A 56,233-nucleotide genomic window follows, 5' to 3' on the forward strand; every position below is an offset into this window, starting at 1 on the left:
AGGCCGCGCTCCTGGCCCCGACCGAGGTGCTCGCCGCCCAGCACTACGAGTCGATCCGGCGCACGCTCGGGCCGCTCGCCCGGGACGGCATCCTCGGGGCGTCCGACGGCGTCGAGGTGGTCCTGCTCACCGGCAGCCAGAGCGGCGCGGAGCGCAAGAGGTCGCTCCTCGCGGCGGCGAGCGGGGAAGCGGGGATCGTGGTGGGCACCCATGCCCTGCTCTCGGAGCACGTGCAGTTCGCCGACCTCGGGCTCGTCGTCGTGGACGAGCAGCACCGCTTCGGCGTCGAGCAGCGCGACGCCCTGCGCGCGAAGAGCCTCGCCACCCCGCACCTGCTCGTCATGACGGCGACCCCGATCCCGCGCACCGTGGCCATGACCGTGTTCGGCGACCTCGAGACCTCGATGCTGCGCGAACTGCCCGCCGGACGCGCCCCGATCGCGACCCACGTGGTCGGCCTTGCCGAGAACCCCTTCTGGGAGCGGCGCATCTGGGCGCGCGCCCGCGAGGAGATCGACGCCGGACGCCAGGTCTACGTCGTCTGCCCGACGATCGGCGGATCGGGCGAGGACGAAGGCGACCTCGAGGCGCTCGACGAGGCGACCTGGGGCGGGACGGCGCTCGGACCGTCGGGAGAGCGCAGCCCTGCCGCCTCCGTCGCGGCCACCTTGGAGCAGCTGGCCGGCGAGCCCGCCCTCGCGGGCACCCGGATCGCGGCCCTCCACGGCCGGCTCGACGGCACCGAGAAGGGCGCGGCGATGGAGGGCTTCGCCGCGGGGACCACCGACCTGCTCGTGGCGACCACCGTCATCGAGGTCGGGGTCGACGTGCCGAACGCGACCCTCATGGTGATCCTCGACGCGGACCGCTTCGGCATCGCCCAGCTGCACCAGCTGCGTGGCCGCGTGGGCCGCGGCGGCCACGCCGGGACGTGCCTCCTCGTGACCTCTCTCGAGCCCGGGCATCCGAGCAGGGCTCGCCTGGACGCGGTGGCGGCGAGTACCGACGGGTTCGTCCTGGCCCAGAAGGACCTCGAGCACCGGCGGGAGGGCGACATCCTCGGCGCGTCCCAGTCCGGGCGCCGTTCGACCCTGCGGCTCCTGCGCGTCCTGCGGGACGCCGACGTCATCGAGCGGGCCCGCGCGGACGCCCTCGGCATCGTGGCCGAGGACCCGGGCCTCGAGGCGCACCCTGCGCTGAAGACGGCCATCGACGCCTATCTGGAACCGGAGAAGGAGGTGTTCCTCGAGCGTGGCTGAGACGACTCGGGCGGCCCGATGAGCAGGATCATCGCCGGCATCATCGGCGGCACACCCTTGGCCTCGGTGCCGGGATCCGCGACGCGCCCCACGACGGACCGCGTCAAGGAGGCCCTCTTCTCGCGCCTCGACGCCCTGGGCATGGTCTCGCGGGCCCGCGTCCTCGACCTCTATGCGGGCTCCGGCGCCCTCGGGGTGGAGGCGGTGAGCCGGGGGGCCTCGACGGCCGAGCTCGTCGAAGCGGATGCCAAGGCGGTGGGCGTGTGCCAGCGCAACGCCCGGCTCGTCAACGACGCCGTGGGCCGCCGCGCCGTCACCGTGCACCGGGGCAAGGTGGGCTCCTTCCTCGACGGGACGGGGCCCGGCCGCCATTGGGACCTCGTCTTCATGGATCCGCCGTACCCCCTCGGGGAGGACCAGGTCTCCCGCGTCCTCGCGGCGCTCGCGCCCCATCTGGCCGAGGACGCCCTCGTCGTCGTCGAACGTTCGGCCCGTTCGCCCGAGCCCGACTGGCCGGAGGGGCTGCAGCACTTCGCGGAGCGCAAGTACGGGGAGACGCGCCTCTGGTTCGCAGAGCCGACGGCGGACGCGCCCGCGCCGTCCGGCTCCCCGGAGGCCGTGGCGCCATGACGGCCCTGTTCCCCGTCGGCCTGCCCGCGCTCGTCCCCTCCGCGGACCTTGCCTCCGCACCGCAGTGGTGGGAGATCGTCGCAGCCCTGGCGCCCGTGGGCACGCTCGCCGCCGCCCTCGTCGCGGCCGTGGTCGGGCTCGGCACCATCCGCCAGCGCTCATACTCGGACCGCCGAGCGGAATTCTGGCGGCGCACCGAGTGGGCACTCGAAGCCTCGACCTCCCAGGACCCCCAGCTCGCGGCCATGGGCACCATGGTCCTGGCCAGCCTGGCCAAGAGTGACCTCATCGCCAGCGACGAGGAGCTCCAACTGCTCGATGCGGTGTGGATCGACCCGATTGCGGAGGCCGAGGAGGCCGGACTCGACGAGGAGCTGGGCGACGGCGACGAGGACCGTGCCGGGGACGAGCCCGGCCCCGAGCGGCCCTAGGCCGAACCGGACCGGCCCTCCGGGCCAGGGCTGCAGCCGTCGGCGGGCCGTGGACGGCCGGGGGCGGCTGAGGCGATACTGGAAGGGAGCCTGCGGCGCAGTCCGTCCTGCACGGGCATCCCGCAGCAGCGACGGGCAGGCAAGGAAGGAGGAGCCGTGAGCAAGCACGAGGCGCTCCCCGGCGAGGACACCGGGCGGCACACGGGCGAGAAGGCCGGAGAGCGGCGTCCCGGTGCCTCGGACCGCCGAGTCCAGATCGCCGCGGCCAAGCTCCGCGTCGTCCTCGACGAACGGCTCAACCGGCCGACCCCCGAGTGGGTCAAGCGCCTCGCCGAGCAGAAGCTCGCGAGCTGACGGGTCATCCCGCGAGCGGGTCGAGCTCGACCCCGCGGACCAGGCGCGTGGGGTGCGGCCCGGCGGCGGGCAGCCCTGTCGTCCACGACTCGGGCCACGGGCCCGCGAGCCCGATCGCGACGATGTTCCCCGGGAACCTCGCCGTGAACATCTCCGGTTCGGCCAGCGCCGCGACCTCCCCGAACACCGAACGCATGGCGGCCAGCTGGGACCGTACGAGCGTCAGCGGCGGGTCGTCGCCGATGTTCACCAGGAGCGCCCCGCCTGGGGCCAGGAGCTCGGCGGCCTCGGCGTAGAAGCCGGGCTCCGCGAGGTGGCCGGGTGCCTCGGGGCCGGAGAAGATGTCCAGCACGATCACGTCGAACGGTCCCCGCGCGGCGGCCTCCGGAAGCTGCCACCGGGCGTCGCCCAGATGGACGCTGAGGTCGGTCCCCGGCGCGAGCGGGAGGCGCTCGAGCACGAAGTCGAGCAGCTCGCGCTCGAGCTCGACCGCGCCCTGGACCGAGCCGGGACGGGTTGCGGCGATGTACCTGGCCAGGGTGAGCGCGCCGGCGCCCAGGTGCAGGGCTCGGATCGGAGCCCCGGCCGGGGCGATGGCGTCGACCACATTCGCGATCCGGCGAAGGTAGGCGTAGAAGACGTGGCCCGGGCGCGCGAGGTCCACGTGGGACTGCTCCGCGCCGCCGATCGAGAGCACGTACGCCCCGGGAACGAGCGGGTCGGGCTCGACGCTCGCGTGCGCCCCGATGCCGCGGAGGTACCTGCTCGGGCCGGGCCGCGCCGAGGTCACACGAGCTCCGCGAGCCGCGAGAGCCGGGTCGCGGCCTCGTCCAGGAGCGGCTCCTTCTTGCAGAAGGCGAAGCGCAGGAGCGACCGGGTGCGCTCGGCGCCCTCGGGATGGCAGAAGACGGAGACGGGAATCGCGGCGACGCCCACGAGCTCCGGCAGGCGCCGCGCGAGGTCCACCGCGCTGTCGAACCCGAGGCCCGCCGTGTCCGCGGTGATGAAGTACGTGCCCTCCGGACGGAAGACGTCCAGGCCGGCCGCCTCCAGGCCCTCGGCGAGGATGTCCCGCTTTGCCCTCAGCGCCGCGGCGATGCCCTCGAAGAAGCCGTCCGGGTAGCCCAGGCCGAGGGCAACCGCCTCCTGGAACGGGGTCCCCGAGCTGTAGGTGAGGAACTGCTTGATCGTGCGGACGCGCGCCACGAGCTCCTCCGGCCCGGTGACCCAGCCGACCTTCCAGCCCGTGAACGAGAACGTCTTCCCCGCGGAGGAGATCGTCAGGGTGCGCTCCGCCGCCCCCGGCAGGGACGCGACCGGCACGTGGCGGGGGCCGAACACGAGGTGCTCGTAGACCTCATCGGTGACGATCACGGCGTCGTGCTCCGCGGCCAGCTCAACGATCCGGGAGAGCATCTCTCGGCCGAACACTGCGCCGGTCGGGTTGTGGGGGTTGTTCACGACGACGACGCGCGTCCGCGGGCCGAACGCGGCCTCGAGCTCGGCGAGGTCGGGCTGGAACGAGGGCGCGCCCAGCGGGACGGTGACGTGCTCGGCGCCGGCGAGGGCGATCATGGCCCCATAGGAGTCGTAGAACGGCTCGAAGGTGAGGACCTCGTCGCCAGGGCCAGCGAGTGCGAGGAAGGCTGCGGCGATGCCCTCCGTCGCCCCGGTCGTCACGATCACCTCCCGCCAGGGATCCAGTGCGATCCCATAGAAGCGCGCCTGGTGCGCCGCGACCGCCTCGCGCAGCCGCGGGATGCCCTGCCCGGGGGCGTACTGGTTCGCGCCGGCGAGGATCGCGGACCGGGCGGCCTCTGCCATCTCGGCCGGCCCGTCCTCGTCGGGGAACCCCTGGCCGAGGTTGATCGCGCCGTGCCGGACCGCGAGGGCGGTCATCTCCTCGAAGATCGTCACGCCGAGCCTGCCGTCGGCGCCGAGGAGATTCGCTCCGGCCGCGGTGCGCTGCCACGCCGAGGCGTGCTGTCCTGCTGGTCCCTGCCCTGCGGAAGTCACCCGCCCATGCTATCGGCGCGGGCCACGCCGGTGGTCGCGCGCCCGCGGCGGCGGAGGGGCCATGCAGTATGTTGGCGGTATGCGACGCGCGGTGTGCCCTGGCTCCTTCGACCCCATCCACAACGGGCATCTCGAGGTCATCGCCAGGGCCGCGAACCTCTTCGACGAGGTCATCGTCGCGGTGTCGACCAACTACGCGAAGAAGTACCGCTTCGCCCTTGAGGAGCGGCTCACCATGGCCCGCCGCACGCTCGGTGCCATCAGCGGGATCCTCGTGGAGCCCATGGGGGAGGGCCTCCTCGCCGACTTCTGCCGGGAACGGGGCGCGAGCGCCATCGTCAAGGGGCTCCGCTCGTCGTCCGACTTCGACTACGAGCTGCCCATGGCCATCATGAACCGCCAGCTCACCGGGGTCGAGACCGTGTTCCTCCCCGCCGAGGCCCACTACGTCCACCTGTCGTCAACCCTCGTCAAGGAGGTCCACGACTTGGGCGGGGACGTCGCGGACTACGTGCCCCGGTCGGTCCTGGCGCGGCTCGCCGAGACCCGTCCGCAGAACTGAGGACGCCGCGCGAGCGGCTAGAATGAACGGGCACCGTACGCTGGACACTGTCCCGGTGCGCGGCGGCACCGCTGGTTTGGGCCTCGATGCTGCAGCGGCTAGGATAGTGTGTCGGTCTATGTTCTACAGGAGTTCTCATTAAGCGCGAAGCACGTTCGCCTTTGATGTTCGACGTCAAAGACCTCGGGCGCAGCCCGGGGAGTATGCGGACCCTTGAGGAGCATGTACCCGCGCCGGGTGAACTCGGCGTGGCACTCATCGGCGTCAGGGAAGGATCCCCCGTGGATCTGGACCTGACCTTCGAGTCAGTGCACGAGGGGATCCTGGTCTCGGGGACCGCGCACGTCACGGTAACGGGCGAGTGCGGCCGCTGCCTGGATCCCATCGAGTACGGACTCGACGCCGAGGTGCAAGAGCTTTTCTTCTTCGAGAGCCTCGGGCTCTCGGACGGAGAAGACGATGAAGAGCAACGTCGAGTCGAGCACGATTCCATCGATCTTGAGCCGGTGTTGCGGGACGCAGTGGTACCACTGCTGCCGTTCCAGCCGGTGTGCCGGGAAGACTGCGAGGGCCTGTGCTCCGAATGCGGAGTGCGTCTCGCGGACGAGCCGGGGCACCACCATGAGGTCGTCGACCCCCGGTGGGCTGCCTTGGCAGATCTGGCGAAGCCAGACCGGCACGACGATGAGTAAGTGTTGGCACTAAGAGAGAAATGAGTTAGCCGTGGCTGTTCCCAAGCGGAAGATGTCTCGCTCGAATACCCGCGCCCGCCGCTCGCAGTGGAAGGCCTCCGTCCCCACGCTGGTCAAGACCGTTGAGAACGGCCGCGTGACGTACAGCCTTCCCCACCAGGCCAAGGTCGTCACCGACTCGGCCGGGACCGAGCTGTTCCTCGAGTACAAGGGCCGCAAGGTCGCCGACGTCTGATCCGGCGGAATCTCGCGCATGAGCCCTCATGACGAGCTTTTGAAGCGTCTCGGCGTCGACATCGACGCCGAGACGCTTCGTCTTGCCCTCACCCACCGCTCGTTCGCCTACGAGAACGGCGGCATTCCGACGAACGAGCGCCTCGAGTTCCTCGGCGACTCCGTCCTCGGCTTCTCCGTCACGGAGCACCTCTACCGGGAGTACCCCGATCTGAGCGAGGGCGACCTCGCGAAGCGGCGTGCCGCCGTCGTGAGCACCCGCGCCCTCGCCTCGATCGCCCGGCGCCTCGGCGTGGGCGAGTTCATCTACCTCGGCCAGGGTGAGAAGGTCACCGGCGGGAAGAACAAGTCCTCGATCCTGGCGGACACGATGGAGGCGCTCATCGGGGCGACCTATATCTCCAACGGACTCGAGACGGCGCGCCGCTTCGTCGTCGGCCTCATCGAGCCGCTCCTCGCGGACGCCGCGGTGCTCGGAGCGGGCACCGACTGGAAGACCCACATCCAGGAACTCGCCGCGAGCCGGCAGCTCGGCCCGATCCACTACGCGGTGGTCGGAGATGGGCCGGACCACGCGCGAACCTACACGGCCACCCTCCTCATCGGCGGGACCGAGTACGGGACCGGCACGGGGAACTCGAAGAAGGAAGCCGAGCAGCAGTCAGCGGCGAACGCCTGGAAGGTCCTCGGGACCGACAGCGCCGCCTCCGCGCAGGCCTGAGCCGCGATGCCCGAACTGCCCGAAGTCGAGGTCGTTCGCCGTGGCCTCGCCTCCTGGGTCGCGGGGCGGACCATCGAGGCGGTGGACGTCGTGGATGCCCGCTCCGTGCGGCGCCATCCGCTCGGCCCCGAGGACTTCCGCGGCCAGCTCGAGGGCGCCCTCGTGCTCGACGCCGTCCGCCGCGGAAAGTACCTCTGGCTGCCCCTGTCCGATCCGGACGTCCCCGAGGCCCGCGTCCATGACCCCGGGGCCGGCCCGCACACCGCGCTCCTCGCGCACCTGGGTATGAGCGGGCAGCTGCTCGTCGAGGAGCCCGAGGCGCCCGACGAGAAGCACCTCAAGGTCCGGCTCACCCTCAGCGACACCCTCGGCATGCCCCGCGAGCTGCGCTTCGTGGACCAGCGCATCTTCGGCGGCCTCGCCGTCGTGCCGCTCGTGCCGACGCACGACAGCGGCCCCGGCGGACGCGGGGACTCCGACCTTCCGCTCATCCCGGGGGAGGCGGCGCACATCGGGCGCGACCCGCTCGACCCGCTGTTCGACCCGGAGGCGTTCCACCTGCGCCTGCGCGCCCGGCGCACGGGCATCAAGCGCGCCCTCCTGGACCAGCGCCTCGTGTCCGGCATCGGGAACATCTACGCCGACGAGGCCCTCTGGGGCGCCCGCCTGCACTACGCGAGGCCGACTGACACCCTCCGCCGCCCCGAGACGGAACGGCTCGTGCACGCGGTGCGGGACGTGATGGGCCGGGCCCTCGTGGCCGGCGGCACGAGCTTTGACTCGCTCTACGTCAACGTCAACGGCGCGTCAGGGTACTTCTCGCGTTCTCTGGACGCCTACGGCCGCGCCGGCCGGGCCTGCCGGCGGTGCGCGGCGGCAGGGGAGGGCGGTGTGATCGTCCGGGAGCGGTTCATGAACCGGTCCTCCTACCGCTGCACCCGCTGTCAGCCGGTTCCGCGCAACGCCCGCTGGTAGCCCGGTTCCGTCGGTGCCCGGTGGCACAATGACGGACAACCGCCCGCCCGTCGCCCGTCCGCCCCGGCTAGCCCAGAGGAGACCCGCAGTCCCTTGCACCTCAAGACCCTGACGATCCGAGGCTTCAAGTCGTTCGCCTCGGCCACGACGTTCGAGTTCGAGCCCGGCGTGACCGCCGTCGTCGGGCCGAACGGCTCGGGCAAGTCGAACGTCGTCGACGCCCTGGCCTGGGTCATGGGGGAACAGGGCGCCAAGACCCTGCGCGGGGGCAAGATGGAGGACGTCATCTTCGCCGGAACGGCGGGGCGGCCGCCTCTCGGACGTGCCCACGTGTCCCTCACGATCGACAACGCCGACGGCGCCCTCCCCATCGAGTACGCCGAGGTCACGATCTCGCGCACCCTCTTCCGCTCGGGCGGGTCCGAGTACGCGATCAACGGCAGCCAGTGCCGGCTGCTCGACATCCAGGAGCTCCTCTCCGACTCGGGGCTCGGCCGCGAGATGCACGTGATCGTCGGGCAGGGCCAGCTCGACCGGGTCCTGCACGCGACTCCCGAGGACCGGCGCGGGTTCATCGAGGAGGCCGCGGGCATCCTCAAGCACCGCCGACGCAAGGAACGCACCGTCCGCAAGCTCGAGGCGATGCAGGCCAACCTCTCCAGGCTCGGCGACCTCACGGCGGAGCTGAGGCGCCAGCTCGGGCCGCTGGGCCGGCAGGCGCAGGTTGCGCGCCGCGCGCAGACCATCCAGGCCGACGTCCGGGACGCCCGCGCACGGCTCCTCGCCGACGACATCGCGACCCTGCGCGCCGCGATGGAGCAGGAGGAGGCGGATCAGAGTGCGCTCGATGCCCGCCGCGCCGCCGTGGAGGGCGGGCTCGACGCCGGCCGCCGCGCCCAGGCGGACGTCGAGCGGTCGGCCGCCGCGGCGACCCCGCGCGTCAACGCCACCCGCGACACGTGGTACCGCCTCTCCCAGAGCCGGGAGCGCCTGCGGGCCCTGGCTTCCCTCGCCGACGAGCGCCGGCGCCTGCTCGGGTCCTCGGAGCCTCCGGTCCGTGGCCGCGACCCGGAGGCCCTCGAGCGGCAGGCACGCCAGCTGCGTGCCGAGCTCGAGGCCGTCGCGGACGCCGTGGAGGTCCGGGTCGAGAGCCTCGCCGAAGCCGAGGATGCCCGCACCTGCGCAGAGGAGGCCGCCTCCGCCGAGGACCGCCGCCACACAGCGCTGCTGCGCGCCCAGGCCGACAGGCGCGAGGGCCTGGCCCGGCTCGCCGGCCAGGTCGCAGCGGCCCGCAGCCGCGTCGAGTCGGCCGAAGGCGAGGTCGGGCGCCTCCGCGAGACGCTGGCCGGTGCCGCCGAGCGGCAGCGTGCGGCGGCGGCCGAGTACATGGCCCTCGAGTCGCAGATTGCCGGGGTCGAGGCCGGCGAAGAGGACCTCGACACCGCCTATGAGGAGGCCGCCGCGGAACTCGAGGAGGCTGAGGCCGAATGCGAGTCCCTCCTCGAGCGCCGGCGGCGCGCCGCCTCGGACAAGCAGGCCCAGGAGGCCCGGATCGAGGCGCTCCTGACGGGATTCAAGGACCGCGATGCCACGGCCTCCGTGGCCGCGTCCGCCGCCGGGGTGCTCGGCCGGGTCGCGGACCTGGTCCGCGTCGAACCGGGGTTCGAGGCCGCCGTCGCGGCGGTCCTCGGGCCCTTCGCCGAGGGCCTCGCGATGGCGGGGGCCCCCGAGGCGGCGGAGGCCCTCGCGGGGCTCAAGACGGACGACGCCGGGCAGGCGGCCCTGCTCGTCGGCTCGCCCCAGACGAGCCGCGCGTACCCGGAGGAGCGGATCGGCGACGAGATGCGTACCCGAGACGGGGAATCGGGGGCGAGATCCGTACCCGGAACGCAGGGGGTGGAGGGGGAGCGCCCGCACAGGACAGAGGCCGTGCCCGCCCTGCCGCAGGGCGCCCGCTGGCTCGCAGACGTCGTCGACCCGGAGGCGCCCGTGGCCGCCGCGGTCTTCCGCCTGCTGCGGGACGCCGCCGCGGTCCCGACCCTGCAGGCCGCGGTCGCGCTGGTCGCCGAGCACCCGGGTCTGGCTGCCGCGACGCCGGACGGCGACCTGGTCACCGCCGCGGGCCTGCTCGGCGGCTCTGCCGGTGCCCCCTCGACCATCGAGCTGCAGGGACTCCTCGACTCCGCGCGGGACCGCCTCGCCGACGCGCAGGCAGAGCACGAGCGGTGCGGCTTCGCCCTGTCCGGCGCGCAGGAACGGGAGCGCGAGGCCCGCGGCCGCGCGGAGGCCGCCCTCGCCGCGCTGCACGACTCGGACGCCCGCTTCGCGGCGGTGGCCGAGAAGCTCGCGGCCCTGGGCACCCAGCTGCGCGGCGCGGAGGCCGAGGAACAGCGCCAGCGCGCCGCCCTCGAGACCGCGCGCACCCAGCTCGAGTCGGAGCAGGTCGCGCTCGAGGCGGCGGCCGAGCGGCTCGAGCTCGCCGAAGAGGCGCCGGATGCCGAGGAGCCCGACTCCTCCGACCGCGACCGGCTCCAGGCAGAGGCGTCCGCCGCCCGGGCCCGCGAGCTCGAGGCCAGGCTCGCCCTGCGCGCCGCGGAGGAGCAGCACCGCACCCTCGAGGCCCGCGCCCAGTCGCTCGAGCGGGCCGCGGAATCCGAGCGGCGCGCCGCTGAGGAGGCCCGCCGCCGGGCCGAACGGCGCGCCCGGGAGGCCGCGCGCGCCGGCGCCGTAGCGGCCACCGCCAGGGAGGGCCTGTCCCGGCTGGACGGTGCCGTCGAGGCGGCCGCGGGCGAGCGCGACGCGGCCGAGGCACACCGGGCGGAGCTGGACGAGCGCCTCGGCACCCTGCGCCGGCGCAACGACGAGCTCGCCCGCGAGCTCGGCGACCTGAATGACGCCGCCCACCGCGACGAGCTCGCGCGCGCGGAGCAGCGCCTCCGGCTCGAGGCGCTCGAGGAACGCGTCGTCGACGAGCTGGGCATGGCGGCGGAGGACCTCGTGCGCGACTTCGGCCCACACCGGCCCGTGCCCGTTCCGCGGGAGGAGGGCGGGGACAAGTGGGCCGCGCTCCGTATCGAGGTCGACGATGACGGCAACCCCGTCCTGGACGGCATCCCGTTCGTCCGGGCCGAGCAGGAGAAGCGGTTCAAGAAGGCCGAGCGGGACCTCGCCGCCCTCGGCAAGGTCAACCCGCTCGCCCTCGAGGAGTTCGCGGCCCTCGAGGAGCGCCACCGCTTCCTTGCGACGCAGCTCGAAGACCTCCAGAAGAGCCGCAAGGACCTCCTGCAGATCATCGCCGAGGTGGACGAGCGCGTGCAGCGCGTCTTCGCCGAGGCCTTCGCCGACACCGCGGTCCAGTTCGAGCGGGTCTTCGGCCGGCTCTTCCCGGGCGGGGAGGGCCGGCTGGTCCTGACCGATCCCGAGGACCTCCTCACCACCGGGATCGAGGTCGAGGCCCGGCCGGCGGGCAAGAAGATCAAGAGGCTCTCGCTCCTCTCCGGAGGAGAGCGCTCGCTCACGGCCGTGGCCCTCCTCGTGGCGATCTTCAAGGCGCGGCCCTCGCCGTTCTATGTCATGGACGAGGTCGAGGCCGCGCTCGACGACACGAACCTCGGCCGGCTCATCACGATCTTCGAGGAGCTGCGCGAGTCGAGCCAGCTCATCGTCATTACGCACCAGAAGCGCACCATGGAGGTCGCCGACGCCCTCTACGGCGTGTCGATGCGCGGGGACGGCGTCTCGACGGTGATCAGCCAGAAGCTCGAGCGTGTCGAGGCGTAGGCCTGGCCGCCCGGCCGCCGGGCGCGGCCGCCGCCCTGTGAGAAGCTAGGAACCGTGACAGACCTTTCCGCCCTGCTGCCCGTCATCATCATCGTCGCGATCGTGATCCTCGTCGTCGCCGGGGTCGTCATCGGCCTCGTGAGCGGCCGCCGGAAGAAGATCACCTACACCGGCCCCCGAGACGCCAACGACCAGGTCGTCGCCCCGCCCCGGCCCGGCACTTCCGAGGCCGACCAGGCCCCGCCCGGGGGCGTCGGCACGCTGCCGGCTCCGGCCGAGCCCGCGGGCGAGGCGCCCACGGAGGACGTCCTCGACGAGGCCGTCGTCGAGCGCGTCCCCACCGAGACGCCCGCCCCGGTCGCCGGCCGGCTCCAGCGCCTGCGCGAGCGGCTCGTCAAGAGCAACAGCCTCTTCGGCAAGGGACTGCTGGCCCTGCTCTCGAGCGACAGCATCGACGAGAACGTGTGGGACGAGGTGGAGGAGACCCTCCTGCTCGCGGACATCGGCACGGAGCCGAGCCTCGAGCTCGTCGACACGCTCCGCGACCGCGTGAAGGTCATGGGCACCCGCAGCCCCGAGGACGTCAAGGCGATGCTCCGCGAGGAGCTCGTCAAGCTCGTCGACCCCTCCATGGACCGCTCGCTCAAGGTCTCCCGCGCCGACGGCAAGCCCGCCGTCGTGCTCGTGGTCGGCGTCAACGGCGTGGGCAAGACCACCACCGTGGGCAAGCTCGCCCGCGTCCTCGTGGCCGAGGACAAGGACGTCCTGCTCGGCGCGGCGGACACCTTCCGCGCCGCCGCGGCCCAGCAGCTCGCCACCTGGGGCGCCCGCGTGGGCGTGCCGACCGTCAAGTCGGACGTCGACGGCGCCGACCCCGCCTCGGTGGCCTTCGAGGCGGTCAAGGCCGGGATCGAGCAGGAGGTCGACGTCGTGATGGTCGACACCGCCGGGCGCCTGCAGAACAAGGTCGGGCTCATGGACGAGCTCGGCAAGGTCAAGCGCGTCATCGAGAAGCAGGCAGAGGTGGACGAGGTCCTCCTCGTCCTCGACGCGACCACCGGGCAGAACGGGTTGAACCAGGCCAAGGTGTTCGGCGAGGTCGTCGACATCACCGGCATCGTGCTGACCAAGCTCGACGGCACCGCGAAGGGCGGCATCGTCGTCGCGATCCAGAAGCAGCTCGGCGTGCCGGTCAAGCTCGTCGGCCTCGGCGAGGGCCCCGACGATCTCGCCCCGTTCGACGCCGAGGGGTTCGTGGACGCCATCCTCGCCTGACGGTACATCCTCGCCTGACCGGCACATCCTCGCCTGACCGGCCCCACCCGGCCTCGCTCCACCCGGGCCACCCCACCGTCTCGGGTACGCATCTCGTCGCGGTTCTCCCGTCTCGGGTACGCATCTCGTCGCGGTTCTCCCGCCTCGGGTACACCGGGCGACCGGGTGGACCAGACGCACGACGGCGCCCGCCTCCTTCCCGGGGGCGGGCGCCTCGCGCGTCCGGCGGCAACCTTGGCGGCAGCGCAGCTTCAGGGGGCGTCGGGGCGCTCGGCGGCCAGGTCCTCCGGGTCGGCGGCCGGCGCCGCGGGCGCGCTGGCCGGCGTACGCGTGGCCCACAGCGGCACCGCCGCGAGGAGGCACGCCCCGGAGACGGCGAACGCCCACCCGTACCCGAGGCCGTCCGCCAGTGCGCCGGCGGCCAGCGGGCCGAGGATGCTGCCGACGTCGGAGGCCATCTGGAACACGGCGAGCGGCCGCCCGCCGCTGCGGCCCGAGCCGATCGTGTCCGCCACCGTCGCCTGCAGCGAAGGACCGAGGAAGCCCGCGCCGAAGCCCGCCGCGACGGAGAGCGCGAGGAACACCGCCTCGGATCCGCTCGCGCCGAGGAACGCCGTCGGCAGCGCGGTGCCCACGAGGCCCACAACGGCCACGGGACGCCGGCCCCAGCGGTCCACGAGGCGCCCCGTGAACGTCAGAGCAGCCGCCGTGCCCCCGGCGTAGAGGGCCAGCGCAAGCCCGGCGGCCTGGGGTCCAGCGCCGAGGGCGGCCGTGGCGAACAGGGGCACGAGGGCCATCCGGATCCCCAGCGCGGCCCACCCGTTGGCGAAGTTCGAGCCCACGGCCGCCCGGTAGGGCGCATGGGCGAGGGCCTCTGCCAACAGGAGCTGGGGCCGGGCTCCCGTTCCCGTGCGCGCGGGCGCCGCGGCCCTGCGCCCGAGGAACGAGTGCACCACGGCGGCCGCGACCACGAGGGCCCCCGCGTAGACGAGGAACGGCACCCGCAGCCCGAAGGCCGCCAGGAGCCCGCCGATCACCGGCCCGGCGATGTTGCCCAGCAGGAACGAGGCAGCGTAGAGGCCGCTCACCCTGCCCCGGGCGTCCGGCGGGGCGAGGCGCACGATCAGCCCCGAGGCGGAGATCGTGAACATCGTCGACCCGATGCCGCCCAGCCCCCGAACGGCCAGCAGCGTCCAGTAGTCGGGGGCGAACGCGCACGCCGCGCTGGAGGCCGCGACGAGGAGCAGGCCCGTGACGTACACGGGCCGCTCGCCCAGCCTGTCGACGAGGGACCCCGCCGCAGGCGCGAGGACCAGCCGGGCGAGCGCGAACGCGCTCACGATCACGGAGGCCGCCGTCGCCCCGACGCCGAAGCTCGTGGCCAGCTGCGGCAGGACGGGGGCCACGAGCCCGAAGCCGACGGCGATGACGAACGCGGCGGCGACGAGGACCCAGACGTCGCGGGGCACCGGCGTCCGCGGGGATGTGCGGGGCATGGGACCACCTTAGCGACGGGGCACGACGGCGGCACGGCGGGCCGCGCGCCCGTCCCGGGGGGAGGGGCGAAACATCATGGAAACGCGGGCGTGACAGCCCCTTAACGCCGGGGAGCAAGATGTAACGGGCGTGCAATGTGGGCCGCCTGCGGCGGAAACACCACGGGAGGAATCTGTTCTCAGCGGCCCACGGGCGCCGGGAACGGCGCAGGGCCGGGCAGGTCCCGTTCCATCCCTGAAAGGCACACCATGACCCCCACCCTCAGCGCGGGAGACACCGCCTGGGTGCTCGCCTCGGCAGCGCTCGTGCTGCTCATGACGCCCGGGCTCGCGTTCTTCTACGGCGGCATGACGCGCGCCAAGTCGGTCCTGAACATGATGATGATGAGCTTCGGCGCCATCGCCCTCGTGGGCGTGCTCTGGACCCTCGTCGGCTACTCGATGTCCTTCGGCTCCGACTGGTTCGGCGGCCTCGTCGGCAATCTGGACAAGTTCGCCCTCCACGGCATCCTCGCCACGGGCAACGGCATGCAGCTCGCCGGGACCATCCCCGAGCTCGCCTTCGTCGGCTTCCAGGGCGTGTTCGCGATCATCACTGTCGCGCTCATCTCCGGCTCGATCGCGGACCGCGCCAAGTTCGGCGCCTGGATGGTCTTCGCGTTCTTCTTCTCGATCCTCGTCTACTTCCCGGTCGCGCACTGGGTCTTCGACGCGAACAAGGACGCCAACGGCAACTTCATCGGCGGCTGGCTCAACGGTCTCGGCGTGATCGACTTCGCAGGCGGCACGGCGGTCCACATCAACGCCGGCGCCGCAGGCCTGGCCCTCGCGCTCATCCTCGGCCGCCGCAACGGCTTCGGCAAGGACCCCAACCACCGCCCCCACAACCTGCCGTTCGTCATGCTCGGCGCGGGCCTGCTGTGGTTCGGCTGGTTCGGCTTCAACGCCGGCTCGGCCCTGGGCGCCAACGGCGTGGCCGCGTTCGCCTGGATCAACACGCTCGTCGCCCCGTGCGCCGCGGTCCTCGGCTGGCTCGTGGTCGAGAAGCTGCGCGACGGCCACGCAACCTCGCTCGGCGCCGCCTCGGGCGCGGTGGCCGGGCTCGTTGCCATCACCCCGGCCTGCGCCGCGGTCTCACCGCTGTGGGCGATCGTCCTCGGCGTCCTCGCCGGCGCGGTCTGCGCCCTGGCCGTGGGCCTGAAGTACCGCTTCGGCTACGACGACTCACTCGATGTGGTGGGCGTCCACCTCGTCGGCGGCATCATCGGCACGCTCTTCATCGGCCTCGCTGCCAACCCCGGCGCGCCCTCGGGCGGCCAGGGCCTCTTCTACGGCGGCGGCTTCGAGCTCCTGGGCAAGCAGGCCCTCGGCGCCGGCTCGGTCCTGGTGTACTCGTTCGCCCTCTCGCTCGCGATCGGCTGGATCATCAGCAAGACCATGGGCTTCCGGGTCTCGAGCGAGGCCGAGGAAGCCGGTGTGGACATCGCCCTGCACGCCGAGACGGCGTACTCGGGCAACAGCATGGGCGGCTCGTCCGGGTCGGCGTTCCACCCGCTCGGGGCGAAGAACGAGGCAGAGGTCGCGGCGTTCAACGCGGACGACCTGCTCACTGAGGCAGCACGGAAGAAGGTCCAGGCGTGAAGCTCATCACCGCGATCGTCCGCCCCGAGAAGCTCGACTCCATCCGCGAGGGGCTCGAGGCCTACGGGGTCCAGGGCCTCACGGTCAGCGCGGCCAGCGGGTACGGCCGACAGCGCGGGTACACCGAGGTGTACCGCGGCGCCGAGTACAGCGTGGACCTGGTCCCCAAGGTGAGGATCGAGGTGCTCGCCACCGATGACCAGACCGACGACATCCTCGACGTGCTCATCACCACCTCAAACACCGGCCGCGCGGGGGACGGCAAGGTGTGGACCGTGGACGTGCACGAGGCGATCCGCGTCCGGACGGGGGAGCGCGGGGCGGCGGCGATCTAGGCGCCCCGAGCGCCGCGGAGGGCGGACGACGGCGGGAACCCACCCGCCGTCGTCCGCCCGCCTCGGGGACGCGGCGGCAGCAGGAGGCAGCGGGCGGCCGACCCGCAGGAGGGCCAAGGGGCGAGGGCGCGAAACACGCCGTTAACACGGCCGTGACGAACCCTTAACCCCGGGGGGATTCCTGTAACACGAGGGCAACACGGACGGAGCGGACCGGTAACACCGCCACGGGATTCTTGTTCAGGTGGTCCCGCAGACCGTCGCCGGGGACGGCGGACGGGGGCCGAGAACCGTGAACGTCCCTCGAAAGGCCTCACCCATGAACGCTGGCGACACCGCCTGGGTCCTCGTCTCGGCAGCCCTCGTCCTCCTCATGTCACCCGGCCTCGCCATCTTCTACGGGGGCATGACCCGGGTGAAGTCGATGCTCAACATGATGATGATGAGCTTCGGGGCCCTCGCCCTCGTCGGCGTCCTGTGGGTCCTGTTCGGCTACTCGATCGCCTTCGGCACGGACGCAGGGGACGGCCTGTTCGGCAACCCGTTCGAGGACTTCGGCCTCCACAACCTGCTCGCCACGGGCGGCTCGATGCCCCTCGTCGGCACGATCCCGGAGATCGTCTTCGTCGGCTTCCAGGGCGTCTTCGCCACCGTGACCGTGGCCCTCGTCTCGGGCGCGATCGCTGACCGGGCCAAGTTCGGATCCTGGATGGTCTTCGCCGGCGCCTTCGCTGTGCTCGTCTACTTCCCGGTGGCGCACTGGGTCTTCGACTCCAAGAAGGACGCGCACGGGACGTTCATCGGCGGCTGGCTCAACCACCTCGGCCTCATCGACTTCGCCGGCGGCACGGCGGTCGAGGTGCTCGCCGGTGCCGCGGGCCTGGCCCTGGCCCTCGTCCTCGGCAAGCGCGTCGGCTTCGGCAAGGACCCGGAGCACCGGCCCCACAACCTCCCGCTCGTCATGCTCGGCTGCGGCCTGCTCTGGTTCGGCTGGTTCGGCTTCAACGCCGGCTCCGCGCTGGCCGCGAACGGCGAGGCCGGCTTCGCCTGGATCAACACGCTCGTGGCCCCCTGCGCCGCGATCCTGTCCTGGCTCGTCGTCGAGAAGGTCCGCGACGGCCACGCGACCTCGTTCGGTGCCGCGTCCGGCGCGGTCGCCGGGCTCGTGGCCATCACGCCCTCCTGCGCCACGATCGACCCGGTCTGGGCGATCGTCCTCGGCGCCCTCGCCGGCGCCGTGTGCGCCCTGGCCGTGGGCCTGAAGTACCGCTTCGGCTTCGACGACTCGCTCGACGTGGTCGGGGTGCACCTCGTCGGCGGCCTCGTCGGGACGCTCTTCATCGGCCTCGCCGCCGATCCGGCCGCTCCGGTGCCCGGCCGCGGCCTGTTCTACGGCGGCGGGCTGGCCCTGCTGGGCACCCAGGCCCTCGGCGCCGGGGCCGTGCTCGGCTACTCGTTCGGCGTGGCCCTCGCGCTGGGCCTGGCGATCAAGGCCGTGATGGGCTTCCGCGTCGCGAGGGACGTCGAGGAGACCGGCGTGGACCTCGTCATCCATGCCGAGACCGCCTACTCGTCGCCGTCCGCCACGGGCGGCGGGTTCCACCCGCTCGGCGTCCGGCACACCGTCGAGGCCCTGCTCGAGCAGCACCTCGAGCGGCGCCTCGGCCAGGGCGCGGCGGACGGCGCGCACGCCCGGCGCGAGGAGGTGCTGGCCGGGGCATCGCCGGCCGGTACTGTGGGCTCGTGAAGCTCATCACCGCCATCGTCCGGCCCGAGAAGCTCGATTCCATCCGCGAGCACCTCGAGGCCGAGGGAGTCCAGGGTCTGACCGTCAGCGCCGCGAGCGGCTACGGCCGCCAGCGCGGCTACGTCCAGGTGTACCGGGGCGCCGAGTACAGCGTGGACCTCATCCCCAAGGTCCGCGTGGAGGTGCTCGCGACCGACACGCACGCCGACGAGATCCTCGAGACGATCGTGGTCGCGGCCTCGACCGGCTCGCAGGGCGACGGCAAGGTCTGGGTCGTCGACGTCCAGGACGCCGTCCGGGTCCGCACGGGCGAACGCGGGGACTCCGCGATCTGAGCCGCAGCTCAGGACGCGCGGCCGTCCTCGCTCGCGCCGTCCTCGCCGGCGGCCGAGGTGGCCCAGGCGGCCGGGCCGCTGCTGCCCGCGGGGTAGGTGTCCATGGGGACATCACCGGCGGCCCACGCGTCCAGCACCGGCTCGACGATCCGCCAGCAGCTCTCGGCCGTGTCGGCGCGCACGGACAGGAGCGGATCGCCGTCGAGCACGCCGTCCAGCACCTCGCCGTAGGGGAGCAGGTCCGCCTCGCCGAGGTCCGCGTCGAGCGTCACGCGGTTCAGGGTCAGCACGTCCCCGGGGCCGTTGACGTCGACGTCGAGCTGGAGCACGTCGGGGCCGAACCCGATGCGGAGGCGGTTCGGCTCGTCCACGCCCCGGAAGCCCTCGGGCAGGTGCGGCACCGGACGGAAGGTCACCACGGCCTCCTTGCGCCGCGCTCCGAGCGACTTGCCCGAGCGGAGGATGAACGGCACTCCGGCCCAGCGCCAGCTCGCGAGCATGACCGTGATCTCGGCCAGGGTCTCGGTGCCTCGGGACGGGTCGACCCCCGGCTCGGCCGTGTAGTCGGGCACGTCGCGGTCCGCGATGGTCCCGGCCGTGTACCGGGCGCGGCGCGTCGAGGCCGTGAACGGCTCGGGGACCCGGGCGGAGCGGAGCACGGCGCTGATGCGGTCCCGCACGTCGCGCTCGTCGAGGCGGGCCGGCGCATCCATCGCGAGGACGGCCAGGACCTGCAGCAGGTGGCTCTGGATCATGTCCCGCAGGGCGCCGGCGCGGTCGTAGTAGCCTGCCCGTCCTTCGAGGGTGAGGTCCTCGTCGAAGAAGATCTCCACCTTCTCGATGTGGTCCCGGTTCCAGACGGGCTCGAGGAAGTTGTTGGCGAAGCGCAGGCCGAGGATGTTCAGGACCGTGCCCTTGCCGAGGAAATGGTCCACCCGGTGGATCTGGCTCTCCGGGACCAGCCGGCGCAGCGTCTCGTTCAGCTCGGCGGCGGAGGCCTCCGAGGAGCCGAACGGCTTCTCGAGCACGAGTCGGGTTCCCTCGGGAAGGTCTCCCGGCTGCAGCAGCTCGCAGGCCTTCTGGCTCACGGCAGGGGGCAGGGCGAAGTAGACGGCGACGGGCCCCGGGAGCGCGGTGACCTCGCGCGCGAGCTCCCCGGGCGCCGTGACGTCGAGCTGCACGTAGGCGGAGTCGCGGCGGATCCGCTCGAGCTCGGCGCGGCCCGTGTCGGTGGCGGCCGCAAGTGCCGCCTCGGTGGCATCGTGCACGCGGCGGCTCCACTCTTCGGCGCTCCAGTCCTCGGCGCCGGCGCCCACCACGGTGAGCCCGGCGTGCCGGCCGGTGGCGAGGAGCCGGGCGAGCCCGGGGAAGAGGAGGCGGCCGGTCAGATCCCCGGAGGCACCGAGGATGAGCAGGCTGCGCACGGACGGGGCGGGTTCTCGAGGCGTCGTCACGAGCCCAGCATGCCATTGCCCGGTCCGTTGGTACCCTTAAGGGTGGCCAGATCCGCTCCCGGCGGGTCTGCCCGACCTCCTGACCCTTGCGTCAGATCCCTGGACCACGACTGAAAGCGACTCGGGCACGTGTTCAACTCCCTCTCGGACCGTCTCACTGCGACGTTCAAGAATCTCCGCGGCAAGGGCCGCCTGAGCGAGGCGGACGTCGACGCCACCGTCCGCGAGATCCGCCGCGCCCTCCTCGACGCGGACGTCGCCGTCCCGGTCGTGCGGGACTTCGCGGCGCGCATCCGCGAGCGCGCGCTCGGCGCCGAGGTCTCGGGCGCCCTCAACCCGAGCCAGCAGGTCGTCAAGATCGTCAACGAGGAGCTCCAGGCGATCCTCGGCGGCGAGACGCGCCGCCTCCGCCTGGCGAAGAACCCGCCGACCGTGATCATGCTCGCCGGCCTCCAGGGCGCCGGCAAGACCACCCTCGCGGGCAAGCTGGGCAAGTGGCTCAAGGGCCAGGGGCACTCGCCGATCCTGGTCGCCGCGGACCTCCAGCGTCCCAACGCCGTCACCCAGCTCGAGGTCGTGGCCAAGCGCGCCGGCGTGGCGGTGTACGCGCCGCACCCCGGCATCCAGTCCGAGTTCGAGGCCCCCACCGGCGATCCGGTCGCCGTGGCCCGGGACGGCGTGGCCGAGGCCCGCGCGAAGCTGCACGACATCGTGATCGTGGACACCGCCGGCCGCCTGGGCCTGGACGCCGAGCTCATGCAGCAGGCCGCGGACATCCGCGCGGCGGTCAACCCGGACGAGGTCCTCTTCGTCATCGACGCGATGATCGGCCAGGACGCGGTCAACACGGCCAAGGCCTTCGAGGAGGGCGTCGACTTCACCGGCGTCGTGCTCTCGAAGCTCGACGGCGACGCCCGCGGCGGCGCGGCCCTGTCGGTCGCGTCCGTGACCGGCCGGCCCGTCATGTTCGCCTCCACGGGCGAGGGCCTGGACGACTTCGAGCTGTTCCACCCGGACCGCATGGCCTCGCGCATCCTGGACATGGGTGACGTCCTGACGCTCATCGAGCAGGCCGAGAAGAGCTGGGACAAGGACGAGGCCGCCCGGATGGCGAAGAAGTTCGCCGACCAGGAGGACTTCACCCTCGAGGACTTCCTGTCCCAGATGCAGCAGATCCGCAAGATGGGCTCGATGAAGAAGATGCTCATGATGATGCCGGGCGCCGCCCAGTTCCGGCAGCAGCTCGAGCAGTTCGACGAGCGCGAGATCGACCGCGTCGAGGCCATCGTCCGCTCGATGACCCCGCACGAGCGCGTCGCTCCCAAGATCATCAACGGCTCCCGGCGCGCCCGCATCGCGCGGGGCTCCGGTGTGCATGTCTCCGAGGTCAACGGCCTGCTGGAGCGCTTCGGCCAGGCGCAGAAGATGATGCGCAAGATGGCCGCCGGCGGCGGCATCCCGGGGATGCCCGGCATGCCCGGCCCGGGCGGTTTCGGCGGCTCGAAGAAGGGCCCGGCCAAGGGCAAGAAGAAGGCGAAGTCGGGCAACCCGGCCAAGGCGGCGCAGGAGCGGCGCGAGGCCGAGGCCCGCCGCGCCGCCGCGGGCGCCTCGAAGGCGCTCAGCGGCCAGGGCTCCGCGTTCGGCGGCCAGTCGGGCGAGGACTTCGACCCGTCCTCCCTGAACCTGCCGAAGGGCTTCGAGAAGTACCTGGGCAAGTAGCCCCGAGCCTGTCTGCAGTCTCCGGGCTCCCGGGACTGCTGACGCACGACGCCGAAGGGGCGCCTCCCGCTGGGAGGCGCCCCTTCCGCCGTCGTCCGCCCGCCGACGTCACCCCGTGGGTGCGCGAGGTCGCCCCGTGGGTGCGCGAGGTCGCCCCGTGGGTGCGCGAGGTCGCCCCGTGGGTGCGCGAGGTCGCCCCGTGGGTGCGCGAGGTCGCCCCGTGCGGTGCCTGTCCGAGGACGTCCCGGCGAGAAGTGCACTTCTCGCCGGAAGGAGCGGCCAGCAGTGCACGTCTCGCCCTGAAGTCCACGGCTCGTGGACTTCAGGGCGAGAACGGAACTTCCGGCCTTCGCGCCCTCCGGCGGGCTGCCGGGCCCGCTCTCCCGGCCGCCCTACTCCGGCGCGCCCACGGTGATCGTCTCGGGCAGGTAGACCTTCCCGCCGGAGGCGCGGAACTCCTCGCTCTTCTCGCGCATGCCCGCGATCGCCTCCTGCGCCTGCCGCGAGCCGAATTCGTTGCGGATGTCCTGGGAGATGCGCATCGAGCAGAACTTCGGCCCGCACATCGAGCAGAAGTGCGCCGTCTTGGCGGGCTCGGCCGGGAGCGTCTCGTCGTGGAAGGCCTCGGCCGTGGCGGGGTCGAGCGAGAGCGAGAACTGGTCCCTCCAGCGGAACTCGAACCGAGCCTTGGACAGGGCGTCGTCCCGCTCGTGCGCCCCCGGGTGCCCCTTGGCGAGGTCGGCGGCGTGCGCGGCGATCTTGTACGTGATCACCCCGGTCTTGACGTCGTCCTTGTTCGGGAGGCCGAGGTGCTCCTTGGGCGTGACGTAGCACAGCATCGCGGTCCCGTACCGCGCGATCTCCGTGGCGCCGATGGCCGAGGTGATGTGGTCGTATCCCGGTGCCACGTCGGTCACGAGCGGGCCGAGCGTGTAGAACGGGGCGCCGTCGCACAGCTCCTGCTGCCGCTCCACGTTCTCGCGGACCAGGTGGAACGGGATGTGCCCGGGACCTTCGACCATGACCTGCACGTCGCACTCCCAGGCCCGCTTCGTCAGCTCGGCGAGCGTGTCCAGCTCCGCGAACTGCGCGGCGTCGTTCGCGTCCGCCGTCGAGCCCGGGCGGAGTCCGTCGCCGAGCGAGAACGCGACGTCATACTGGGCGAAGATCTCGCACAGCTCGTCGAAGTGCGTGTAGAGGAAGTTCTCCTCGTGGTGGGCAAGGCACCAGCCGGCCATGATGGAGCCGCCGCGGGAGACGATGCCCGTGACCCGCTCCGCGGTGAGCGGGACGTAGCGCAGCAGCACGCCGGCATGGATGGTCATGTAGTCCACGCCCTGCTCGCACTGCTCGATCACGGTGTCCCGGAAGACCTCCCAGGTGAGGGCCGAGGCGTCGCCGTTGACCTTCTCGAGGGCCTGGTAGATGGGCACGGTGCCGATCGGCACGGGGGAGTTGCGGATGATCCACTCGCGGGTGGTGTGGATGTCGTCGCCGGTGGAGAGGTCCATGACGGTGTCGGCGCCCCACTTCGTGGCCCACTGGAGCTTGTCGACCTCCTCCGCGATGGAGGACGTCACCGCCGAGTTGCCGATGTTGGCGTTGATCTTCACTAGGAAGGCCTTGCCGATGATCATCGGCTCCGACTCCGGGTGGTTGATGTTGCTCGGGATGATCGCCCGTCCCGCGGCGACCTCGGAGCGCACCAGCTCGACGTCGCAGTTCTCCCGCAGCGCCACGAAGCGCATCTCTTCGGTCACGACGCCGGCCCGTGCGTAGTGCATCTGCGTGACGCGCCGGCCGGGCTTGGCCCGCAGCGGCACGGGCTTGGCGCCCTTCCACTCGGCCGAGGCCTCGCCGCGCCGCACCGCTGAGCGGCCGTCGTCGAGCAGGTTCCGCTCGCGCCCCGTGTAGGCCTCGACGTCGCCGCGCCCGGCGACCCAATCGGCCCGGTAGGCCGGAAGGCCCACGACGGGGTCACTCCCGGGCCCCGACGTCCGGTACACCCGCAGGGGCGCGTTGGCCTCGCCGCTCGGCGAATCGTCGAGCGCGATCTCCGTGACGGGGACCCGGAGGCCGTGCTCGCAGTCCTCGACGAACGCGAGCGAGTGGGCGGGGTGCTGTTCCATTCCAGATGTGCTCATGTGCTGAGCCCTCACTTCCTACGCCGGCATGACCCGGACAGGTTCGACGGTCGCAGGCCGCGTCAGCCCGATCTCAGCCCTTGCGAGGGCACCCGTGTGGACGCGTTGGACCCTAGCACGGCCGCTAGGCTTGCGGCATGCATGACGTTGTCCACCTCGCCGGCCCCATCCTCGCCGGCCCCGCCGACGAGCACCCGGAGGCGTGGATCGCCGGCGGCCGGATCACCTACCGGCGCCCGGAGACGCCGGCGGCCGCGACGCTGCACGGGTGGGTCCTCCCGGGCCTCGTCGACGCACACTGCCACGTGGGCCTCCTGCCCGACGGCGCGCCCGACGACGCCGCCGCGCTCGCCCACGCCCGCGCGGAGGCGGCTGCCGGCGTCCTCCTCGTCCGCGACTGCGGCAGCCCCACCGACACCCGCTGGCTGCAGACGCGCGACGACGTCCCGCGCCTGGTGCGCGCGGGCCGCCACCTCGCGCGGTCCCGCCGCTACCTGCGGGGCCTCGCGCTCGAGATAGAGCCCGAGGACCTCGTAGAGGCCGTCGTGGCGCAGGCACGGGCCGGCGACGGCTGGGTCAAGCTCGTCGCGGACTGGATCGATCGCGACGCCGGCGACCTGGCACCCACGTTCCCGCCCGCCGCGCTCCGCGAAGCCGTCGCCGCCGCGCACGCCGAGGGTGCCCGGGTCACGGCGCACACGTTCGCGGAGGAGACCATCGACCACCTCCTCGACGCCGGGATCGACTGCCTCGAGCACGCGACCGGCCTGCAGGAGCGGCACCTGCCCCGTCTGGCAGAGGCCGGCGTCCCCATCGTCCCGACGCTGGTGAACATCGCGACGTTCCCCGACATCGCGGCCCGCGGCGAGGCGAAGTTCCCGCGCTACGCGGCGCACATGCGCGCCCTGTGGGAACGCCGGCACGAGCGCGTGGCAGCCGCCCACGCGGCCGGGGTGAGGATCTATGCGGGCACCGATGCCGGCACGGTGATCGCCCATGGCCGGATTGCGGACGAGGTCGCCGAGCTGGCCGCCGCGATCGGTCCCGTCGCGGCCGTCGACGCCGCGTGCTGGGCTGCGCGGGGATGGCTGGGCGCCGCCGGGCTCGCCGAGGGCGACCCTGCGGACCTCGTGGTCGTGGGAGAGGACCCCCGCGCCGACGTCGGCACGCTCGCGGCCCCGCTGCACGTGCTGCGGGACGGGCAGCGGATCGCCGGCGCGGCCGAGGCGGCAGCGGTCTAGCAGGGGAATACCCGGGCTTGATTGAAGCTTCAAGTAATCGTACGCTTGATGCAGACCTCGACAGCCAAGGAGCCCACCGTGAGCACATCCGCCACCCCCACCCAGCCCGCCACCGGCGACCTGCTTCCCGCCGACCTCGCGATGGGCACCGTGATGCTCAAGGTCGGGGACATGAAGCTGATGCTCGACTACTACGAGCGCGCCCTGGGCCTCGTGCCGATCAGCGAGTCCCTCGGCGGCGTGTACCTGGGCCGCCAGGGCCTGCCGGTCATCCACCTCAGCCCCGCCGCCGGGCTGCAGATCCCCGGCCGCGGCGAGGCCGGCCTCTTCCACACCGCCATCCTGTTCGAGCGCCGCGAGGACCTCGCCGCGACCGTCGCCACCGCCGCCCAGTACGATCCTCGGCTCTTCGCCGGCAGCGCCGACCACCTCGTCTCCGAGGCGTTCTACTTCACCGACCCCGAGGGCAACGGCGTCGAGCTCTACTTCGACAAGCCGCGCGAGACGTGGCAGTGGAACGCGGGCCAGGTGGTCATGGACTCGCTCCCGCTGCCCCCGCAGGCATTCCTCAACCAGAACCTGACCGAAGCGTCCCTCGAGGGGCAGCGGGAGGCGGAGGCCGGCGTCGGCCACGTCCACCTCCAGGTCGGCGACGTGGACACGGCGCAGAAGTTCTACGTCGACACCCTCGGATTCGAGAAGACCTCCGGCTGGCACGGCCAGGCCCTGTTCGTCTCCGCCGGCCGGTACCACCACCACATGGCGATGAACGTGTGGAACTCCCGCGGCGCCGGCCCACGCAAGGACACGCTGGGCCTCGGCGAGGTCCTCATCAAGGTCGGCACCCAGGATGACGTCCTCGCGGCCGCCGACCGCCTCAAGTCCGCCGGCATCGCCACCCGCCACACCGGGGCCGAGCTGCGCTTCGAGGACCCGTGGCGCAACCAGATCCGCATGGCGTCCGTGCACGCCTGACACTCCCTGCGCTACGCTCGGACAGTCCGCGGTCGCCGCGGGCGCCATGCAGGCCGAACCGCAGTCCAGCGCCCACAGAGGGGGAAGAAGTGTCCGCTCCCAGTCCCTTCGCCGAGATCTTCGTCTCCACGCACGCCGACGCGCTCGCCCGGGCTGCCCAGCTCGACGGCGGCGACGCCGAGGACACCGGGGGCCTGAGGATCCCCGGCGTCTCCGACTACGAGATCGAGCAGCTCGGTTCGCTGGTCGGAACGGCCGTGCACGCCCCGGGCGCCGACTACGAGCTCACCATGGTGGACGTCTCCTCGGACAGCCTCCTCGCGGTGCCCTCCACGATGGTCCGCGCCCTCGCCGACCTCCTCGTCTACGAGTCCGAGGAGGAGGAGGGCAACGCCGTGGAGCGCGTGGCCGCCGCGTGGGTGGACCAGGAGGACCTCCCGTTCGACGCGCGTGAGGCGTACGACTACGTCGAGCAGCTCGCCAAGCTGGCCGCCGACGTCGACGACTCGAGCCGGCAGGAGCTCTTCGTCTGGGCCAGCTCCTGATCGTCCGGTCCGGTTCCTGACGCGCCGCGGCCCCGTGGCATGCGAAACGTCCCCGGATCTGGCACAATGGTCAGGTACCAATCCGCGCGGCCCCCTCTCTCCGCGCGCGGTTGTGTCCATCGGAGCCCTGGCGAAGTACGGCCCGCCCCACGGGAGCGGAAAAGTCCGGGCTCGCCTCATGTTCAGAAACAGGAGTGACCACAACCGTGGCCGTTAAGATTCGACTCAAGCGCTTCGGCAAGATGCGCGCCCCGTACTACCGCATCGTCGTCGCCGACTCGCGCACCAAGCGCGACGGCCGTGCGATCGAGGAGATCGGCAAGTACCACCCCACCGAGGAGCCCTCGTTCATCGAGGTCAACTCCGAGCGTGCCCAGTACTGGCTCGGTGTCGGCGCGCAGCCGACCGAGCAGGTCCAGGTGCTCCTCAAGATCACCGGTGACTGGCAGAAGTTCAAGGGCCTTCCGGGCGCCGAGGGCACCCTGAAGTACCCGAAGGGCAAGGAGCCGTTCGTGGCTCCCGAGAAGGGCTCCGTGATCCTCCCCGAGGCCCCGAAGGCGGCCAAGGGAGCTGAGGAGTCCGCCGAGGCCCCCGCCGAGGCCGAGGCTGAGTAACTTGCTGGCCGAGGCACTCGAGCACCTGGTCCGCGGCATCGTGGACAACCCCGATGACGTCGCGGTCCAGGCCAAGAGCGGCCGCCGCGGCGACGTCCTCGAGGTGCGCGTCCACGAGGACGACCTCGGGCGCGTCATCGGGCGCCAGGGACGCACCGCGCGCGCACTGCGCACCGTGGTCGCGGCCCTCGCCGAGGGCGAGCCGGTCCGGGTCGACGTGGTCGATACCGACCGCCGCCGCTGACACTGCCTCATCCAGCTCCGGCCCCTCCTCCCACCAGGGTGGAGGGGCCGGAGCTGTCTCCACCCACCCTCGCGGCGGGCAGCCGCGCACAGCACCCCGACGGGCCCACCCGGCCCACCACGCAGGAGGCCCATCCCATGCAGGTCCAGGTCGCACGGATCGGCAAGCCGCACGGCATCCGCGGCGAGGTCACCGCCCAGGTCCTCACCGACGCCCCCGAGGAACGCTTCGTCCCCGGCGCCGAATTCATCGTCGAGCCCGCCTCGAGCGGTCCTCTGACGCTCGAGGGCGCCCGCTGGAACAAGGACATCCTCCTGCTCTCCTTCGCGGAGGTGCCCGACCGCAACCGCGCCGAGCAGCTCCGCGGAGTCAAGCTCTACCTCGAGACGGAGGACCTCGAGGACGACGACGAGGGCTGGTACGAGCACGAGCTCGTGGGCCTGGCCGTCCGCGTCGACGGCCGCGACGTCGGCACGGTCGCCGCGCTCCAGACCATGCCCGTGCAGGACCTCCTCGTCCTCGACACTCCCACGGGGGAAGTCCTCGTCCCGTTCGTCGAGGAGATCGTGCCCGAGGTCGACGTCGAGGGCGGCTTCATCGTCCTCGTCCCGCCGCCCGGCCTCCTCGAGCTGAACCGTGAGACGGGCGACGCCGGGGCCTCCGGCGGCGGGTCCGAGCGGCAGCCGGGGTCGGAGGCGTAGGTGCGCATCGACGTCGTCAGCATCTTCCCCGACTACCTTGCGCCCCTGCGCCTCTCACTCCTGGGCCGCGCCCAGGAGGACGGGCTGCTGGAGCTGGCGGTCCATGACCTGCGCGACTTCACCTTCGACCGCCACCGGACGGTGGACGACACCCCCTACGGGGGCGGTGCCGGCATGGTCATGAAGGCCGAACCGTGGGCACTGGCCCTCGAGCACGTCCTCGCGGCGCAGGGCGCCGCCACGGGGGAGGCCGGGCACGACGCCGGCCCGGCCGCCCCGCGCCGCCCGGTGCTGATCGTGCCGTCCCCGGCCGGGGCAGTCTTCACCCAGGCCATGGCCTACGAGCTCTCCGAGGAGCCCACGCTCGCGTTCGCCTGCGGACGCTACGAGGGCATCGACGAGCGGGTCCTGGAATGGGCGGCCCAGCGCTTCGAGGTGCGCCCCGTGAGCCTGGGGGACTACGTGCTCAACGGGGGAGAGGTGGCCGTCATGGCCATGGTCGAGGCGATCGGGCGGCTCCTGCCCGGCGTCGTCGGCAACCCCGAGTCCCTGGTCGAGGAGTCCCACGCCGACGGGCTGCTCGAGTACCCGGTCTACACCAAGCCCTCGTCCTGGCGGGGCCACGGGGTCCCGGAGGTCCTGCTCTCCGGGAACCACGGCAAGGTCGCCTCCTGGCGCCTCGAGCAGCAGCTGCGCCGGACGGCGGCGCGGCGGCCCGAGCTCCTCGACGGCGCAGACGCCGCGCCCTACGGCAAGGCCGAGCGCGCCGTGCTGCGCGAACTCGGCTACGAGGTGGCGGACGGACAGCTGCGCCGGGCCCCGCACGGAGCCTGACGCCGCCGCCGACATGACGGCTCCGCCTCCCATGTGGCACAATGGAGCGTTGTGTCTGCCGGGCATTGGACCTGCCACAGGGGGCCTGAGCCAACGGTGATGGACACGCCGCCCTGCCGGGCCCTTCGGCGGGCGGTCACGGTTTCCGGCCCGATCGCCCCAGCGCGGTGCGGGCCGCACACCAAAGCAGGTGACCTGTGGCATCTGCCAGGAGAAGATGACAATGAACATCCTCGACTCCGTCGATGCCGCCTCGCTGCGCTCCGACATCCCCGCGTTCGGGCCCGGTGACACCATCAAGGTCCACGTGAACATCATCGAGGGCAAGAACTCGCGCGTCCAGGTCTTCCAGGGCTTCGTCGTCGGCCGCCAGGGCCACGGCGTGCGCGAGACCTTCACGGTCCGCAAGGTCTCCTTCGGTGTCGGCGTCGAGCGCACGTTCCCCGTGCACTCCCCGATCATCGACAAGATCGAGCTCGTGACCCGTGGTGATGTGCGCCGCGCCAAGCTCTACTACATGCGCGAGCTTCGCGGCAAGGCTGCCAAGATCAAGGAGAAGCGCGACTTCAGCCGCACCAAGTAGCCCCGAGCTGCTCGAAGCGTGCTGAACGCCACCTCCATGGCACGATCCGAACGCCAGTCCCGGCTGCGGGGCTGGCGTTCGGTCGTTCTGGCTGTCGTGCTCGCCGTCGTCGTCTGGGCCGCCCTCCGCTCGTTCGTCTTCGACGTGTTCTACATCCCCTCCGAGTCCATGCAGCCGCTGCTGGACCCGGGGGACCGGATCGGCGTCGTCCGGGCCGGCGTCGATCCCGCTCCGATCCGCCGCGGCGATGTCGTCGTGTTCGACGGACGGGGCTCCTTCGCGCCCCTGACCTCGGGCCGCGGATGGGTGGGCGACCTCGTCCAGGGCGCGGCAGAGTGGCTCGGGATCGTGCCCACCGAGACCGTGTACGTCAAGCGCGTCGTCGGCGTCGGCGGGGACCATGTCCGCTGCTGCACCGCGAGTGGGAAAATCGAGGTGAACGGCCAGCCCCTCGACGAGCCGTACCTATTCCCGGGCGACGCGCCCAGCGAGCAGCGGTTCGATGTCGTCGTGCCGGCCGGGCGGCTGTGGCTCCTGGGCGACCATCGCTCAGCGTCAGCCGATTCCCGTGCGCTGCTCGGCGCGCCCGGCGGCGGCCTGGTCCGTGCGGACAAGGTGATCGGCCGACCGGTGGCGATCCTGTGGCCACTTGATAGATTGGGCGGGTTCACCGCCTCCCCGACCATGAAGGACACCCAGTGATGCGCAGCCGAGATGCCGGGGCCGACGCCGCAGGAGCGGGGCCGGAAGCGCCGGGTGCCGGCGAGGGCGGCGACGGGGGTCACCGGCGCGGCGGCCTCATGGCCTGGATCCGCGAGATCGCCATCATCCTCGGCGTCGCCATCGTGCTGTCCTTCCTCATCAAGACGTTCCTCTTCAAGGCGTTCTACATCCCGTCCGAATCGATGGTGCCCACCCTCGAGGAGAACGACCGGATCTTCGTGAACCTGTTCGTGCCGCGCAACTTCGCGCTGCAGCGCGGCGAGGTCGTCGTCTTCAAGGACACGAAGGGCTGGCTCCCCGAGGTGCCCCAGCCGGCGCCGAACCCCGTCCAGGAAGGGCTCGAGTTCGTCGGCCTGCTGCCGGACACCTCCCAGCAGCACCTCATCAAGCGCGTCATCGGGCTGCCCGGGGACCACGTGGTCTGCTGTGACGCGTCGCAGCACATCACCGTCAACGGCGCGGCCCTCAGCGAGCCCTACGTCAATCCCGCCGAGACCCCGCACGTCGTGCCCTTCGACGTCACCGTACCGGCCGGCAGCATCTGGGTGATGGGCGACAACAGGAACCATTCCTCGGACTCGCGCTACCACAATTCGGTCCAGCCCGGCGCGGGCTTCGTCTCCATCGGCGATGTCGAAGGCCAGGCCGCCGTCATCGCGTGGCCGCTGAACCGCATCCGATCCCTCGACAGCTACCCGGACACGTTCAAGGACGTGCCCGCACCGAAATGAGCACGAGCACGGCCACGGGTGCGCGGTCCTCGCGGCCGCGCCGCACCACGGCACCCAGTCTGCGGTTCGTGAACCGGCTGGCGGGCGCCTACGGGCCTCTCATCGCCGGCTGCGACGAGGTGGGCCGAGGGGCGCTGGCAGGGCCCGTCACGGTGGGGATCGTGGTGGTCGATGCGCGGCGGGTCGTGACCCGCACGGTGCTGCGCGACAGCAAGCTCCTGACCCCGGAACGCCGGGTTGAGCTGGTCCCGATGATCCAGACGTGGGGCGTCGGCGCCGCCGTAGGGCACTCGAGCGCGGAGGAGATCGACGAGGTGGGCATCATGGAGGCGCTGCGGCGCGCCGGTCGCCGCGCCCTGGCCGAGATCGCCGCCCGAGGGGTCGTACCGGACGCGGTGCACCTCGACGGCAACTACGACTGGCTCTCCCGCGGCGGCCAGGGCTCGCTCTTCGACGAGCCCGAGGCCGGCCCCGTGCTCCCGGTGCAGACCACGATCAAGGCCGACCTCGCGTGCCAGGCCGTGGCGGCTGCCAGCATCATCGCCAAGGTGGCCCGGGACGGGCTCATGGTCGAATACGGGACTGAGGACCCGCGCTTCGGCTGGGCCGTGAACAAGGGCTACGCCACGCCCGAGCACAGGGCGGCGCTCCTCGAGCACGGACCGACCGTGCTCCACCGGCGCTCGTGGCGCCTGGGGACGGCGGATGCGGACACCGAGGACGAGATCGAGGCCGCCGCGCAGGAGCGCGCCGCGGCGGAGGAAGATCTCGACGGGAGGAAGATAGGACTATGAGCGCCGAAGACCTTGAGAACTACGAGACCGACATGGAGCTCCAGCTGTACCGCGAATACCGGGATGTCATCTCGCTGTTCAGCTACGTGGTGGAGACGGAACGACGGTTCTACCTCGCCAACCACGTGGACCTGCAGGCCCGTTCGGCCGACGGCGAGGTCTACTTCGACCTGACCCTCCAGGATGCCTGGGTCTGGGACGTGTACCGCAGCGCGCGCTTCGTCAAGAGCGTCAGGGTCATCACCTTCAAGGACGTCAACGTCGAAGAGCTGCCCAAGGTCGAGGACCTGGGCCTGCCGAAGGGCGGTCTGGGGGCCTAGCAGGGCGCCACTTCTCCTCCACAGCTGACCCGTTGGGCGGGTTGCCCACATACGCTTCCCGCTCGACGCCGCAGGGCCCGCCGCGGCGAGAGTCTGGTCCCATGAGAGCCAAGGACAGACTCGGTCAGCGCGGGGAACGCCTCGCGGAGGAGTACCTGCGGACGGCTGGTGCGGCCATCCTGGACCGCAATTGGCGGTGCCGGGACGGGGAGCTGGACATCGTCGCCGCCGACGGCGGGATCCTCGTGGCGGTGGAAGTGAAGGCGCGCCGCTCGTGGGACTGCGGGCACCCGTTCGAGGCGGTGGATGCCGCCAAGCTGGGCCGGCTCGTGCGTCTGCTCGCAGCATGGGCCGAGGGGCACGGCGTCCGGGCGCGGGCCAGGCGCGTGGATGTCATCGCCGTCACGGGGCCGGACGGCGGGGCGGCCCAGATTGAGCACCTGAGGGGCGTGGCCTGATGGGCGGCGTCGGACGCGCCCTCGGCGTCGCCCTCGTGGGCCTGAACGGCTACCTCGTGGAGGTCGAGGCCGACATCGGGCAGACGCTTCCCAGCTTCGTCCTCCTCGGCCTGCCGGACTCAGCGCTGAGCGAGGCCCGCGAGCGGATCCGGAGCGCCGCCAAGAACAGCGGCCTGCCCCTGAGCCGGCGCAAGCTCACCGTGAACCTGATCCCGGCCTCGCTGCCCAAGCGTGGCACCGGCTTCGACCTCGCCATCGCCGTGGCCTCGCTCGCGGCCGCGGGGGACCTGCGGCCGCCGGCGGGCGTGGTCTTCCTCGCCGAGCTTGGCCTGGACGGCAGGCTCCGGCCCGTGCGCGGCGTGCTCCCGGCGGTCATGGCGGCCGTGCAGGGAGGCCGCCCCGACGTTGTGGTCGCCGGAGCGAATGCCCGTGAGGCATCGCTCGTTCCCGGGGCCCGGGTGCACGCCTACGAGTCGCTCGGGCAGCTCGCACTCGACCTCGGCGCCGACCCGGAGGCAGTGTCGGTGCCCACACGCGAGGACGGCGGGACAGGACAGGACGAGGGGGACGGGCGGCCCGCACGCCGCCCGCTCGCCGTCCCTGACCTGAGGGACGTCTCTGGACAGTCCGAGGCGCGCACAGCGGTCGAGGTGGCAGCGGCCGGCGGGCACCACATCATGCTCGTGGGCCCGCCCGGGGCCGGCAAGACGATGCTCGCCGAGCGCCTGCCAGGCGTCCTGCCCGACCTCGACGACGAGGCGGCGATGGAGGTGACCGCGATCCACTCGCTCTCTGGCGAGCCCGGAACGAACGAGCTCATCCGCCGCCCGCCGTTCGAGAGCCCACATCACACCGCGAGCGCTCCGGCGATCATCGGAGGAGGCTCGGGCATTCCCCGCCCCGGGGCGGCCTCCCGCGCGCACCGGGGCGTCCTCTTCCTCGACGAGGCGCCTGAGTACGAGCGCCGAGTGCTCGACTCCCTCCGCCAGCCCCTCGAGAGCGGCGAACTCGTGATCCACCGCGCCGCCGGCGCCGCGGCCTACCCTGCGCGCTTCCAGCTCGTCATCGCGGCCAACCCGTGCCCCTGCGGAAAGGGGACGGGCAAGGCGCTCGAGTGCACCTGCACGGCGCAGGCCAAGCGGCGCTACTTCGGGCGCCTCTCCGGCCCGCTGCTGGACAGGGTGGACATCCAGCTGCGCGTGAACAAGGTCTCGGCCGTCGACTTCGGGCAGGTGCCGGCGGGGGAGTCGACGGCGGACGTCGCTCCGCGCATCCTCGCTGCCCGGCACCGGCAGGCAGAGCGGCTGCAGCAGTACGGCCTCGAGACCAATGCGCAGGTACCCGGGCGCCTCCTGCGGGGCCAGCTCCGCCTCGACCCGGGTTCCACCGCGCTGCTGGACCGTGCGATGGTGGCGAACACGCTCACCGCCAGGGGGTTCGACCGGGTCCTCCGGCTCGCCTGGTCCATCGCGGACCTGGCCGGACTCGATCGGCCCGGAGGTGACGAGGTGGGGCAGGCGCTCCTCCTGAGGCAGGCGGTGGCGGCATGAGGGCCGAGCAGCAGCCCCGCGGCGGATGGGTCCTTGGCGGGGAGGGGAAGGGGACGGACGCGGTTCGTATCGCACGGGCGGCCCTGTCCCGGCTCTTCGAGCCCCTCGATCCCGTGGGGATACTGCTCGTGGAGGCGTTCGGCCCCGAGGAGGCCCTCAGGATCGCCTCCGGTCGGGCATCCGCCGAGGACGTGGCCGCCCTCCGGACGGCCCTCGAAGGCTCGGCTCGCCCGGATCGCGGCGGACCGTCCGGCGCGGGCCCGGCCGCGGCCAGAGTCGGGGCGCTCGCCAGTGCCCTCGAGCGGTGGGCCCCGCGGGTGCCACACCTCGCGCCTGAGCGGGACCTCGAGGCGATGGCACGGCTCGGCGGCAGGCTGGTGGTGCCCGAGGACGCCGAATGGCCCGCCGGGCTCCTCGGACTCGGTGCGGAGGGCCCGCTGTGCCTGTGGGTGCGGGGCGATGAGCCCCTGCCGGCAGCCGAGCGCAGCGTGGCGATCGTCGGATCACGGGACGCCACGGGCTACGGGATCTCGGTCGCGGGCGAGCTGGCCCGCGGAGTGGCGGACCTGGGGCTGACGGTGGTCAGCGGCGGGGCCTACGGCATCGATGGGCAGGCGCACCGGGCCGCGCTGTCCTCCTCCGCGGCTGCCGTCCCCACCGTCGCCGTGATGGCTGGAGGAGTGGACCGCTACTACCCCTCGGGCAACGAGGAACTGCTCCGGGAGGTCGCCCGGCGCGGCCATCTCGTCTCCGAGCTGCCCCCCGGCGCCTCGCCCTCCAAGCATCGCTTCCTCAAGCGGAACCGCCTCATCGCGGCGATGTCCGCCCTCACCGTGGTGGTCGAGGCCCGATGGCGCTCAGGGGCCCTCAGCACGGCCCGCAGGGCCGTGGACCTCGGCCGGCACGTCGCGGCGGTCCCCGGCTCGGTGTACAGCGCGAATTCGGCTGGATGCCATCGGCTCCTGCGGGACGGCGCCGCCTGCGTCACGGACGCCAAGGAGGCCTACGAATTGGTGGCGCCATCGGGGGAGGGGCTTGTCGACGATCCGGGCTCCCCTGTGCGGGCCCACGACGGGCTCTCCCTCGTCGACCTCATGGTGCTCGAGGCGCTCCCCGTGCGGCGGGGCGCGGAGGTCGAGAGCCTCGCGGTGGTCGCCGGCCTGAGCGAGGCCGAGATCCGGGCGGGCCTCGGCAGGCTCTCCCTCGTGGGCCTGTGCGAGCGGTCCGAGGGCGGCTGGCGGCGCAGCAGGCAGGCGTGAGGGCCGCGATCCGTCCCCAGGGCCATGTGCTGTGCGTGTCGGGCTTGCCGCCGCACGGGTGGCCGCGAAAGATGGAGGAGGCCGAAGGCCGGGACGAGGAGGCTGGATGGACACCGGTGCAGTGCCCGAGGGGCTGGACGGCCCCCTGCGCTCGTTCCTGCGCTATCTCGCCTTGGAGCGGGGGCGATCCGTCCACACCGTGCGCGCCTACGAATCGGACCTCACCTCGATGCTCGCCTCCGCCGCCGATGACGGCGCCGTGGACCTGCGGGCCGTCGACCTGGCGATGCTGCGCCGCTGGCTCGGGCGCCAGAGCGAGGCTGGACTCGCGAGGTCCACCCTGGCCCGGCGGTCGGCGGCTGCGCGGTCGTTCCTCGCGTGGGCGGCCAGGGAAGGCCACCTTGACGCCGACCCGTCGATCCGGCTCGCTGCACCCAAGCGGCAGACGCACCTGCCCGAAGTACTGCACCGGGACCAGGCCGAGCGGCTGCTTGACGGCGCCTCTGCGGCAGCCGGGGGCGGCGACCCGATGGCGGTCCGAGACCTGGCGCTCGTCGAGCTCCTGTACGCGACCGGAGTGCGGATCGGCGAACTCGTGGCCCTCGACGTCGACGACGTGGACTTCGGCCGCCGGACCGTCCGTGTGCTCGGCAAGGGCAACAAGGAGAGGACGGTCCCCTTCGGCGTCCCCGCCGCGGACGCCCTCACCCGCTGGCTCGGTGCCCGGGCGGCGCTGACGACGAGCTCCAGCGGTGCCGCGCTCTTCCTCGGCGCCCGCGGCGGCCGGCTCGGGCAGCGCCAGGCGCGTGCCGTCGTCGACCGTGCCCTGCGGGCGCTGGGTGACACCTCGGCCAGCGGTCCGCACGCCCTCCGCCACACCGCCGCGACGCACCTCCTCGACGGCGGCGCCGACCTCCGCAGTGTCCAAGAGCTCCTCGGGCACGCGAGCCTGGCCACCACCCAGCTGTACACCCACGTCTCCGTCGAGAGGCTGCGGGCGAGCTACCTGGCGTCGCACCCGCGCGCGTAGTCGACGGCCACATTGACCCACAGCCGAGGGCCACATTGGCGGGGCGTACTGGAATCTGGCAGATTCGTCCGGCAGAATGGTCGCGAAGCCCCAGTCGGAGCAAGTTCCGTACCTCGCAGACGTGGGGCACCTCCGCCCGGAGGGACAACTCAATAGCCACGTATCGCTGGATCCGCCAGCTGACGGTCGTAGGGGAAGACGTACCGACAGCGATGGAGGATGGAATGTCTGCAGTGATGACCCGTGGTCTGCTGTTCGTGCACTCGGCACCGAGCGCGCTGTGCCCGCACGTCGAGTGGGCCATCAGCTCGGTGGTGGACAAGCGGACGGACCTCGACTGGACGGCGCAGCCTGCCGCTCCGGGAATGTTCCGCGCCGAGCTGTCGTGGGTCGGCAAGCCGGGGACGGGGGCCCACCTCGCCTCGGCCCTGCGCGGCTGGGCCCACCTCCGCTACGAGGTCACCGAGGAGCCTAGCCCCAGCGTCGACGGCGGCCGTTGGTCGCACACCCCGGAGCTCGGCATCTTCCATGCCATGACCGACGTCCACGGCAACATCGTCATCTCCGAAGACCGGATCCGGTACGCCTACGAGTCCGCAGGCGGGGACGCCGCAGCCGTGTACCACGAGCTCTCGCTCGCGCTCGGCGAGGCCTGGGACGAGGAACTCGAGCCGTTCCGCCATGCCGCCGAGGGCGCGCCGGTCCGCTGGCTCCACCAGGTCGGCTGAGCGCCCGGCTCCGCCCGCTGCCCACTGTCTGCGTCTGTCTGAGACGGAAGGGAGGGGCCAGTCGTCAGACTGGCCCCTCCCCTTCCGTGCGTCCCGGGCGGTGCGCCCGCGTCAGTGGTTGCGGATCACCACGACCGCGTTGTGGCCGCCGAAGCCGAAGGAGTTGCTGAGGGCGACGATGTCCCCCTGCGGGAGGTCCCGTGCTGTGGTAACCACATTCAGCGGGATCTCTGGATCCTGGTGGTCCAGGTTGATCGTGACGGGAGCGCGTCGCTCCTGCACGGCGAGGACGGTGAGCACGGCCTCGACCGCGCCCGAGGCGCCGAGGAGGTGGCCCATCTGCGACTTCGTCGCGGAGACGGCCACGTTGTCCACGTGGCTGCCGAGTGCGGCCTTGAGCGCGGTGTACTCGGGCTTGTCGCCCACCGGCGTCGAGGTCGCGTGGGCGTTGACGTGCACGACGTCCTCCGGCTGGACGCGCGCATCGAACATCGCGGCCTTCAGGGCCCGGGTGGCGCCGAGGCCCTCCGGATCCGGAGCCGTGATGTGGTACGCGTCGGCCGTGACGGACGTGCCCGCGAGCTCGGCGTAGATGCGGGCGCCGCGCGCCAGGGCGTGCTCCTCCGCCTCGAGCACGAGCGCGCCGGCGCCCTCGCCCATGACGAACCCGTCGCGGTCGAGGTCGTAGGGGCGCGAGGCGTGCTCGGGGTCGTCGTTGCGCTTGGAGAGCGCCTGCATCGCCGCGAAGGAGGCGAGCGGCATCGGGTGGATCGCGGCCTCCGCGCCGCCGACCATCACCACGTCCGCCTTGCCGGCCCGGATGAGCTCCTGGCCCACGGCCATGGCCTCGGTCCCGGAGGCGCAGGCAGAGACGGGCGTGTGGGCGCCGGCGCGCGCGCCGAGGTCGAGGCTGACTGCCGCGGCCACGCCGTTGGGCATCAGCATCGGCACGGTCATCGGCAGGACCCGCCGGGGGCCCTTCTCCTTGAGAGTGTCCCAGCCGTTGAGCAGGGTCCAGACGCCGCCGATCCCGGTGGCGAACGCGACCGCGAGGCGATCGTGGTCGATCTCCTCGATGCCGGAGTCCCGCCAGGCCTCGCGAGCGGCGATCACGCCGTACTGGGTGGACGGGTCCATCCGCTTCATCTCGACGCGGCTGAGCACCTCGTCGGCGGGCGTGGAGAGCTTGGCGGCGATCTTGACCGGCAGCTCGTACTGCTCGACCCAGTCATCGGTGAGCCTGCGGACGCCGGAGACCCCCTTGAGGGCGTTCTGCCACAGGGTCGGGACGTCGCCGCCGATGGGCGTCGTGGCACCAAGGCCGGTCACAACAACTTTGCGCGCCATGCTTCGCTACTTTCGGGGTGCGGGAGGAGGCCAGAGTGCTCTGGTCTCGTCAACAGGAGGCGGCCGGCGCGGGGCGCCGGCCGCCGGGGGCGCGAGGCCCTTAGGCCTGGGCCTTGGCGATGAAGTCGACGGCGTCGCCAACCGTCGTGAGGTTCTTGACCTCCTCGTCGGGGATGCGCACGCCGAACTTCTCCTCGGCGTTGACCACGATGGTCATCATCGAGATCGAGTCGATGTCGAGGTCGTCGGTGAACGACTTGTCGAGCTGGACGGCGTCAGTGGCGAGCCCCGTCTCCTCGTTGACGATCTCGGCCAGACCGGCGAGGATCTCTTCGTTGGTTGCCATGTCGGCTCCTTTTCTCGGTTCCCGGCGGTCCGCCGGATCAGGGTTCCAGCCGCAGTGCGCGGCCTGGTCTCAGCACGGCCCGTGTGGGGCCGCACCGCGGTCTCAGGGGAGGACGATGACTTGGGCGCCGAAGACGAGGCCCGCGCCGAAGCCGATCTGGAGTGCCAGCTTGCCGTGGAGGTCGGGATGCTCCTCGAGCAGCCGCACTGTGGCGAGCGGGATCGAGGCCGCGGAGGTGTTCCCGGACTCGGCAATGTCGCGGCCCACGATCACCGTCTCGGGCAGTTTGAGCTGCTTGACCATCTCGTCGATGATGCGCATGTTCGCCTGGTGCGGGATGAACGCGGCGAGGTCCTCCGGCTCGATCCCGGCGGCGTCGAGCGCCCTCCGGGCCACCTTCGCCATCTCCCACACGGCCCAGCGGAAGACGCTCTGGCCGTCCTGGCGCAGGGTCGGCCAGATCTTCGCCTCGGTGCCCAGCACGGCCGCCGCATTGTCCGCACCGTTGTGCTCGGCCTCGTCGGAGAGGTCGCGGACGTCCAGGAGCGAGTGGGTCATGCCGATCACATTCCACTTGCTGCCGTCCGAGCCCCACACGGAGGGTCCGATGCCGGGGGTATCGGAGGGACCGATCACCACGGCGCCCGCGCCGTCGCCGAGCAGGAAGGAGATGCTGCGCTCGGTGTTGTCGATGAAGTCGCTGAGCTTCTCGGCGCCGACGACGAGCACGTAGTCGGCCGCACCGGACCGCACGAGCGCGTCGCCCTGGGCGATGCCGTAGCAGTAGCCGGCGCAGGCGGCGGAGATGTCGTAGGCCGGGGCCGGCGTGGCGCCGAGGCGATCCGCGAGGGCAGCGGCCGCGGACGGGGTCGCGTACGGGTGGGACACGGTCGAGATGATGACGGCGCCGAGCTGGCTCGCGTTGATGCCGGCCGAGGCGAGGGCCTCGCGGGAGGCGCCCTCCGCCATGTCGAGGACGCTGACGTCCTCGGGGGCGCGGCGGCGGGTCACGATGCCGGTGCGCTGCCGGATCCACTCGTCGGAGGAGTCGATCCACTGGCAGACGTCGTCATTGGTGACAACGACCGAGGGGCGGTAGCCGCCGATCCCGAGGATGCGCGAGTGCGCGTGCGTCTCGGCCTGCTTGAGGGTAGGGGTGCTCACACCGTCTCCTTGTCGCTGCTGGCGTCGGCGGCGAAGAGCTCGAGGGCTGCGTCGACGTCGGAGGGGCCCTTCACGGCCACAGTCTTGATGCCGGGCATACCGCGCTTCGCGAGGCCCACGAGCGTGCCTGCGGGGGCGAGTTCGATCACGCCCGTGACGCCGCGCGCGGCGAGCGTCTCCATGCACAGGTCCCAGCGGACCGGGCGGGAGACCTGCGCGATGAGGCTCTCGAGTGCGGCCGCGCCGGAGGTGACCTCCGCGCCATCGTAATTCGAGAGCAGGGGAACGGCCGGGTCGCTCACGGCCAGTTCCGGACGGAGGGCCTCGAGGTCCGCCACGGCCGAGGCCATGTACTGCGTGTGGAAGGCCCCGGCGACCTTGAGCGGGATGACCCGGGCCTTGGCCGGCGGGTTGTCCGCCAGCTGCTTGAGGGCCTCGAACGTGCCCGCGGCGACGATCTGGCCGCCCCCGTTGACGTTGGCCGGCTCGGCGCCCGCGGCGGTGATGGCCGCGAGGACCTCGTCGCGGTCCCCGCCCACGACGGCGCTCATGCCGGTGGGGGTGACGGCGGCAGCCTTGGCCATGCCCCGGGCGCGGACGCCGACGAAGCGCATGGCGTCCTCGGCGCTGAGCACGCCGGCCAGGGCGGACGCGGTGATCTCGCCGACCGAGTGGCCGGCGAGCACGACCGGGAGGTCAGAGAGCTCGGCGTCGAACATCGCCTCCGCCGCGACGATGCCGGCGGCCACGATGAGCGGCTGGGCCACCGCGGTGTCCTTGATCGTCTCCTCGTCCGAGGTCGTCCCGTGCGCCACGAGGTCGAGGCCCACCACCTCGCCGAGGGCCCCGAGGCGGTCGGCAACGGAGGGCAGCTCGAGCCAGGGGGCCAGGAATCCGGGCGTCTGGGAGCCCTGTCCAGGGCAGACAATTGCTAGCACGTAACCAAGCTTTCCAAATCGGGGATGCTCTGAGTGGGGAGAGCGCGCACGAAGCTCCTCCATGCGGTTTGTGGGAAGTCTACAACGTGCCCTCGGCGGCGCCGCCTCCTCAGGACCGCTGCGGATGCCGTTCGGCGGCCGGTTTGGGGGCGGCGGCGAGGCGTCCGACGACGAGCGCTGTCTGCAGCACGAACGCCTCGCGGGGCAGGAGCGGGTCCCACCCGGTGACGTCGCAGACGCGGCGCAGCCTGTAGCGGACGGTGTTGGCGTGGACGAAGAGCTCCCGGGCCGTCGCCTCGAGCGAGTGGCCCAGCTCGAAGTAGGCGCTGAGCGTCTCGACCAGTCCATTCGAGGCCGCCACGAGCGGGCGGTAGATCTTCTGCACCAGGGCGCGGCGGGCGGCGTCATCGCCTGCCGCCACCCGCTCCGGAAGCAGGTCGTCCGCCGAGACGGGGCGGGGGGCGTTGGGCCAGGCGCGGGCGGCCGAGAGGCCCGCGAAGGCGGCCTGCGCCGAGGTGCTCGCCTCGGGCAGGGTGGCAGCCTCCGGTCCGTACACCACGGGGCCGGGGGCGAAGAGCTCGGCGAGGCGCGCCATGGCGGTCGCCGGCTCCTGCAGGCCGCCGAGGATGAGGATCAGGCGGTCGCCCTGGATGCCGACCAGCGCGTCCTGGGCGTGGCGGCCCGCGATCCGCCGCAGCTCGCCCACATAGGTCGGGCTGGGCTCGAGCGGGGAGGACCCGACCATGACGGTGAAGCGCTCCTGCGCCTTCCACCCGAGCGCGGCGATCCGCGACCGCAGGGCATCGGTGTTCTCCCCACGCAGGATCGCGTCGACGATGAGCGCCTCGAGCCGGGTGTCCCACGAGCCTCGGGTCTCGGCGGCCCGCGCGTAGACGTCCGCCGCGGCGAACGCGACCTCGCGGGAGTAGCGCAGCACGGCCTCCCGCAGCGCCGGCTGGTCCTCCTCGGGGGCAAGGTGCGGTACCTGGTCCTCGACCGTCTCGACGACGATGCGGATCAGCTGGAGGGCCTTCTGGAGGCTGATGGAGCGCGTGAGCTCCGTCGGGGCCGTGCCGAACACGTCGGAGAGGATCCAGGTGGGCAGGGTGGGGCGCTCGTACCACGTGACGAACGCCGCGATCCCGTTCTGGGCGACGAGCCCGAGGGCGGACCGCTCATCCGCGCTCAGCCGGGAGTACCACGGCAGGGACCGCTCGAGCTCGCGCATCGTGCTCGTGGACAGCTGCCCCACGTTGGCCCGCAGCTTCTTGACCGTCTCGGCCTTCGCCGGCGAGATGGTCAGCTTCCCGTTCGGCGGGGTGGCGGGGGAGTGCTGCGGCTGGGGCATGTGAAGAGCATAGCGAGCACTCAGGTGGGGACCAGTTTTGTGTGAAGGCTACAAGGGTCCGTGCGCCGTGCCACAGCCATGGAGCGGCCCGGCGTCACGCACCCCCCCGAGGGCACCCGGCCACGCACGACGGCGGCCCTCCCCATGGGTGGGGAGGGCCGCCGTCGTCGGTGGTCGCCTGCAGGCGGCCTGTGCGCGCCGGGAGCGCCGCGGGCTAGCTCTCGCCGCCGGCGTTGCCCGTGGTGCCGGCGTTCACGTCGAGCAGGCGGTACCGCTCGAACGCCTGGCGCGGGGCGTCGGCGTCGACCTCGCCGCGGCGGGCGAGCATCTGCAGGGCCCGCACCACGACGGAGTGCGCGTCGATGTGGAAGTACCGCCGCGCGGCCGCCCGGGTGTCGGCGAAGCCGAAGTCGTCCGCGCCGAGGGTCGCGAACTCGTTCGGGAGGAACTGGCGGATCTGGTCCGGCACGGCCTTCATGTAGTCCGTGACGGCCACGATCGGTCCAGTCGCCCCGGCGAGCTGCTGGGTGACGAACGGGACGCGGGGCTCGTTCTCCGGGTGGAGGAAGGTCTCCTCCTCGGCGGCGAGACCGTCGCGGCGCAGCTCGCTCCAGCTCGTCACGCTCCACACATCGGCGGAGACGCCCCACTCGTCGGCCAGGATCTGCTGGGCCTCGAGGGCCCAGGGCACGGAGACCCCGGAAGCGAGGAGCTGCGTGCGCGGCCCGTCGATCTTCGCCGGGGCGAGCAGGTAGATGCCCTTGAGGAGGCCCTCGACGTCGAGCTCGTCGGGCTCGGCCGGCTGGACGATCGGCTCGTTGTAGACCGTGAGGTAGTACATGACGTTCGGCTGCGGGTGCTTCCCGCCGTACATGCGCTCGAGGCCGGCCTTGACGATGTGGCCGATCTCGTACCCGTAGGCCGGGTCGTAGGTCACGACCGCGGGGTTGGTCGAGGCGAGCAGGGGGGAGTGCCCGTCGGCGTGCTGGGTCCCCTCGCCCGTGAGCGTGGTGCGGCCGGCGGTGGCGCCGATGATGAACCCGCGCGCCATCTGGTCCGCCGCTGCCCAGATCCCATCGCCGGTGCGCTGGAAGCCGAACATCGAGTAGAAGACGTAGACCGGCACGAGTGTCTCGCCGTGCGTGGCGTAGGACGTCCCCGCCGCGGTGAACGCGGCGATCGAGCCGGCCTCGTTGATCCCGGCGTGCAGGATCTGGCCCTCGGGCGCCTCCTTGTAGGCCAGGACGAGGTCGCGGTCCACCGAGAGGTAGTTCTGCCCCTTGGGGTTGTAGATCTTCGCGGTGGGGAAGAACGCGTCCATGCCGAACGTGCGGGCCTCGTCCGGGACGATCGGCACGATGCGCTTGCCGAACTCCTTGTCCCGCATCAGGTCCTTGAGCAGCCGGACGAACGCCATCGTCGTTGCCGCCTGCTGCTTGCCCGAGCCGCGCTTGGCGACCTCGAACGACTTCTCGGCCGGCAGCGCGATGCCCTCGTGGGGGTCGCGACGCTCCGGCAGGAAGCCGCCCAGGGCCTTGCGCCGCTCCATCATGTACTGGATCTCCGGCGAGTCCTGGCCGGGGTGGTAGTAGGGCGGCTCGTACGGGTTGGCCTCGAGCTGCTCGTCCGAGATCGGGATGCGCAGGTGGTCGCGGAAGTCCTTGAGGTCTCCCAGCGTCATCTTCTTCATCTGGTGGGTCGCGTTGCGGCCCTCGAAGTGCGGGCCCAGGCCATAGCCCTTGACGGTCATGGCGAGCACGACGCTCGGCTTGCCCTTGAACTCGGTGGCCGCCTTGTAGGCCGCGTAGACCTTCCAATAGTCGTGGCCGCCGCGCTTGAGGTTCCAGATCTGCTCGTCGGTGTAGTCGGCGACGAGCTCCTTGGTCTCCGGGGTCTTGCCGAAGAAGTGGTCCCGGACGAATCCGCCGGACTCCGCCTTGTACGTCTGGTAGTCGCCGTCGAGCGTCTCGTTCATGATCTTGACGAGCTGGTTGTTGTCGTCGCGGGCGAGCAGCGAGTCCCACTCGCGGCCCCAGATGACCTTGATGACGTTCCAGCCGGCGCCGCGGAAGAAGGCCTCGAGCTCCTGGATGATCTTGCCGTTGCCGCGCACGGGCCCGTCGAGGCGCTGGAGGTTGCAGTTGACCACGAACGTGAGGTTGTCCAGGTTCTCGTTCGCGGCGAGCTGGAGCAGGCCGCGGGACTCGGGCTCGTCCATCTCCCCGTCGCCGAGGAACGCCCACACGTGCTGGTCCGAGGTGTCCTTGATCCCGCGGTTGTGGAGGTACCGGTTGGTCTGCGCCTGGTAGATGGCGTTCATGGGGCCGATGCCCATGGACACGGTGGGGAACTCCCAGAACTCCGGCATCATGCGCGGGTGCGGGTAGGAGGAGAGGGCGTGGCCCTCCTTGGACTTCTCCTGGCGGAACCCGTCGAGGTCCTCCTCGGTGAGGCGGCCCTCCATGAAGGCCCGGGCGTACATGCCGGGGGAGGCGTGGCCCTGGAAGAAGACCTGGTCGCCGCCGCCGGGGTGGTCCTTGCCGCGGAAGAAGTGGTTGAAGCCGACCTCGTACAGGGTGGCGGCGCCGGCGTAGGTGGAGATGTGGCCGCCGACCCCGATGCCGGGGCGCTGGGCCCGGTGGACCATGATCGCGGCGTTCCAGCGCATGTACGCGCGGTAGCGGCGCTCGAACTCCTCGTTGCCCGGGTACTCGGGCTCCTGGTCGGCCGGGATGGTGTTCACAAAGTCCGTGGTGGTGACCATCGGGACTCCGACACTGCGCGAACCGGCCCGCTGCAGGAGGCTGCGCATGATGTACTGCGCGCGCTCGGTGCCGTGTTCCTCGATCAGGGAGTCGAGCGACTCAACCCATTCGGCGGTCTCTTCGGGATCGCGGTCCGGCAGCTGATTCGTCAGGCCGCTGAGGATGTGCGAGGTTTCCTCTCCTACAGACACGTCCAAACCTCTCTTCGAGCCCGTAGGGCCGGAGCTGGTGGCAGCCGGATGCGGGCAGTCTCGTCGCGGTGCCCTGTGCGTGCAGGGCCGTTGGTACTGTGAGCGCCGCGCGTCCTGAGGGGTCTGCCGGGCGCCGGGCACTCAGATGCCACTCTAGCCGCGCGCGGGAAGGGACCGTTAGCCGGAGCCGGCGCCGCCCGGTCATCTTCGCGCGGGGACCGGCCCGCGCACCGCCGGGGCCGACCCGCGCGAGTGCTTCCGGCGACTTGTCCCGGGGAGGTCCAGCGGGCGCCGAACCCGCCCTGAACGGCCGCAATGGGGCCCCGCGGGGCGCGCCTGCCCGCGGCCCGTGCTTGAAGCTGGCGGCCAAACGTAGTTGGCTTATAGCTACGGCAGGGCTGTGTGCTGCGCCGCATCCTGCGGATGCGGCCCGCGCGGCCTGCCGGGACAGTGCCGAAGTGCACAGCAGAGACGAGGAGGAGACGACGTGGGCGAGACCGACACCGCCGCGGGCAGCAATGTGGCGGCGCGATTGGGTTTCAAGGACGGTGACCTGATCCAGGAGTTCGGCTACGACGAGGACGTGGACTTCGGTCTGCGCGAGGCGATCGAGGAGCAGGTCGGCTCCGACCTCCTCGACGAGGAGGACCACGACGTCGTCGACGGCGTGATCATCTGGTGGCGCGAGGACGACGGCGACCTCGTCGACATGCTCATGGACGCGCAGACCACCCTCAACGAGGCGGGCGTCGTCTGGCTCCTGACGCCCAAGCAGGGCCGTGACGGACACGTCCGCCCGATGGAGGTCCAGGAGTCGGCACCGACAGCCGGCCTGCACTCCACCTCGTCGGTGGGCGTCTCGAAGGACTGGAGCGCCACGCGCCTCGTGCGGAAGAAGCAGTGACCGCCGCACCGGCCGGCGCGCCCGCGGTGGGGGAGGCCGCGCCCGATTTCGAGCTGCCCAACCAGTACGGCGAGCCTGTCCGGCTCTCATCGTTCCGGGGCAGGCCCGTCGTCGTGATCTTCTTCCCGTTCGCGTTCTCGGGGATCTGCACGGGCGAGCTCTGCGAGGTGCGCGACGGCTGGGATGCCTTCGCCAAGGTCGACTGCGAGGTGCTCGCGATCTCCGTCGACAGCAAGTTCGCCCAGCGGGCGTACGCCGCGTCCGAGGGCTACGAGTTCTCGCTCCTTGCCGACTTCTGGCCGCACGGCGAGGTGGCGCAGCGCTACGGCGTCTTCGACGACCGGGACGGCATGGCGCTGCGGGGCACCTTCATCCTCGATGCCGAGGGCGTGGTGCGCTACCGCGTCATCAATCCCCGCGGCCAGGCCCGCGACATCGAGGAGTACCGCCGGGCGCTCGCCCAGATCACGGAGTCCACGGTCTCCTAGGTCTGCCGGCCGCCGTGCAGTCGGGCCGCAGTTCGCGGCCGCCCGGCCTCTGGGGTACTGTTGAACCCCGTCGGGCCGCCTCGCGGCCGGCATCGAGGGTCTTTAGCTCAGCTGGTAGAGCGCCACGCTTACACCGTGGATGTCATCGGTTCGATCCCGGTAGGACCCACCCTTCAGGCGCATCGCCTGCACCTCACCAGAACCCGCAGCCCTGCTCGGGGCTCCCGCGCGCCCGCCGCCCCAGCGGCCGGGCGGACGGCGGCGGCCCGCAGGGATGCGTCCGGACATGGAACGAGCCTCCCGCCGCGGCCATTGGGGGGGTTGCCGCGACGGGAGGCTCTGCAGACGAATATAAGGCGAAACCCGGGCGAATTCAAAACAGATGAGCAGAGTTCCGTCCCGGGAGCTTCGAGGCCTGCCGGCGCCAGACCTGTCCGGACCTCGGGGGCCGCAACTCGGCGGCATCTTCGGCAATCGCTTGCCAAAAGTGAGGCGCACCGAAATACGATGTCAAACGGAAGCCAGGGCCCGGTGCCTCAACTAGCCTTGGTCCTTGAGACCCCACGAAGAGACGGAGAGTACATGTCTGCACAGATCGGCGTCACCGGCCTTGCGGTGATGGGCGCCAACCTCGCCCGCAACCTCGCCCGCAACGGGTTCACCGTCGCGCTGCACAACCGGTCGGTCGAGAAGACGGACACCCTCCTGGCCAAGCACGGCGACGAGGGCGAGTTCGTGCGCACCGAGACGCTCCAGGAACTCGTGGACGCCCTCGAGAAGCCCCGCCGCGTGCTCATCATGGTCAAGGCCGGCGCGCCCGTGGACGCGGTCGTCGACCAGCTCGTGCCGCTCCTCGAGGAGGGGGACATCGTCATCGACGGCGGCAACTCCCACTATCAGGACACGCGCCGGCGGGAGGCCGCCCTCGCCGAGAAGGGGCTCCACTTCGTGGGCGTCGGAGTCTCCGGCGGGGAGGAGGGCGCGCTCAACGGCCCGTCCATCATGCCCGGCGGGTCCAAGGAGTCCTACGACGCGCTCGGCCCCCTCCTCGAGAAGATCTCCGCGAAGGCCGACGACGGCGCCCCCTGCTGCGCGTGGATCGGCACCGATGGCGCTGGCCACTTCGTGAAGATGGTGCACAACGGCATCGAGTACGCGGACATGCAGGTCATCGGCGAGGCGTACAGCCTCCTCCGCGGCGCCGCCGGAATCGAGCCCGCCGAGCAGGCTGCCATCTTCGAGGAGTGGAACAAGGGCGATCTGTCCTCCTTCCTCATCGAGATCACCGCGCAGGTGCTCGGACACGTCGACGCGAAGACGGGCAAGCCGTTCGTGGACGTGGTCGTGGACGCCGCGGGCCAGAAGGGGACGGGCCGCTGGACCGTCCAGTCCGCGCTCGACCTCGGTTCCCCGGTCTCGGGGATCGCCGAGTCCGTCTTCGCCCGCGGGATCTCCTCGCAGGCGGCCCAGAGGGAGATCGCCCAGACGACCCTCGCCGGCCACGAGGCCGAGGTCGCGCTCCCGGAGGGCTTCGTCGAGGACGTCCGCGAGGCCCTCTACGCGTCCAAGCTCGTCTCCTACGCGCAGGGCCTCGACATGCTCACGAGCGCCGCGAAGGAGTACGGCTGGGACCTCAAGCTCGACGAGATCGCCTCGCTGTGGCGGGCCGGGTGCATCATCCGCGCCGACCTGCTCAAGGTCATCATGGAGGCCTACAAGGGCGATCAGGCGCCGGCGAACCTCCTGTTCGCCCCGGCCTTCGTCGAGTCGGTCGGGAAGGCCGTCCCGGCCTGGCGCCGCGTCGTGGCGACGGCCGTCCAGCTCGGCATCCCGGTCCCCGTGTTCTCGTCCTCGCTCGCCTACTACGACGCCCTGCGGGCCAAGCGCCTCCCCGCCGCCGTGATCCAGGGCCAGCGCGACCTCTTCGGTGCGCACACGTACCGGCGCGTCGACGTCGAGGGCACCTTCCACACCCTCTGGGGCGAGGACCGTTCCGAGATTTCGGCGGTCGACACCCACTGACGGCACGCCCCCCGCTGATCGGGGAGCCACCTGCGGCATCACGACGGCGCCGCTCACCGCACGAGGTGAGCGGCGCCGTCGTGCGCGGGACAATGGGGCGGCGCGGCGGCGTCAGCCCTGCTGGCCGGGAGCGTGCGGCGGCCGCCCCGCATCGGAGCGGGGGCGGCGCAGCGTGAAGGTCTCGAAGGCCTCGAGGCCCCCGCCCACCCCGGTGACGTTGTAGTAGGTGACCGTCATCGTGGTGTCCCCGCCGGGCTTCCCGGGGTCGACCTCGAACGCGCCGAAGCCGTAGGAGTTCGCGGCGTCCCGCACGGCGGACCAGGCCGCCGGCTCGTGCACGTAGACGGGGACCCGGTGGTGCGTCGTCGGATCCGGCTGGTCCGAGACCGAGACGATGACCCGGCACTCGGGCGGGGTGAACAGGAGCTGGTTCGACGGAGCTGAGGTCCCCCCGCCGCCCAGGATCATGTGCACCGTGCCCTTGGTTGTGTCGATGGTCCGCGTGTCGGTGGCGGCCGGCACCGGGGTCATCGTCTGGTTCGCCTCGTGCCCGCGGATCGGGTGCGAGCGCTCGTAGTGGTGCTCGTGCCCGCACACCACGAGGTCGACGCCGTACTTGTCGAACAGCGGCACCCACTCCTGCCGGACGCCGAGGTCGGCGCCGTTGAAGTTGTTGGCGGTGCTGATCGCCACCTGGTGCATGCACACGACGATCCAGTCAACGTCACGGTCCGCGCGGGCCGCAGCGAGCTCCTTCTCGAGCCAGGCCTTCTGCGCACCGGCCGAGTAGCCGCGCACGTAGGAGTTGCCGCCGTCCTGGTAGCACACGTCGTCGTTCGCGACCGAGATGACCCGCACCGCGCCGACCGTGAAGCTGTACCACAGCCCGCGCGTCACGTCCGTCTGCCCCGAGGCTTCGGGAACCTGGAAGTACGTCTGGTAGGCCGCGTAGCCGATGGGACCGTTGCCGAGCTCGTTCTCGTGGTTGCCGGCCGAGGGCATCCACGGCCGGTTTCGGGCGCTACGGGAGTTGTTGGCCCAGAAGTCCCACCACGTGCGGATCCGGTCCGTGGCGAGGTTCGCGTAGCAGAGGTCTCCGTTGAAGAGGTGGAACATGGGCTGGACCCGCTCGACGCCGCCGGTCGTGTCGCCGGCGGCCGGGGAGCCGAGGTTGTCGTTGGTCCATGAGGTGCCCAGCTTCTTGCCGAGGGTGGGGGTGCCTTGGTCGCCGAAGCTCGTGAAGGTCACGCGGGCGCGGCCGCGCGGCCCGGTGGTGAAGGTGCCGAACTGCGGCGCGGCTCCGTCGTGGACCGCCGCGTAGAGGTAGCCGGTCGACGCGGCGAGCCCCGTCAGGACCGCGTGGTGGGCGTACACGGTCCGGCCGGACTTCGCGTCCACGTAGCTGCGGGTCGTCGCTCCGACCGCCTGGGTGAACGTGCCGTGCCCGTCGCCCAGGACCACCCGCGGGTCGCGGGCCGGCTGTAGCGTGTGCCACGAGACGACCATCTCGCGCGAGGCGTCCGAGCCGAACTGGAGGTGCAGGCCGTCGACCGTCGGGACGGCGGCCGGCTCGGACGCGGAGAGCGAGCCGGGGAGGTCCTTGTCCGACGCCGGGGCGGCCTGGGCCGGCGATGCGAAGCCGGCAGCCCCGGCGGCGGCGGCGAGGCCGGCGCCCACGAGCAGGCGCCGGCGGGTGACGGGGGAATTCTCAGGGGGGTTCGTCATGCGCCGAGCATGGCGCGCGCGGGTGCGGACTGGGCCAACCGCGCCTTAACGCGCGGTGGCCGTCCGGAGACGTTCGGGGGCGTCCGCGCACGACGACGGCGCCGCACCCCGCGCGGGGGAGCGGCGCCGTCGTGCGTGGTTGCGGCCTGCTCGCTCGGCAGCCCGGACGCGGGCTAGATGTAGTAGTACTCCGCCGGGTCCACGGCAGGCTTCGTCTCCTTCGCCGCGTCCCGGTGGCGCCAGGTCGCGGGCACGCCCGTGACGATCGAGTTGGGCGGCGCGTCCTTGACCACCACCGCGTTGGCGCCCACGGCGCTCCCGGCCCCGATGGTGATCGGCCCGAGGACCTTCGCGCCCGCGCCGATGGTCACGCCGTCCCCTATGTTGGGGTGCCGCTTGACCTTCGCGAGCGACCGCCCGCCCAGGGTGACCCCGTGGTACAGGAAGACGTCGTCGCCGATCTCGGCGGTCTCCCCGATCACCACACCCATCCCGTGGTCGATGAAGAACCTGCGCCCGATCGTCGCGCCGGGGTGGATCTCGATGCCGGTGAGGAAACGGCCGGCCTGGGAGATCAGGCGCGCCGGGAAGCGGAGTTCCTCGCGCTGCCACATCGCGTGGGTGAGGCGGTGGATCCAGATGGCGTGCAGCCCGGAGTACGCGAGGAAGTTCTCGACGTTGCCGCGGGCGGCAGGGTCGTGCGCCGCCGCGGACTGAAGGTCCTCCTTCAGCCGCGCCACCGTGCGTTTGATCAGAGACACAGGTTTCCTTCTGCCGAGCCCGGAGCCCGGGCCCCTAGCCGCGGATGTCGTCGTACAGGACAGTGGAGATGTAGCGCTCGCCGAAGTCGCACACGACGGCGACGATCAGCTTGCCCTTGTTCTCCGGACGCTTGGCGAGCTCGAGCGCACCCCAGACGATCGCGCCGGAGGAGATTCCGCCGAGGATGCCCTCCTGCGCGGCGAGCGCCCGGGCCACCTCGACGGAGTCCTCGAGGGTCGCGTCGAGCACCTCATCGTACACATTCGTGTCGAGGATCTCGGGCACGAAGTTCGCGCCCAGGCCCTGGATCTTGTGCGGGCCGGCCGGGCCGCCATTGAGGATGGCGGAGTCCTTCGGCTCGACGGCCACGACCTGCACACCCGGCTTGCGCTCCTTGAGCACCTGGCCGACGCCGGTGATGGTGCCGCCGGTGCCGATGCCGCTGACGAAGATGTCCACGCCGCCGTCGGTGTCGTTCCAGACCTCCTCGGCCGTGGTGGCCCGGTGGACCTCCGGGTTGGCCGGGTTCGCGAACTGCTGGGCCCAGATCGAGTTCTCGGTGTTGGCGACGATCTCCTGGGCCTTCTCGACGGCGCCGCGCATGCCGTCCGAGCCCGGGGTGAGCACGATCTCGGCGCCGTACGCGCGCAGGAGCACGCGGCGCTCGGTGGACATCGTCTCGGGCATCGTGAGGATCACCTTGTAGCCGCGGGCGGCGCCCACCATGGCCAGGGCGATGCCCGTGTTGCCGGAGGTGCCCTCCACGATCGTCCCGCCCGGCTTGAGCGCGCCCGCCTTCTCGGCAGCATCGATGATGGCCACGCCGATGCGGTCCTTGACACTGTTGGCCGGGTTGTAGAACTCGAGCTTGACCGCGACCTGGGCCTCCAGGCCTTCCGTGAGCCGGTTGAGCCGGACCAGGGGGGTGTTGCCGACCAGCTGCGTGACGTCGTCGTAGATGCGTGCCATGAGTCCTTAGCTTTCTGGAAATGGGCGTGACAGTCAGACCGTAGGGGCCGGCTGCGGCTTCAGCCTAGCCAGCGCGCCGAAGCGCGACTAGGAGGTCAGCCACCGCGAGTAATATTTTCTGGCCTTGGCGAGCTTGGGATTGATGATCACGCTGCAGTAGCCCGCGTCCGGGTTCTTCGCGTAGTAGTCCTGGTGGAAGTCCTCGGCGGGGTAGAACGTGCTCGCCCGGCTCACCTCGGTCACGATCGGGGCGTTCCACAGCGGCTGGTTGCGCTCGATCGCCCGCTCGAACAGGTCCTTCTCCTCGTCTGTCAGGTAGAACATCGACGAGCGGTACTGGGTGCCGACGTCGTAGCCCTGCCGGTTGGGCGTGGTCGGATCGTGCAGGACGAAGAACAGGTCCAGCACGGTCTCCTCTGGGATGACTTCCTCGTCGAACGTGACCGCGACGACCTCGGCGTGGCCCGTCATCCCTGAGCACACGCTGTAGTAGTCGGGGTCGGGGAAGTGGCCGCCGGTGTAGCCCGAGACCACGGAGGAGACGCCGCGGGTCTTCTGGTAGACCGCGTCGAGGCACCAGAAGCAGCCGCCGCCCAGAATGAAAGTCTTCATGCTGCCTACAATGTCCGCAGCCCGCGGAAGATTCCCGAGAGAGGACCTCGCCTCGTGACAGAGCAGAATGGCCCCGCCCCGCTGGAGGACGTGTCCACCCGCCCCAGCGCCGAGACCGGCGGCGACGAGGCCCCGGAGGGCACTCCCGGCGCCGCGCCAGCAGAGGGGGTGACGCTCGCCGACGTGCTCCTGGCCATCGAGGAGCTCTGGCCCGAGTCGCTCGCCGAGGGCTGGGACGCAGTCGGCCTCGTGACGGGGCGCCCCTCCCAGCCGGTGCGCAGGATCCTGTTCTGCGTCGACCCGGTCCTGGAGGTCATCGAGGAGGCCGCTGCCTGGGAGGCCGACCTCGTCGTGGCCCACCACCCGCTGCTGCTGCGCGGGGTCACGAGCGTCGCCGCGAACACCCCCAAGGGCCGCGCCGTGCACCGCCTCATCGAGTCGGGCACCGCGCTCGTGAGCGTCCACACGAACGGGGACTCCGCCGTGGGCGGCGTCTCCGACGTGCTCGCGGACGCGCTGGGGCTCGACGACGTCGCCCCGCTGACGAAGGCCGCCAACGGGCTGCCAGAGGAGGGGATCGGGCGCGTGGGAGACCTCGCCGAGATCACGAGCCTGGGCGACCTCGCCGGACGGCTCTTCGGCATCCTGCCGGCGGTGGCCGGCGGTGTCCGCGTCTCCGGCGACCGCGACGGGCTCGTGCGCCGCGTCGCGGTCTGCGGCGGCGCGGGGGACAGCATGTTCGACGCCGTCCGGGCGGCCGAGGCCGACGTCTACATCACCGCGGACCTGCGCCACCACCCCGCCTCCGAAGCGCGGGAGGCGTCCCCGGACGGGCGCCCCTACCTCATCGACGTCAGCCACTTCGCGAGCGAATGGCTGTGGCTCCCCGCCGCCGCGTCCGCGCTCGACAACGTCCTCACCGACCAGGGCCACAGCCTTGACATCAGGGTCTCGACGATCAACACCGATCCCTGGGACTTCATCCTCACCCCGGGCGAGGGATAGAGTCGCAGCCACCGGCCGCCTCCGCCCAGCTCCCCCGGGCAGCGGCCCCTAAGGAGGAACGATGCCCAAGGCCCCGGCCGCCGAACAGCTCAAGCTCCTCGGGCTGCAGGCCCTCGACGCGCGGCTGCGCTCCCTCGACGTGCGCCGCCGGAGCCTGCAGACGGACCCCCGGCTCGGCCCCGCGAAGGCGGCGCTCGAGCAGGCTTCCGCGGCGGTGCAGGACGCCGACCGGGCCGTGGCCGAGGCAGAGGCGGAGCTCGCCGGGATCGAGGCGAAGGTCTCCGAGGCCTCCACCCGGATCGCGCGGGACGAGGACCGCCTCTACGCGGGCGGACTGTCGAAGGACCTCGAGGCGCTCCAGAAGGACATCGCGGGCCTCCGCGCGCGCCAGAGCGACCTCGAGGACGCCGAGCTCGAGGTCCTCGAGAGGCTCGACGGGCTGCGCTCGGCGCAGGGCACGGCGGCCGAGGCCCTCGGCGATGCCCGCGGCGCGGGCGAGGAGCTCCGCGCAGAGCTCGACGCGGCGCTCGCGGAGATCGCCGCAGAGCGCGCCGCGGCGGCCGAGGAGCGGGCCGCGTACGTGCAGGGCATCGAGCCCGGGCTCGTGGGGATCTACGAGAAGACGCTGGCCAAGCGGGGAGTGGGCGCCGCGCGCCTCTTCCACGGCACCTCCGAGGGCTCCGGCATGGCGCTCAGCCCCGGGGACCTCGCCTCGATCCGGAACGCCGCCGAGGACGAGGTGGTGTTCTGCCCGGACTCCGGCTGCATCCTGGTCCGCTCGCCCGAGTGGGCCTGAGCGACGGTTCCTGCCCTCAGTCCCTGAGCACGAGTACGAGGGAGTGCGGACGGCGCGCCGTGCCCGGGACGAGTTCCGCCTCCCACTTCTCGCGCGCGACGGCGAGCAGGGCCTCGGGCGTCGACGGCGCCTTGCCTCGCCGCGTGAGCAGGTGCCGGACCAGGTCTCCCCGGTGGTGCTTCGCGAAATGGCTCACGACGCTGCGCTTCCCGTCCCGCTCCCTGACCACGTCCACCGTGACGGTCGCGGCCGGCGGGGGAGCATAGGCTGCGGCGTACGTGCTCGAGCGGCAGTCCACGACGAGCTCTCCGGCCGCGCGGTCCGCGAGGGCCTCGGCGAGGAGCGGCTTCCAGTACCCGGCGAGCCGCCCGAGCGCGGGCAGCGAGGCCGACATCGAGAGCCGGTACGCCGGGACCCTGTCCGCGAAGCCCACCGCGCCCCACAGGGCGGAGACGACCACGACCCACTCGTCGGCCCGGCGGCGCTGCGCCGGGGTCAGGCCCGCGTAGCCGAGGGCCTCGTACAGCACCCCCGAGTACACGGCGTGGGCCGGAGCCGCCGGTTCGGTCGCGAGCCGCCGGTTCCGCTCGACGTCGTGCGCGAGCGACGCCCCGACTCCGAGGACCGCGAGGGCATCCTCCCGCCCGCTCACCTCGGCGAGCGCCTCCATCGCCTCCTTGCGCGCCACCTCGAGCTGAGGGAAGCTCAGCGAGCCGAGGTCGACAGCGGGGCCGGAGGACGCGGGCGTCTTTCCCTCGGAGGGCGGAAGCAGGATGAGCACCACGGCATCGTACCCGGCGGGCGCGGCACGCGCAGCCGGCCCTCGGCCCTATAGACTGGGAGCTCGAGGACAGGTCGGCCGGGCGACCGCGGGGCTCTCTGGTGCATGCCAGGGCGCCGCGAGGAAAGTCCGGGCTCCGCAGGGCAGGGTGGTGGGTAACGCCCACTCGGGGAAACCCGCAGGCCAGTGCCACAGAGAACAGACCGCCGCGGACAGGCGCCTGGCGCCGCGCCCGCGGTAAGGGTGAAACGGCGGTGTAAGAGACCACCAGCTCCCCGGGTGACCGGGGAGGCTCGGTAAACCCCACCCGGAGCAAGGCCAGACAGGGCGCGTTCGAGGGCTGCCCGCCCGAGCGCCCGGGTAGGCCGCTCGAGGCCGCCGGCAACGGCGGTCCTAGATGGATGGTCGCCTCCCGCATCGGGGCAACCCGGCGCGGAGACAGAACCCGGCTCACAGGCCGGCCTGTCCTCACTTCGCGGCGGCGGGCAGAACCGAGAGCCTGTGAGTGACTTCACAGCCCTCCCGGTCCCGCCCCTGAGCCTCCGCACGTACACTGGAAATGAACGTAGAAGTTCTCCACGGGCCGGGCTCTGCGATCGCAGGACCGGCTCTTTTCATGCCCGCCGACCAAACCCCTGGACATCCACGGCGGGCATCGCACGACGGCGTGCGAGAAGCAGAGAAAGGCACCTGTGTGAGCACAACGACGGAAACCGCACTCGGCACATGGATCGGGCGCGAGGCCGCCGCGGAGGAGATGATCCCGGTCATCGGCCGGCTCTACCGGCAGAACAACGTGGTGACCTCGGTCCACGGCCGCAGCCTCATCAACCAGTCCGTGGTCGGACTGCTCAAGGCCCACCGCTGGGCGCGCCAGATCGACAGCGAGGAGCTTGCCCTCGAGGAGACGCTCCCGATCCTCAGGGCCCTCGACACGCTC

55 protein-coding genes, 1 tRNA gene, 1 other RNA gene and 1 riboswitch (2 of these 58 only partly in view) are annotated in these 56,233 nt (G+C 71.9%); of the genes, 41 read left to right on the forward strand and 16 right to left on the reverse strand.

The features are described from left to right. The 4 genes from J2W21_RS06260 to J2W21_RS06275 all read left to right on the forward strand — a co-directional run. On the forward strand, positions 1-1,259 hold the 3' portion of the coding sequence (locus tag J2W21_RS06260; protein ID WP_307113643.1) for an ATP-dependent DNA helicase RecG. Its footprint begins 967 nt before the window's first position; the window shows 1,259 of its 2,226 coding nt (coding positions 968-2,226); the start codon falls outside the window, past its left edge; the stop codon is at positions 1,257-1,259. Positions 1,260-1,277: 18 nt separating this feature from the next. Beyond that, positions 1,278-1,889, forward strand: coding sequence for a 16S rRNA (guanine(966)-N(2))-methyltransferase RsmD (gene rsmD, locus J2W21_RS06265; protein ID WP_307113644.1), 612 nt, complete (start codon positions 1,278-1,280; stop codon positions 1,887-1,889). Next, a complete protein-coding gene (locus J2W21_RS06270; RefSeq protein WP_307113645.1) occupies positions 1,886-2,320 on the forward strand; it encodes a hypothetical protein in 435 nt (144 codons plus the stop codon). Before rsmD ends, J2W21_RS06270 begins: the two co-directional genes overlap by 4 nt. A 156-nt stretch (positions 2,321-2,476) precedes the next feature. Beyond that, the gene (locus J2W21_RS06275; RefSeq protein WP_066498309.1) at positions 2,477-2,674 is read left to right on the forward strand and encodes a hypothetical protein; all 198 of its coding nucleotides are present in this window, start codon (positions 2,477-2,479) and stop codon (positions 2,672-2,674) included. 4 nt (positions 2,675-2,678) lie between these two features. Here the strand turns inward: J2W21_RS06275 and J2W21_RS06280 are convergent, their stop codons facing one another. After that, positions 2,679-3,464 carry a spermidine synthase gene (locus tag J2W21_RS06280; RefSeq protein ID WP_307113646.1) on the reverse strand — a complete coding sequence of 262 codons (786 nt, stop codon included), beginning with the start codon at positions 3,462-3,464 and terminating at the stop codon, positions 2,679-2,681. Then, positions 3,461-4,690 (reverse strand): aminotransferase class I/II-fold pyridoxal phosphate-dependent enzyme, encoded by a 1,230-nt coding sequence (locus J2W21_RS06285; RefSeq protein ID WP_307113647.1) that lies wholly within the window; start codon positions 4,688-4,690, stop codon positions 3,461-3,463. Before J2W21_RS06285 ends, J2W21_RS06280 begins: the two co-directional genes overlap by 4 nt. 79 nt (positions 4,691-4,769) lie before the next feature. Between J2W21_RS06285 and coaD the strand changes: the two genes are divergently transcribed. From coaD to ftsY, 7 genes are all read left to right on the forward strand, one after another. Beyond that, positions 4,770-5,252, forward strand: coding sequence for a pantetheine-phosphate adenylyltransferase (gene coaD / locus J2W21_RS06290; protein ID WP_307113648.1), 483 nt, complete (start codon positions 4,770-4,772; stop codon positions 5,250-5,252). A gap of 161 nt (positions 5,253-5,413) precedes the next feature. Next, positions 5,414-5,944 (forward strand): YceD family protein, encoded by a 531-nt coding sequence (locus J2W21_RS06295; protein ID WP_307113649.1) that lies wholly within the window; start codon positions 5,414-5,416, stop codon positions 5,942-5,944. A gap of 31 nt (positions 5,945-5,975) precedes the next feature. Then, entirely contained in the window at positions 5,976-6,179 is a 204-nt protein-coding gene (gene rpmF / locus J2W21_RS06300) for a 50S ribosomal protein L32 (protein WP_066498296.1), read from the forward strand. A gap of 18 nt (positions 6,180-6,197) precedes the next feature. Beyond that, the gene (gene rnc / locus J2W21_RS06305; protein WP_307113650.1) at positions 6,198-6,899 is read left to right on the forward strand and encodes a ribonuclease III; all 702 of its coding nucleotides are present in this window, start codon (positions 6,198-6,200) and stop codon (positions 6,897-6,899) included. A gap of 6 nt (positions 6,900-6,905) precedes the next feature. Then, the gene (gene mutM, locus J2W21_RS06310; RefSeq protein WP_307113651.1) at positions 6,906-7,874 is read left to right on the forward strand and encodes a bifunctional DNA-formamidopyrimidine glycosylase/DNA-(apurinic or apyrimidinic site) lyase; all 969 of its coding nucleotides are present in this window, start codon (positions 6,906-6,908) and stop codon (positions 7,872-7,874) included. A gap of 93 nt (positions 7,875-7,967) precedes the next feature. Then, a complete protein-coding gene (locus J2W21_RS06315; protein ID WP_307113652.1) occupies positions 7,968-11,654 on the forward strand; it encodes an AAA family ATPase in 3,687 nt (1,228 codons plus the stop codon). Between the two features lie 54 nt (positions 11,655-11,708). Further along, positions 11,709-12,929 carry a signal recognition particle-docking protein FtsY gene (gene ftsY, locus J2W21_RS06320; protein ID WP_307113653.1) on the forward strand — a complete coding sequence of 407 codons (1,221 nt, stop codon included), beginning with the start codon at positions 11,709-11,711 and terminating at the stop codon, positions 12,927-12,929. A 251-nt stretch (positions 12,930-13,180) separates the two neighbouring features. Here ftsY and J2W21_RS06325 read toward each other — a convergent pair whose 3' ends face one another. Beyond that, entirely contained in the window at positions 13,181-14,425 is a 1,245-nt protein-coding gene (locus J2W21_RS06325; protein WP_307113654.1) for an MFS transporter, read from the reverse strand. A gap of 249 nt (positions 14,426-14,674) precedes the next feature. Here J2W21_RS06325 and J2W21_RS06330 point away from each other — a divergent pair, with 249 nt between their 5' ends. From J2W21_RS06330 to J2W21_RS06345, 4 genes are all read left to right on the forward strand, one after another. Continuing rightward, entirely contained in the window at positions 14,675-16,066 is a 1,392-nt protein-coding gene (locus J2W21_RS06330; protein WP_307113655.1) for an ammonium transporter, read from the forward strand. Beyond that, complete coding sequence (locus J2W21_RS06335) at positions 16,063-16,401, forward strand: P-II family nitrogen regulator (protein WP_066498288.1); 339 nt, start codon at positions 16,063-16,065, stop codon at positions 16,399-16,401. Before J2W21_RS06330 ends, J2W21_RS06335 begins: the two co-directional genes overlap by 4 nt. A gap of 319 nt (positions 16,402-16,720) precedes the next feature. Continuing rightward, a complete protein-coding gene (locus tag J2W21_RS06340; protein WP_307113656.1) occupies positions 16,721-18,148 on the forward strand; it encodes an ammonium transporter in 1,428 nt (475 codons plus the stop codon). Beyond that, positions 18,145-18,483, forward strand: a complete 339-nt coding sequence (locus J2W21_RS06345; protein WP_307113657.1) for a P-II family nitrogen regulator — start codon at positions 18,145-18,147, stop codon at positions 18,481-18,483. The genes J2W21_RS06340 and J2W21_RS06345 overlap by 4 nt, the downstream gene beginning before the upstream one ends. 8 nt (positions 18,484-18,491) lie before the next feature. Here J2W21_RS06345 and J2W21_RS06350 read toward each other — a convergent pair whose 3' ends face one another. Next, positions 18,492-19,937 (reverse strand): glucose-6-phosphate dehydrogenase, encoded by a 1,446-nt coding sequence (locus tag J2W21_RS06350; RefSeq protein WP_307113658.1) that lies wholly within the window; start codon positions 19,935-19,937, stop codon positions 18,492-18,494. Between the two features lie 129 nt (positions 19,938-20,066). Here J2W21_RS06350 and ffh point away from each other — a divergent pair, with 129 nt between their 5' ends. Continuing rightward, positions 20,067-21,656: a signal recognition particle protein gene (gene ffh, locus J2W21_RS06355; RefSeq protein ID WP_307113659.1), complete on the forward strand. Its 1,590-nt coding sequence runs from the start codon at positions 20,067-20,069 to the stop codon at positions 21,654-21,656. A 392-nt stretch (positions 21,657-22,048) separates the two neighbouring features. On the opposite strand, the gene thiC is transcribed toward ffh, so the two are convergent. Next, complete coding sequence (gene thiC, locus J2W21_RS06360; protein ID WP_307113660.1) at positions 22,049-23,800, reverse strand: phosphomethylpyrimidine synthase ThiC; 1,752 nt, start codon at positions 23,798-23,800, stop codon at positions 22,049-22,051. Beyond that, positions 23,799-23,906: riboswitch (TPP riboswitch) on the reverse strand. (Overlaps the previous gene by 2 nt.) A gap of 31 nt (positions 23,907-23,937) precedes the next feature. On the opposite strand from thiC, the gene J2W21_RS06365 reads away from it, so the two are divergent. From J2W21_RS06365 to J2W21_RS06445, 17 genes are all read left to right on the forward strand, one after another. Next, positions 23,938-25,041, forward strand: coding sequence for an amidohydrolase family protein (locus J2W21_RS06365; protein ID WP_307113661.1), 1,104 nt, complete (start codon positions 23,938-23,940; stop codon positions 25,039-25,041). Positions 25,042-25,182: 141 nt separating this feature from the next. Further along, positions 25,183-26,016 carry a VOC family protein gene (locus J2W21_RS06370; RefSeq protein WP_307113970.1) on the forward strand — a complete coding sequence of 278 codons (834 nt, stop codon included), beginning with the start codon at positions 25,183-25,185 and terminating at the stop codon, positions 26,014-26,016. Positions 26,017-26,105: 89 nt separating this feature from the next. Continuing rightward, positions 26,106-26,561, forward strand: coding sequence for a hypothetical protein (locus tag J2W21_RS06375; protein ID WP_307113662.1), 456 nt, complete (start codon positions 26,106-26,108; stop codon positions 26,559-26,561). Positions 26,562-26,767: 206 nt separating this feature from the next. Then, complete coding sequence (gene rpsP, locus J2W21_RS06380; RefSeq protein WP_307113663.1) at positions 26,768-27,175, forward strand: 30S ribosomal protein S16; 408 nt, start codon at positions 26,768-26,770, stop codon at positions 27,173-27,175. Between the two features lies 1 nt (position 27,176). Then, entirely contained in the window at positions 27,177-27,419 is a 243-nt protein-coding gene (locus J2W21_RS06385; RefSeq protein WP_307113664.1) for an RNA-binding protein, read from the forward strand. Positions 27,420-27,556: 137 nt separating this feature from the next. Then, entirely contained in the window at positions 27,557-28,120 is a 564-nt protein-coding gene (gene rimM, locus J2W21_RS06390) for a ribosome maturation factor RimM (RefSeq protein ID WP_307113665.1), read from the forward strand. Continuing rightward, the gene (gene trmD / locus J2W21_RS06395) at positions 28,121-28,954 is read left to right on the forward strand and encodes a tRNA (guanosine(37)-N1)-methyltransferase TrmD (RefSeq protein ID WP_307113666.1); all 834 of its coding nucleotides are present in this window, start codon (positions 28,121-28,123) and stop codon (positions 28,952-28,954) included. Between the two features lie 223 nt (positions 28,955-29,177). After that, a complete protein-coding gene (gene rplS / locus J2W21_RS06400) occupies positions 29,178-29,537 on the forward strand; it encodes a 50S ribosomal protein L19 (RefSeq protein WP_307113667.1) in 360 nt (119 codons plus the stop codon). A gap of 36 nt (positions 29,538-29,573) precedes the next feature. Then, a complete protein-coding gene (gene lepB, locus J2W21_RS06405; RefSeq protein ID WP_307113668.1) occupies positions 29,574-30,239 on the forward strand; it encodes a signal peptidase I in 666 nt (221 codons plus the stop codon). Further along, positions 30,239-30,991, forward strand: coding sequence for a signal peptidase I (gene lepB / locus J2W21_RS06410; RefSeq protein ID WP_307113669.1), 753 nt, complete (start codon positions 30,239-30,241; stop codon positions 30,989-30,991). The genes lepB (J2W21_RS06405) and lepB (J2W21_RS06410) overlap by 1 nt, the downstream gene beginning before the upstream one ends. After that, on the forward strand, positions 30,988-31,785 hold the full coding sequence (locus tag J2W21_RS06415) for a ribonuclease HII (RefSeq protein ID WP_307113670.1): 798 nt from the start codon (positions 30,988-30,990) through the stop codon (positions 31,783-31,785). Before lepB (J2W21_RS06410) ends, J2W21_RS06415 begins: the two co-directional genes overlap by 4 nt. Continuing rightward, entirely contained in the window at positions 31,782-32,105 is a 324-nt protein-coding gene (locus J2W21_RS06420; RefSeq protein ID WP_066498256.1) for a DUF2469 domain-containing protein, read from the forward strand. The genes J2W21_RS06415 and J2W21_RS06420 overlap by 4 nt, the downstream gene beginning before the upstream one ends. Positions 32,106-32,206: 101 nt before the next feature. Continuing rightward, positions 32,207-32,563, forward strand: a complete 357-nt coding sequence (locus tag J2W21_RS06425) for a YraN family protein (RefSeq protein ID WP_307113671.1) — start codon at positions 32,207-32,209, stop codon at positions 32,561-32,563. Next, the gene (locus tag J2W21_RS06430; protein ID WP_307113672.1) at positions 32,563-34,113 is read left to right on the forward strand and encodes a YifB family Mg chelatase-like AAA ATPase; all 1,551 of its coding nucleotides are present in this window, start codon (positions 32,563-32,565) and stop codon (positions 34,111-34,113) included. The genes J2W21_RS06425 and J2W21_RS06430 overlap by 1 nt, the downstream gene beginning before the upstream one ends. Further along, entirely contained in the window at positions 34,110-35,372 is a 1,263-nt protein-coding gene (gene dprA, locus J2W21_RS06435) for a DNA-processing protein DprA (RefSeq protein ID WP_307113673.1), read from the forward strand. Before J2W21_RS06430 ends, dprA begins: the two co-directional genes overlap by 4 nt. Before the next feature lie 106 nt (positions 35,373-35,478). Then, the gene (locus J2W21_RS06440) at positions 35,479-36,402 is read left to right on the forward strand and encodes a tyrosine recombinase XerC (protein WP_307113674.1); all 924 of its coding nucleotides are present in this window, start codon (positions 35,479-35,481) and stop codon (positions 36,400-36,402) included. 224 nt (positions 36,403-36,626) lie between these two features. Beyond that, complete coding sequence (locus tag J2W21_RS06445) at positions 36,627-37,130, forward strand: DUF3145 domain-containing protein (protein WP_307113675.1); 504 nt, start codon at positions 36,627-36,629, stop codon at positions 37,128-37,130. 111 nt (positions 37,131-37,241) lie between these two features. Here the strand turns inward: J2W21_RS06445 and fabF are convergent, their stop codons facing one another. From fabF to aceE, 6 genes are all read right to left on the reverse strand, one after another. Next, positions 37,242-38,477, reverse strand: coding sequence for a beta-ketoacyl-ACP synthase II (gene fabF, locus J2W21_RS06450; RefSeq protein WP_307113676.1), 1,236 nt, complete (start codon positions 38,475-38,477; stop codon positions 37,242-37,244). 100 nt (positions 38,478-38,577) lie between these two features. Then, positions 38,578-38,823, reverse strand: a complete 246-nt coding sequence (locus J2W21_RS06455; RefSeq protein WP_066498244.1) for an acyl carrier protein — start codon at positions 38,821-38,823, stop codon at positions 38,578-38,580. 102 nt (positions 38,824-38,925) lie between these two features. Then, entirely contained in the window at positions 38,926-39,987 is a 1,062-nt protein-coding gene (locus J2W21_RS06460; protein ID WP_307113677.1) for a beta-ketoacyl-ACP synthase III, read from the reverse strand. Then, positions 39,984-40,925 (reverse strand): ACP S-malonyltransferase, encoded by a 942-nt coding sequence (locus J2W21_RS06465; protein WP_307113678.1) that lies wholly within the window; start codon positions 40,923-40,925, stop codon positions 39,984-39,986. The genes J2W21_RS06460 and J2W21_RS06465 overlap by 4 nt, the downstream gene beginning before the upstream one ends. Positions 40,926-41,034: 109 nt before the next feature. Continuing rightward, positions 41,035-42,273: a PucR family transcriptional regulator gene (locus J2W21_RS06470; protein WP_307113679.1), complete on the reverse strand. Its 1,239-nt coding sequence runs from the start codon at positions 42,271-42,273 to the stop codon at positions 41,035-41,037. A gap of 214 nt (positions 42,274-42,487) precedes the next feature. Beyond that, entirely contained in the window at positions 42,488-45,229 is a 2,742-nt protein-coding gene (aceE, locus tag J2W21_RS06475; RefSeq protein ID WP_307113680.1) for a pyruvate dehydrogenase (acetyl-transferring), homodimeric type, read from the reverse strand. Between the two features lie 487 nt (positions 45,230-45,716). Between aceE and J2W21_RS06480 the strand changes: the two genes are divergently transcribed. The 4 genes from J2W21_RS06480 to gndA all read left to right on the forward strand — a co-directional run bounded on the left by J2W21_RS06480 (position 45,717) and on the right by gndA (position 48,643). Continuing rightward, positions 45,717-46,133, forward strand: a complete 417-nt coding sequence (locus tag J2W21_RS06480; RefSeq protein ID WP_307113681.1) for a DUF3052 domain-containing protein — start codon at positions 45,717-45,719, stop codon at positions 46,131-46,133. Then, on the forward strand, positions 46,130-46,621 hold the full coding sequence (locus J2W21_RS06485; protein ID WP_307113682.1) for a peroxiredoxin: 492 nt from the start codon (positions 46,130-46,132) through the stop codon (positions 46,619-46,621). Before J2W21_RS06480 ends, J2W21_RS06485 begins: the two co-directional genes overlap by 4 nt. Positions 46,622-46,717: 96 nt before the next feature. After that, a tRNA-Val gene (locus J2W21_RS06490) sits at positions 46,718-46,790 on the forward strand. Positions 46,791-47,203: 413 nt separating this feature from the next. Continuing rightward, positions 47,204-48,643 (forward strand): NADP-dependent phosphogluconate dehydrogenase, encoded by a 1,440-nt coding sequence (gene gndA, locus J2W21_RS06495; RefSeq protein WP_307113683.1) that lies wholly within the window; start codon positions 47,204-47,206, stop codon positions 48,641-48,643. A gap of 111 nt (positions 48,644-48,754) precedes the next feature. On the opposite strand, the gene J2W21_RS06500 is transcribed toward gndA, so the two are convergent. The 4 genes from J2W21_RS06500 to msrA form a co-directional block, all read right to left on the reverse strand. Then, complete coding sequence (locus tag J2W21_RS06500; RefSeq protein WP_307113684.1) at positions 48,755-50,368, reverse strand: purple acid phosphatase family protein; 1,614 nt, start codon at positions 50,366-50,368, stop codon at positions 48,755-48,757. 173 nt (positions 50,369-50,541) lie between these two features. Next, entirely contained in the window at positions 50,542-51,120 is a 579-nt protein-coding gene (gene epsC / locus J2W21_RS06505) for a serine O-acetyltransferase EpsC (protein WP_307113971.1), read from the reverse strand. A 43-nt stretch (positions 51,121-51,163) separates the two neighbouring features. Further along, positions 51,164-52,099, reverse strand: a complete 936-nt coding sequence (cysK, locus tag J2W21_RS06510) for a cysteine synthase A (protein ID WP_307113685.1) — start codon at positions 52,097-52,099, stop codon at positions 51,164-51,166. A gap of 87 nt (positions 52,100-52,186) precedes the next feature. Beyond that, complete coding sequence (gene msrA, locus J2W21_RS06515; RefSeq protein ID WP_307113686.1) at positions 52,187-52,711, reverse strand: peptide-methionine (S)-S-oxide reductase MsrA; 525 nt, start codon at positions 52,709-52,711, stop codon at positions 52,187-52,189. 168 nt (positions 52,712-52,879) lie between these two features. On the opposite strand from msrA, the gene J2W21_RS06520 reads away from it, so the two are divergent. After that, complete coding sequence (locus tag J2W21_RS06520; protein WP_373423083.1) at positions 52,880-53,716, forward strand: Nif3-like dinuclear metal center hexameric protein; 837 nt, start codon at positions 52,880-52,882, stop codon at positions 53,714-53,716. A gap of 61 nt (positions 53,717-53,777) precedes the next feature. Further along, on the forward strand, positions 53,778-54,512 hold the full coding sequence (locus J2W21_RS06525; protein WP_307113688.1) for a zinc ribbon domain-containing protein: 735 nt from the start codon (positions 53,778-53,780) through the stop codon (positions 54,510-54,512). 16 nt (positions 54,513-54,528) lie between these two features. Here J2W21_RS06525 and J2W21_RS06530 read toward each other — a convergent pair whose 3' ends face one another. Beyond that, entirely contained in the window at positions 54,529-55,293 is a 765-nt protein-coding gene (locus J2W21_RS06530; protein ID WP_307113689.1) for a YaaA family protein, read from the reverse strand. 70 nt (positions 55,294-55,363) lie between these two features. Here J2W21_RS06530 and rnpB point away from each other — a divergent pair. Both rnpB and J2W21_RS06540 read left to right on the forward strand, forming a co-directional pair. After that, positions 55,364-55,762, forward strand: an RNA gene (gene rnpB, locus J2W21_RS06535) — RNase P RNA component class A. 225 nt (positions 55,763-55,987) lie between these two features. After that, positions 55,988-56,233, forward strand: partial view of a glyceraldehyde-3-phosphate dehydrogenase gene (locus tag J2W21_RS06540; RefSeq protein ID WP_307113690.1) — the start only. Its footprint extends 1,236 nt past the window's final position; only the first 246 of its 1,482 coding nucleotides appear in the window; its start codon is at positions 55,988-55,990; its stop codon lies off the right edge, out of view.

Source organism: Sinomonas atrocyanea, assembly GCF_030811715.1.
Classification (GTDB): domain Bacteria; phylum Actinomycetota; class Actinomycetes; order Actinomycetales; family Micrococcaceae; genus Sinomonas; species Sinomonas atrocyanea_A.

Excerpts from the sequence above, each read along its gene's own strand:
- rsmD (WP_307113644.1), top strand. The coding sequence starts at position 1,278 with ATGAGCAGGATCATCGCCGGCATCATCGGCGGCACACCCTTGGCCTCG.
- J2W21_RS06270 (WP_307113645.1), top strand. The coding sequence starts at position 1,886 with ATGACGGCCCTGTTCCCCGTCGGCCTGCCCGCGCTCGTCCCCTCCGCG.
- coaD (WP_307113648.1), top strand. The coding sequence starts at position 4,770 with ATGCGACGCGCGGTGTGCCCTGGCTCCTTCGACCCCATCCACAACGGG.
- rnc (WP_307113650.1), top strand. The coding sequence starts at position 6,198 with ATGAGCCCTCATGACGAGCTTTTGAAGCGTCTCGGCGTCGACATCGAC.
- mutM (WP_307113651.1), top strand. The coding sequence starts at position 6,906 with ATGCCCGAACTGCCCGAAGTCGAGGTCGTTCGCCGTGGCCTCGCCTCC.
- J2W21_RS06325 (WP_307113654.1), bottom strand. The coding sequence starts at position 14,425 with ATGCCCCGCACATCCCCGCGGACGCCGGTGCCCCGCGACGTCTGGGTC.
- J2W21_RS06330 (WP_307113655.1), top strand. The coding sequence starts at position 14,675 with ATGACCCCCACCCTCAGCGCGGGAGACACCGCCTGGGTGCTCGCCTCG.
- J2W21_RS06340 (WP_307113656.1), top strand. The coding sequence starts at position 16,721 with ATGAACGCTGGCGACACCGCCTGGGTCCTCGTCTCGGCAGCCCTCGTC.
- thiC (WP_307113660.1), bottom strand. The coding sequence starts at position 23,800 with ATGAGCACATCTGGAATGGAACAGCACCCCGCCCACTCGCTCGCGTTC.
- J2W21_RS06365 (WP_307113661.1), top strand. The coding sequence starts at position 23,938 with ATGCATGACGTTGTCCACCTCGCCGGCCCCATCCTCGCCGGCCCCGCC.
- J2W21_RS06370 (WP_307113970.1), top strand. The coding sequence starts at position 25,183 with ATGGGCACCGTGATGCTCAAGGTCGGGGACATGAAGCTGATGCTCGAC.
- rimM (WP_307113665.1), top strand. The coding sequence starts at position 27,557 with ATGCAGGTCCAGGTCGCACGGATCGGCAAGCCGCACGGCATCCGCGGC.
- rplS (WP_307113667.1), top strand. The coding sequence starts at position 29,178 with ATGAACATCCTCGACTCCGTCGATGCCGCCTCGCTGCGCTCCGACATC.
- lepB (WP_307113668.1), top strand. The coding sequence starts at position 29,574 with ATGGCACGATCCGAACGCCAGTCCCGGCTGCGGGGCTGGCGTTCGGTC.
- lepB (WP_307113669.1), top strand. The coding sequence starts at position 30,239 with ATGCGCAGCCGAGATGCCGGGGCCGACGCCGCAGGAGCGGGGCCGGAA.
- J2W21_RS06415 (WP_307113670.1), top strand. The coding sequence starts at position 30,988 with ATGAGCACGAGCACGGCCACGGGTGCGCGGTCCTCGCGGCCGCGCCGC.
- J2W21_RS06420 (WP_066498256.1), top strand. The coding sequence starts at position 31,782 with ATGAGCGCCGAAGACCTTGAGAACTACGAGACCGACATGGAGCTCCAG.
- J2W21_RS06425 (WP_307113671.1), top strand. The coding sequence starts at position 32,207 with ATGAGAGCCAAGGACAGACTCGGTCAGCGCGGGGAACGCCTCGCGGAG.
- J2W21_RS06430 (WP_307113672.1), top strand. The coding sequence starts at position 32,563 with ATGGGCGGCGTCGGACGCGCCCTCGGCGTCGCCCTCGTGGGCCTGAAC.
- dprA (WP_307113673.1), top strand. The coding sequence starts at position 34,110 with ATGAGGGCCGAGCAGCAGCCCCGCGGCGGATGGGTCCTTGGCGGGGAG.
- J2W21_RS06440 (WP_307113674.1), top strand. The coding sequence starts at position 35,479 with ATGGACACCGGTGCAGTGCCCGAGGGGCTGGACGGCCCCCTGCGCTCG.
- J2W21_RS06445 (WP_307113675.1), top strand. The coding sequence starts at position 36,627 with ATGTCTGCAGTGATGACCCGTGGTCTGCTGTTCGTGCACTCGGCACCG.
- fabF (WP_307113676.1), bottom strand. The coding sequence starts at position 38,477 with ATGGCGCGCAAAGTTGTTGTGACCGGCCTTGGTGCCACGACGCCCATC.
- J2W21_RS06455 (WP_066498244.1), bottom strand. The coding sequence starts at position 38,823 with ATGGCAACCAACGAAGAGATCCTCGCCGGTCTGGCCGAGATCGTCAAC.
- J2W21_RS06470 (WP_307113679.1), bottom strand. The coding sequence starts at position 42,273 with ATGCCCCAGCCGCAGCACTCCCCCGCCACCCCGCCGAACGGGAAGCTG.
- gndA (WP_307113683.1), top strand. The coding sequence starts at position 47,204 with ATGTCTGCACAGATCGGCGTCACCGGCCTTGCGGTGATGGGCGCCAAC.
- J2W21_RS06500 (WP_307113684.1), bottom strand. The coding sequence starts at position 50,368 with ATGACGAACCCCCCTGAGAATTCCCCCGTCACCCGCCGGCGCCTGCTC.
- cysK (WP_307113685.1), bottom strand. The coding sequence starts at position 52,099 with ATGGCACGCATCTACGACGACGTCACGCAGCTGGTCGGCAACACCCCC.
- msrA (WP_307113686.1), bottom strand. The coding sequence starts at position 52,711 with ATGAAGACTTTCATTCTGGGCGGCGGCTGCTTCTGGTGCCTCGACGCG.
- J2W21_RS06525 (WP_307113688.1), top strand. The coding sequence starts at position 53,778 with ATGCCCAAGGCCCCGGCCGCCGAACAGCTCAAGCTCCTCGGGCTGCAG.